60 protein-coding genes, 1 tRNA gene and 1 riboswitch (2 of these 62 only partly in view) are annotated in these 57,044 nt (G+C 40.6%); of the genes, 42 read left to right on the top strand and 19 right to left on the bottom strand.

Features of this window, described 5'->3' with window-relative positions; translation table 11 throughout:
* The 5 genes from mgtE to ACOSV2_RS01530 all read left to right on the top strand — a co-directional run.
* Positions 1 to 1,192, top strand: the 3' portion of a protein-coding gene (gene mgtE / locus ACOSV2_RS01510; RefSeq protein ID WP_113970021.1) for a magnesium transporter. The gene continues 152 nt to the left of window position 1, outside the view; the window shows 1,192 of its 1,344 coding nt (coding positions 153-1,344); its start codon lies off the left edge, out of view; the stop codon is at positions 1,190 to 1,192.
* Positions 1,193 to 1,217: 25 nt separating this feature from the next.
* Positions 1,218 to 3,080 carry a monovalent cation:proton antiporter family protein gene (locus ACOSV2_RS01515; protein ID WP_397553772.1) on the top strand — a complete coding sequence of 621 codons (1,863 nt, stop codon included), beginning with the start codon at positions 1,218 to 1,220 and terminating at the stop codon, positions 3,078 to 3,080.
* Positions 3,081 to 3,191: 111 nt separating this feature from the next.
* The gene (locus tag ACOSV2_RS01520; protein ID WP_428973675.1) at positions 3,192 to 3,680 is read left to right on the top strand and encodes a DinB family protein; all 489 of its coding nucleotides are present in this window, start codon (positions 3,192 to 3,194) and stop codon (positions 3,678 to 3,680) included.
* 80 nt (positions 3,681 to 3,760) lie between these two features.
* Complete coding sequence (fabI, locus tag ACOSV2_RS01525; RefSeq protein WP_113969974.1) at positions 3,761 to 4,537, top strand: enoyl-ACP reductase FabI; 777 nt, start codon at positions 3,761 to 3,763, stop codon at positions 4,535 to 4,537.
* Positions 4,538 to 4,678: 141 nt separating this feature from the next.
* Positions 4,679 to 5,236, top strand: coding sequence for a CotO family spore coat protein (locus ACOSV2_RS01530; RefSeq protein WP_428973676.1), 558 nt, complete (start codon positions 4,679 to 4,681; stop codon positions 5,234 to 5,236).
* 46 nt (positions 5,237 to 5,282) lie between these two features.
* Here the strand turns inward: ACOSV2_RS01530 and ACOSV2_RS01535 are convergent, their stop codons facing one another.
* Positions 5,283 to 5,768, bottom strand: coding sequence for a CotY/CotZ family spore coat protein (locus ACOSV2_RS01535; RefSeq protein WP_397553776.1), 486 nt, complete (start codon positions 5,766 to 5,768; stop codon positions 5,283 to 5,285).
* A gap of 126 nt (positions 5,769 to 5,894) precedes the next feature.
* Here ACOSV2_RS01535 and ACOSV2_RS01540 point away from each other — a divergent pair, with 126 nt between their 5' ends.
* From ACOSV2_RS01540 to ACOSV2_RS01585, 10 genes are all read left to right on the top strand, one after another.
* Positions 5,895 to 6,245, top strand: coding sequence for a DUF1360 domain-containing protein (locus tag ACOSV2_RS01540; protein ID WP_113969977.1), 351 nt, complete (start codon positions 5,895 to 5,897; stop codon positions 6,243 to 6,245).
* A 266-nt stretch (positions 6,246 to 6,511) separates the two neighbouring features.
* Positions 6,512 to 6,982 (top strand): sporulation protein, encoded by a 471-nt coding sequence (locus tag ACOSV2_RS01545; protein WP_428973677.1) that lies wholly within the window; start codon positions 6,512 to 6,514, stop codon positions 6,980 to 6,982.
* 12 nt (positions 6,983 to 6,994) lie between these two features.
* Positions 6,995 to 7,465 carry a stage V sporulation protein AC gene (gene spoVAC, locus ACOSV2_RS01550; RefSeq protein WP_113969979.1) on the top strand — a complete coding sequence of 157 codons (471 nt, stop codon included), beginning with the start codon at positions 6,995 to 6,997 and terminating at the stop codon, positions 7,463 to 7,465.
* Entirely contained in the window at positions 7,465 to 8,481 is a 1,017-nt protein-coding gene (spoVAD, locus tag ACOSV2_RS01555) for a stage V sporulation protein AD (RefSeq protein ID WP_428973678.1), read from the top strand. Before spoVAC ends, spoVAD begins: the two co-directional genes overlap by 1 nt.
* A gap of 18 nt (positions 8,482 to 8,499) precedes the next feature.
* Positions 8,500 to 8,856, top strand: coding sequence for a stage V sporulation protein AE (gene spoVAE / locus ACOSV2_RS01560; RefSeq protein WP_428973679.1), 357 nt, complete (start codon positions 8,500 to 8,502; stop codon positions 8,854 to 8,856).
* A 15-nt stretch (positions 8,857 to 8,871) separates the two neighbouring features.
* Positions 8,872 to 9,564: a DUF421 domain-containing protein gene (locus ACOSV2_RS01565; RefSeq protein ID WP_428973680.1), complete on the top strand. Its 693-nt coding sequence runs from the start codon at positions 8,872 to 8,874 to the stop codon at positions 9,562 to 9,564.
* Between the two features lie 79 nt (positions 9,565 to 9,643).
* Positions 9,644 to 9,760 carry a YjcZ family sporulation protein gene (locus ACOSV2_RS01570; protein WP_082051146.1) on the top strand — a complete coding sequence of 39 codons (117 nt, stop codon included), beginning with the start codon at positions 9,644 to 9,646 and terminating at the stop codon, positions 9,758 to 9,760.
* 127 nt (positions 9,761 to 9,887) lie between these two features.
* A complete protein-coding gene (locus tag ACOSV2_RS01575; protein ID WP_113970022.1) occupies positions 9,888 to 10,148 on the top strand; it encodes a stage VI sporulation protein F in 261 nt (86 codons plus the stop codon).
* Between the two features lie 222 nt (positions 10,149 to 10,370).
* Positions 10,371 to 10,649 (top strand): hypothetical protein, encoded by a 279-nt coding sequence (locus ACOSV2_RS01580; protein ID WP_428973681.1) that lies wholly within the window; start codon positions 10,371 to 10,373, stop codon positions 10,647 to 10,649.
* Positions 10,650 to 10,765: 116 nt separating this feature from the next.
* A complete protein-coding gene (locus ACOSV2_RS01585; protein ID WP_428973682.1) occupies positions 10,766 to 11,662 on the top strand; it encodes an MBL fold metallo-hydrolase in 897 nt (298 codons plus the stop codon).
* Here ACOSV2_RS01585 and ACOSV2_RS01590 read toward each other — a convergent pair.
* The 4 genes from ACOSV2_RS01590 to ACOSV2_RS01605 all read right to left on the bottom strand — a co-directional run bounded on the left by ACOSV2_RS01590 (position 11,659) and on the right by ACOSV2_RS01605 (position 14,304).
* The gene (locus ACOSV2_RS01590) at positions 11,659 to 12,333 is read right to left on the bottom strand and encodes a DUF421 domain-containing protein (RefSeq protein WP_428973683.1); all 675 of its coding nucleotides are present in this window, start codon (positions 12,331 to 12,333) and stop codon (positions 11,659 to 11,661) included. The two genes, ACOSV2_RS01585 and ACOSV2_RS01590, sit on opposite strands and share 4 nt — an antisense overlap.
* Before the next feature lie 130 nt (positions 12,334 to 12,463).
* Complete coding sequence (locus tag ACOSV2_RS01595) at positions 12,464 to 12,886, bottom strand: GNAT family N-acetyltransferase (RefSeq protein WP_113969986.1); 423 nt, start codon at positions 12,884 to 12,886, stop codon at positions 12,464 to 12,466.
* Positions 12,887 to 12,889: 3 nt separating this feature from the next.
* The gene (locus ACOSV2_RS01600) at positions 12,890 to 13,408 is read right to left on the bottom strand and encodes a YjcG family protein (RefSeq protein ID WP_113969987.1); all 519 of its coding nucleotides are present in this window, start codon (positions 13,406 to 13,408) and stop codon (positions 12,890 to 12,892) included.
* 170 nt (positions 13,409 to 13,578) lie between these two features.
* Positions 13,579 to 14,304, bottom strand: coding sequence for an alpha/beta hydrolase (locus ACOSV2_RS01605; RefSeq protein WP_428973684.1), 726 nt, complete (start codon positions 14,302 to 14,304; stop codon positions 13,579 to 13,581).
* 151 nt (positions 14,305 to 14,455) lie between these two features.
* On the opposite strand from ACOSV2_RS01605, the gene ACOSV2_RS01610 reads away from it, so the two are divergent.
* From ACOSV2_RS01610 to ACOSV2_RS01625, 4 genes are all read left to right on the top strand, one after another.
* On the top strand, positions 14,456 to 15,010 hold the full coding sequence (locus ACOSV2_RS01610) for a phosphatidylglycerophosphatase A family protein (protein WP_113969989.1): 555 nt from the start codon (positions 14,456 to 14,458) through the stop codon (positions 15,008 to 15,010).
* A 315-nt stretch (positions 15,011 to 15,325) separates the two neighbouring features.
* Entirely contained in the window at positions 15,326 to 16,318 is a 993-nt protein-coding gene (locus ACOSV2_RS01615) for a TAXI family TRAP transporter solute-binding subunit (RefSeq protein ID WP_428973685.1), read from the top strand.
* A 120-nt stretch (positions 16,319 to 16,438) separates the two neighbouring features.
* On the top strand, positions 16,439 to 16,957 hold the full coding sequence (locus tag ACOSV2_RS01620; RefSeq protein WP_428973686.1) for a DUF1850 domain-containing protein: 519 nt from the start codon (positions 16,439 to 16,441) through the stop codon (positions 16,955 to 16,957).
* Complete coding sequence (locus ACOSV2_RS01625) at positions 16,944 to 18,929, top strand: TRAP transporter permease (RefSeq protein ID WP_428973687.1); 1,986 nt, start codon at positions 16,944 to 16,946, stop codon at positions 18,927 to 18,929. The genes ACOSV2_RS01620 and ACOSV2_RS01625 overlap by 14 nt, the downstream gene beginning before the upstream one ends.
* 58 nt (positions 18,930 to 18,987) lie before the next feature.
* Here the strand turns inward: ACOSV2_RS01625 and ACOSV2_RS01630 are convergent, their stop codons facing one another.
* Positions 18,988 to 19,212: a hypothetical protein gene (locus ACOSV2_RS01630; RefSeq protein WP_428973688.1), complete on the bottom strand. Its 225-nt coding sequence runs from the start codon at positions 19,210 to 19,212 to the stop codon at positions 18,988 to 18,990.
* Between the two features lie 148 nt (positions 19,213 to 19,360).
* On the opposite strand from ACOSV2_RS01630, the gene ACOSV2_RS01635 reads away from it, so the two are divergent.
* Positions 19,361 to 19,432, top strand: a tRNA-Val gene (locus ACOSV2_RS01635).
* 178 nt (positions 19,433 to 19,610) lie between these two features.
* Here ACOSV2_RS01635 and ACOSV2_RS01640 read toward each other — a convergent pair.
* The gene (locus tag ACOSV2_RS01640) at positions 19,611 to 19,784 is read right to left on the bottom strand and encodes a hypothetical protein (RefSeq protein WP_181778143.1); all 174 of its coding nucleotides are present in this window, start codon (positions 19,782 to 19,784) and stop codon (positions 19,611 to 19,613) included.
* Between the two features lie 342 nt (positions 19,785 to 20,126).
* Between ACOSV2_RS01640 and ACOSV2_RS01645 the strand changes: the two genes are divergently transcribed.
* Positions 20,127 to 20,327 carry a cold-shock protein gene (locus ACOSV2_RS01645; protein WP_034763533.1) on the top strand — a complete coding sequence of 67 codons (201 nt, stop codon included), beginning with the start codon at positions 20,127 to 20,129 and terminating at the stop codon, positions 20,325 to 20,327.
* A 163-nt stretch (positions 20,328 to 20,490) separates the two neighbouring features.
* Here the strand turns inward: ACOSV2_RS01645 and ACOSV2_RS01650 are convergent, their stop codons facing one another.
* A complete protein-coding gene (locus ACOSV2_RS01650; RefSeq protein ID WP_258549658.1) occupies positions 20,491 to 20,616 on the bottom strand; it encodes a hypothetical protein in 126 nt (41 codons plus the stop codon).
* A 180-nt stretch (positions 20,617 to 20,796) separates the two neighbouring features.
* On the opposite strand from ACOSV2_RS01650, the gene ACOSV2_RS01655 reads away from it, so the two are divergent.
* The 4 genes from ACOSV2_RS01655 to ACOSV2_RS01670 all read left to right on the top strand — a co-directional run bounded on the left by ACOSV2_RS01655 (position 20,797) and on the right by ACOSV2_RS01670 (position 24,378).
* Positions 20,797 to 21,564: a 3-hydroxyacyl-CoA dehydrogenase gene (locus ACOSV2_RS01655; RefSeq protein ID WP_428973689.1), complete on the top strand. Its 768-nt coding sequence runs from the start codon at positions 20,797 to 20,799 to the stop codon at positions 21,562 to 21,564.
* 113 nt (positions 21,565 to 21,677) lie between these two features.
* Entirely contained in the window at positions 21,678 to 22,823 is a 1,146-nt protein-coding gene (locus ACOSV2_RS01660) for an acyl-CoA dehydrogenase family protein (RefSeq protein ID WP_428973690.1), read from the top strand.
* A 14-nt stretch (positions 22,824 to 22,837) separates the two neighbouring features.
* A complete protein-coding gene (locus tag ACOSV2_RS01665; RefSeq protein WP_428973691.1) occupies positions 22,838 to 23,992 on the top strand; it encodes a thiolase family protein in 1,155 nt (384 codons plus the stop codon).
* Between the two features lie 95 nt (positions 23,993 to 24,087).
* A complete protein-coding gene (locus ACOSV2_RS01670) occupies positions 24,088 to 24,378 on the top strand; it encodes a nucleotide pyrophosphohydrolase (protein WP_428973692.1) in 291 nt (96 codons plus the stop codon).
* Positions 24,379 to 24,422: 44 nt separating this feature from the next.
* On the opposite strand, the gene ACOSV2_RS01675 is transcribed toward ACOSV2_RS01670, so the two are convergent.
* On the bottom strand, positions 24,423 to 25,280 hold the full coding sequence (locus tag ACOSV2_RS01675) for a MurR/RpiR family transcriptional regulator (RefSeq protein WP_428973693.1): 858 nt from the start codon (positions 25,278 to 25,280) through the stop codon (positions 24,423 to 24,425).
* Positions 25,281 to 25,444: 164 nt separating this feature from the next.
* On the opposite strand from ACOSV2_RS01675, the gene gndA reads away from it, so the two are divergent.
* Entirely contained in the window at positions 25,445 to 26,857 is a 1,413-nt protein-coding gene (gndA, locus tag ACOSV2_RS01680) for an NADP-dependent phosphogluconate dehydrogenase (RefSeq protein ID WP_428973694.1), read from the top strand.
* A 48-nt stretch (positions 26,858 to 26,905) separates the two neighbouring features.
* On the opposite strand, the gene ACOSV2_RS01685 is transcribed toward gndA, so the two are convergent.
* Both ACOSV2_RS01685 and ACOSV2_RS01690 read right to left on the bottom strand, forming a co-directional pair.
* Complete coding sequence (locus ACOSV2_RS01685; RefSeq protein WP_181778144.1) at positions 26,906 to 27,082, bottom strand: hypothetical protein; 177 nt, start codon at positions 27,080 to 27,082, stop codon at positions 26,906 to 26,908.
* 124 nt (positions 27,083 to 27,206) lie between these two features.
* The gene (locus ACOSV2_RS01690; RefSeq protein WP_397553796.1) at positions 27,207 to 27,983 is read right to left on the bottom strand and encodes a SurA N-terminal domain-containing protein; all 777 of its coding nucleotides are present in this window, start codon (positions 27,981 to 27,983) and stop codon (positions 27,207 to 27,209) included.
* Positions 27,984 to 28,638: 655 nt separating this feature from the next.
* A riboswitch (cobalamin riboswitch) is annotated at positions 28,639 to 28,819 on the top strand.
* Positions 28,820 to 28,962: 143 nt separating this feature from the next.
* Between ACOSV2_RS01690 and ACOSV2_RS01695 the strand changes: the two genes are divergently transcribed.
* The gene (locus ACOSV2_RS01695; protein WP_428974264.1) at positions 28,963 to 31,212 is read left to right on the top strand and encodes a ribonucleoside-diphosphate reductase subunit alpha; all 2,250 of its coding nucleotides are present in this window, start codon (positions 28,963 to 28,965) and stop codon (positions 31,210 to 31,212) included.
* Positions 31,213 to 31,231: 19 nt separating this feature from the next.
* Positions 31,232 to 32,269 carry a ribonucleotide-diphosphate reductase subunit beta gene (locus ACOSV2_RS01700; RefSeq protein WP_428973695.1) on the top strand — a complete coding sequence of 346 codons (1,038 nt, stop codon included), beginning with the start codon at positions 31,232 to 31,234 and terminating at the stop codon, positions 32,267 to 32,269.
* Positions 32,270 to 32,307: 38 nt separating this feature from the next.
* Here ACOSV2_RS01700 and ACOSV2_RS01705 read toward each other — a convergent pair whose 3' ends face one another.
* Complete coding sequence (locus ACOSV2_RS01705) at positions 32,308 to 33,774, bottom strand: aldehyde dehydrogenase family protein (protein ID WP_428973696.1); 1,467 nt, start codon at positions 33,772 to 33,774, stop codon at positions 32,308 to 32,310.
* Between the two features lie 18 nt (positions 33,775 to 33,792).
* Positions 33,793 to 34,536, bottom strand: a complete 744-nt coding sequence (locus tag ACOSV2_RS01710) for an SDR family oxidoreductase (protein WP_428973697.1) — start codon at positions 34,534 to 34,536, stop codon at positions 33,793 to 33,795.
* 173 nt (positions 34,537 to 34,709) lie between these two features.
* On the opposite strand from ACOSV2_RS01710, the gene ACOSV2_RS01715 reads away from it, so the two are divergent.
* Positions 34,710 to 35,039, top strand: a complete 330-nt coding sequence (locus ACOSV2_RS01715) for a DUF3243 domain-containing protein (RefSeq protein WP_428973698.1) — start codon at positions 34,710 to 34,712, stop codon at positions 35,037 to 35,039.
* 42 nt (positions 35,040 to 35,081) lie between these two features.
* Here the strand turns inward: ACOSV2_RS01715 and ACOSV2_RS01720 are convergent, their stop codons facing one another.
* From ACOSV2_RS01720 to kynA, 3 genes are all read right to left on the bottom strand, one after another.
* The gene (locus ACOSV2_RS01720; RefSeq protein WP_428973699.1) at positions 35,082 to 35,525 is read right to left on the bottom strand and encodes an SACOL1771 family peroxiredoxin; all 444 of its coding nucleotides are present in this window, start codon (positions 35,523 to 35,525) and stop codon (positions 35,082 to 35,084) included.
* A gap of 106 nt (positions 35,526 to 35,631) precedes the next feature.
* On the bottom strand, positions 35,632 to 35,832 hold the full coding sequence (locus ACOSV2_RS01725; RefSeq protein WP_034763568.1) for a cold-shock protein: 201 nt from the start codon (positions 35,830 to 35,832) through the stop codon (positions 35,632 to 35,634).
* 247 nt (positions 35,833 to 36,079) lie between these two features.
* Positions 36,080 to 36,919 (bottom strand): tryptophan 2,3-dioxygenase, encoded by an 840-nt coding sequence (gene kynA, locus ACOSV2_RS01730; RefSeq protein WP_428973700.1) that lies wholly within the window; start codon positions 36,917 to 36,919, stop codon positions 36,080 to 36,082.
* A gap of 247 nt (positions 36,920 to 37,166) precedes the next feature.
* Here kynA and ACOSV2_RS01735 point away from each other — a divergent pair, with 247 nt between their 5' ends.
* The gene (locus ACOSV2_RS01735; RefSeq protein WP_428973701.1) at positions 37,167 to 37,754 is read left to right on the top strand and encodes a GNAT family N-acetyltransferase; all 588 of its coding nucleotides are present in this window, start codon (positions 37,167 to 37,169) and stop codon (positions 37,752 to 37,754) included.
* A 137-nt stretch (positions 37,755 to 37,891) separates the two neighbouring features.
* Positions 37,892 to 38,704: a YihY/virulence factor BrkB family protein gene (locus ACOSV2_RS01740; RefSeq protein WP_428973702.1), complete on the top strand. Its 813-nt coding sequence runs from the start codon at positions 37,892 to 37,894 to the stop codon at positions 38,702 to 38,704.
* A 41-nt stretch (positions 38,705 to 38,745) separates the two neighbouring features.
* On the opposite strand, the gene ACOSV2_RS01745 is transcribed toward ACOSV2_RS01740, so the two are convergent.
* Positions 38,746 to 40,140 (bottom strand): peptide MFS transporter, encoded by a 1,395-nt coding sequence (locus ACOSV2_RS01745; RefSeq protein ID WP_428974265.1) that lies wholly within the window; start codon positions 40,138 to 40,140, stop codon positions 38,746 to 38,748.
* Positions 40,141 to 40,262: 122 nt separating this feature from the next.
* Between ACOSV2_RS01745 and ACOSV2_RS01750 the strand changes: the two genes are divergently transcribed.
* From ACOSV2_RS01750 to ACOSV2_RS01765, 4 genes are all read left to right on the top strand, one after another.
* Entirely contained in the window at positions 40,263 to 40,505 is a 243-nt protein-coding gene (locus ACOSV2_RS01750) for a hypothetical protein (RefSeq protein ID WP_428973703.1), read from the top strand.
* Between the two features lie 57 nt (positions 40,506 to 40,562).
* A complete protein-coding gene (locus ACOSV2_RS01755) occupies positions 40,563 to 41,618 on the top strand; it encodes a M42 family metallopeptidase (protein ID WP_428973704.1) in 1,056 nt (351 codons plus the stop codon).
* 460 nt (positions 41,619 to 42,078) lie between these two features.
* Positions 42,079 to 43,554, top strand: a complete 1,476-nt coding sequence (locus ACOSV2_RS01760) for a UDP-N-acetylmuramoyl-L-alanyl-D-glutamate--2,6-diaminopimelate ligase (RefSeq protein WP_428973705.1) — start codon at positions 42,079 to 42,081, stop codon at positions 43,552 to 43,554.
* 113 nt (positions 43,555 to 43,667) lie between these two features.
* Positions 43,668 to 44,729 carry a GGDEF domain-containing protein gene (locus tag ACOSV2_RS01765; RefSeq protein ID WP_428973706.1) on the top strand — a complete coding sequence of 354 codons (1,062 nt, stop codon included), beginning with the start codon at positions 43,668 to 43,670 and terminating at the stop codon, positions 44,727 to 44,729.
* A 54-nt stretch (positions 44,730 to 44,783) separates the two neighbouring features.
* On the opposite strand, the gene ACOSV2_RS01770 is transcribed toward ACOSV2_RS01765, so the two are convergent.
* Entirely contained in the window at positions 44,784 to 46,001 is a 1,218-nt protein-coding gene (locus tag ACOSV2_RS01770; protein WP_428973707.1) for a NupC/NupG family nucleoside CNT transporter, read from the bottom strand.
* Positions 46,002 to 46,173: 172 nt separating this feature from the next.
* Between ACOSV2_RS01770 and ACOSV2_RS01775 the strand changes: the two genes are divergently transcribed.
* The 4 genes from ACOSV2_RS01775 (at position 46,174) to nhaC (ending at position 51,308) form a co-directional block, all read left to right on the top strand.
* A complete protein-coding gene (locus tag ACOSV2_RS01775) occupies positions 46,174 to 46,407 on the top strand; it encodes a YueH family protein (protein ID WP_113970012.1) in 234 nt (77 codons plus the stop codon).
* A 178-nt stretch (positions 46,408 to 46,585) separates the two neighbouring features.
* Complete coding sequence (locus ACOSV2_RS01780; RefSeq protein WP_428973708.1) at positions 46,586 to 48,154, top strand: peptide chain release factor 3; 1,569 nt, start codon at positions 46,586 to 46,588, stop codon at positions 48,152 to 48,154.
* A 206-nt stretch (positions 48,155 to 48,360) separates the two neighbouring features.
* Positions 48,361 to 49,389, top strand: a complete 1,029-nt coding sequence (locus ACOSV2_RS01785) for an EAL domain-containing protein (protein ID WP_428973709.1) — start codon at positions 48,361 to 48,363, stop codon at positions 49,387 to 49,389.
* Positions 49,390 to 49,901: 512 nt separating this feature from the next.
* Positions 49,902 to 51,308, top strand: coding sequence for a Na+/H+ antiporter NhaC (gene nhaC / locus ACOSV2_RS01790; protein ID WP_428973710.1), 1,407 nt, complete (start codon positions 49,902 to 49,904; stop codon positions 51,306 to 51,308).
* Between the two features lie 66 nt (positions 51,309 to 51,374).
* Here nhaC and ACOSV2_RS01795 read toward each other — a convergent pair whose 3' ends face one another.
* Positions 51,375 to 52,247: a hypothetical protein gene (locus tag ACOSV2_RS01795; protein ID WP_428973711.1), complete on the bottom strand. Its 873-nt coding sequence runs from the start codon at positions 52,245 to 52,247 to the stop codon at positions 51,375 to 51,377.
* Between the two features lie 202 nt (positions 52,248 to 52,449).
* On the opposite strand from ACOSV2_RS01795, the gene ACOSV2_RS01800 reads away from it, so the two are divergent.
* The 3 genes from ACOSV2_RS01800 to ACOSV2_RS01810 all read left to right on the top strand — a co-directional run.
* Positions 52,450 to 55,539: an efflux RND transporter permease subunit gene (locus tag ACOSV2_RS01800; protein ID WP_428973712.1), complete on the top strand. Its 3,090-nt coding sequence runs from the start codon at positions 52,450 to 52,452 to the stop codon at positions 55,537 to 55,539.
* 127 nt (positions 55,540 to 55,666) lie between these two features.
* A complete protein-coding gene (locus ACOSV2_RS01805) occupies positions 55,667 to 56,755 on the top strand; it encodes an SDR family oxidoreductase (RefSeq protein WP_428973713.1) in 1,089 nt (362 codons plus the stop codon).
* 186 nt (positions 56,756 to 56,941) lie between these two features.
* On the top strand, positions 56,942 to 57,044 hold the beginning of the coding sequence (locus ACOSV2_RS01810; RefSeq protein WP_324747893.1) for a hypothetical protein. Its footprint extends 359 nt past the window's final position; the window shows 103 of its 462 coding nt (coding positions 1-103); the start codon lies at positions 56,942 to 56,944; its stop codon lies beyond the right edge, outside the window.

Consider the following 57,044-nt stretch of genomic DNA (forward strand, 5'->3'; position numbering starts at 1 on the left):
TCCGGAAGAGATGGCGGAGCTTTTTGAAAGTCTGGATATAGATGAAGAGGATTATCAGGATATATTGGCGGAGATGAATCCTACATACGCCGCTGAAATGCTATCGAATATGTATGCCGATGACGCGGTGGATGTCTTAAATGAGCTGGATAAGGACCAGGTAGTTAGTTATTTAACGATCATGGATGATGAATCAGCTAAAGAAATTAAAGAGTTACTTCATTATGAAGAGTATACAGCCGGTAGTATCATGACTACTGAGTTTGTCGCCATATCAAAGAATCAGACCGTCCGATCTGCCATGTATATATTAAAAAATGAAGCCCCTAATGCTGAAACGATTTACTACATTTATGTAGTGGATGATGATAAAAAGCTAGTCGGGGTTATCTCCCTAAGGGATCTCATCATCAGCCATGATGATGTGATGATAGGCGAAATCATGAGTGATCGTGTCATGGCTGTAGGCGTCAGTGAAGATCAGGAGGCAGTCGCGAGACAAATGAAAGATTATGACTTCCTTGCTTTGCCTGTTGTTGATTTCCAGTATCACTTATTGGGGATCATTACCGTAGATGACATTATGGACGTTATGGAAGAAGAAGCATCGGATGACTATTCAAAGTTAGCTGGTATCGCCGATTTGGATTCCATCGACCGAAGTCCATTTAATGCTGCCAAGAAGCGTCTTCCATGGCTGATTGCATTACTTTTTCTAGGAATGTTCACCGCAAGCCTAATCGGGAGGTTTGAAGCCACGTTAGATAAAGTAGCGATTCTTGCAGTGTTTATACCCTTGATCGCCGGAATGGCAGGTAATACGGGAACTCAGGCCCTTGCTGTTGCTGTTAGAGGGATTGCGACCGGTGACCTGGAAAAGGAAAACAAAATGTCTCTTGTAATACGTGAAGCGGGAACCGGACTTATAACTGGTACTACATGCGGGGTAGTCGTCAGCATCGTGGTCTATGTATGGAAAGGCGAATTCTTCCTGGGGGTTCTCGTTGGGATCTCCGTGTTGGTCTCGTTATTTGTTGCAACGCTCGCTGGTACATTAGTACCGCTACTTATGCACAAACTAAAAGTGGATCCAGCTGTCGCTTCAGGTCCTTTTATTACGACGATAAATGATATTATCAGTATTTTAATTTATTTTGGTTTAGCGACATTGTTTATGAATTATTTAATATAGAGAGAAGAGAGAGGGGGAGGTATAGATGGAACAACATGCGTCAGTTACATCATTAGTTATTGTCATTCTTGTAGCTTTTTTAACTCCCATATTGCTGCATAAATTCAAACTCAATTTTATCCCTGTAGTCATCGCAGAAATCATTATGGGGTTAATAATAGGTAAGAGCGGATTTGACATCGTTCACCAGGACATGTGGTTGGAAACACTGTCTACACTTGGATTTATCTTCCTCATGTTCTTAAGTGGACTGGAAATTGATTTCACTGCTTTTTCAGGAGGTAAGAAGAAAAAAGAACGGTTACCGAATGGAAAGGAAGAACCGAACCGTCTTCAGGTAGCGACTATTATTTTCATCGGGATATTCTTTGTTTCACTTGGCCTGTCTTATCTGTTCGTCTTATTCGGGCTCATTGATAATGCATTCTTAATGACCCTTATCATCTCCACTATTTCACTTGGGGTTGTGGTTCCTACACTCAAGGAAGCACATATCATGAAAAGCGCTATCGGGCAAATCATTCTGCTTGTTGCGGTTATTGCAGACCTTGTGACGATGATTTTACTGGCCGTATTCGTGTCACTTTACGGTGAAGGTCATGGAAACATGTGGCTTCTCCTGATCCTGTTCGGTGTTGGGGTGCTCTTATATTTCCTGGCAAAGAGATTGAAGAACAATTCCTTCATCAAGAGCTTGTCGACAGGTACCGTTCAAATCGGCACACGAGCGGTCTTTACATTGATCATCCTCCTTGTGGCTGTGTCTGAAACCGTTGGGGCCGAAAACATTCTAGGTGCATTCCTTGCCGGTGTACTGGTATCATTATTGGCACCAAATCAGGAAATGGTTCATAAGCTTGATTCCTTTGGTTATGGATTCTTAATCCCGATCTTCTTCGTGATGGTAGGGGTTGAATTGGATCTTGGTTCACTGCTCAGTGATAAAAAGATGCTTCTGTTGATTCCATTACTTCTGCTTGCTTTCCTGGTTTCGAAAATCATCCCGGTTTACTTATTAAAGTATTGGTATGATACGAAAACAACGATTGCATCAGCATTTTTACTTACATCAACGTTATCACTTGTCATTGCAGCTGCGAAAATCGCTGAGAGAATGGAAATCATCACAGCGCAGATGAGTGGTACGCTCATATTAGTAGCCGTGATCACGTGTATCATCACGCCAATTTTCTTCAAAAAGCTCTTCCCGAGGGAAAGTGCAAAGGAGAAGAAGCTCAAGATTACATTCCTGGGAGCGAATCAACTTACGATGCCGGTTTCAAGGGAACTTCATTCCTCCCTTTATGAACCTGTCTTGTATCATACAAAACAAGATAAGTCTGATCGTAATATTGCTGATTCTTTGTTTACCATCAATGAAATTGATAATTACGAGTTAGATACGCTCGAAGAGAACAACATCTTTGATTCGGACATCATTGTGATCTCAACCGGTGATGAGGAAATCAATGCAACACTTGCCGTTACCGCTAAAGAATATGGTGTGAATCGTGTCATTGTAAGGGTAGAGAGTCCTGACTTACATGAGACACTCCGAGAACAGGACATTGAAGTATATTCTGTATTCCTGTCAACGAAAGCCTTACTGCGTGCACTCATTGAGTCACCATCTGTCATGAATATCCTTACGAACCAAGAGACATCGCTTTATGAGATTCGCATGCTGAACAGTCAATTTGAAGGTATGACCCTTCGGAAATTTCCGTTTACAGGAGATGTTATCTTTGTTCGGATCTTTAGAGGAAAAGATTCCATTGTTCCACACGGAGATACAGAACTCCACATGAACGACCGCTTGATCGTCACCGGTTCAAAAGAATATGTAGATGAACTAAAACGCGAGCTTGAATTCTGTGAGTATTGTTAAGAAGTAATCAAATCCCCAAGAAATTTTCTTGGGGATTTTTATTTTAGAAAGGAATTTACTCTCTTACCACTAATATCTAATAAGAGAGAGATACTAAAGGGGGGCATGAAAATGTGGGAAACAAAGGTAATGGAAATTAGAGATAAGGTGAAAGAAAGCTTCATGGATGTGCCTGTTGAGAAGCTGAATGAAAAGCCTTCGCCAGAGGAATGGAGCATAGCTCAAATTGTTCTCCACCTGGCTGGAGCTGAAAAGAGATTTTTAACACTGGCACTCGAGTCAGCAGCGGAGAATCAATCAGGAACATGTGAAAATAGAGCTGATTTATCCGTGTTTGATGATCCATCCAAGAAATTGAAGGCACCAATCGAACCAACTTCTGAGTTTCAAAAAAAGGAAGATTTAATTCTAGCCTTAGATGAATCCCGGTCATACACTTCACGCTTCCTGGAATTATACACACAAGAAGCTTTGAAAAATCGATCCATGAACCATCATCGATTTGGAGATATGCCCATTTGGCAAGTGTTAGAGCTTCTCGGGAAACATGAACAAAGGCATTTAGTTCAAATCGAAGAAGTTAAAAGGCGAATCCTGTAGGAATTCTTCTTTTCTTTTATGGTGTATTACTGTAGAATTAGTATCAGGTACTAATAACATGTATAAATAGGAGGATTACAATGACTCTTTCATTAAAAGGTAAAACATATGTCGTTATGGGAGTTGCGAATAAACGCAGTATAGCTTGGGGAATTGCCCGTTCCTTACATCAATCAGGTGCACGATTAATCTTTACATATGCAGGCGAGCGTTTTGAAAAAGGGGTTAGAGATCTTGCCGGGACTTTGGAAGGTGGAGAAGATTCATTAGTGCTGCCTTGTGATGTAACAAGTGATGAAGACATCGAAAAATGCTTTGCAACGATTAAGGAAGAAGTCGGAGTGATTCATGGACTTGCCCACTGTATCGCTTTTGCCAATAAAGAAGAGCTTGCTGGTGATTACATGAACACAACAAGAGACGGATTCCTTCTGGCTCACAATATCAGCTCATATTCCTTGACAGCAGTTGCTAAAGTAGCGAAGGATCTTATGACTGAAGGTGGAAGTATCGTTTCCATGACCTACCTTGGTGGTGAGAGAGTAATGCAAAACTACAACGTAATGGGTGTAGCAAAAGCATCTCTTGAAGCGAGTGTGAAATATCTTGCCAGCGATCTTGGAAAGCACGGCATTCGAGTGAACGCGATCTCTGCAGGACCGATCCGCACCTTGTCTGCTAAAGGTGTAGGTGACTTCAACAGCATACTGAAAGAAATCGAAGAGCGTGCTCCGCTCCGCCGCAATACAACACAAGAAGAAGTCGGTGATACGGCTGTTTTCCTTTTTAGTGATTATTCAAGAGGGATTACAGGTGAGAACCTGCATGTAGATTCCGGTTATCATGTATTAGGTTAAAATAGACACATACGCAACCCTGGCTGCATACTGCAGCCGGGGTTCTTTTGTTATGTAGAGATAGTATTTATCTATTGCTAATATGAAACTCATAGGCGGTTCCTGCATACATATAAATGTAGAATGTAAGGAGGGATAGGATTGAATAGACAGAAAAAGCCACTATTATATATACATCAACCCAGATTGAATGATGTGAAAAGCAGCATGCAGGAAGTCTATAGAGGTTCATCAAGTATTGTTCAACCCAAAAAAGAAGAAAGATACACTCAGCCAATCGAAATGAAACGGAAAAGCGCTGAGTTGATTGAAGCTGCTCCATTAGGGAGGTTAAAGCAGCCTGAGTATCATACGATTGTTAAAAGAGAAACTAAAGAAGCTCGGCCAATTATAAAAGAGACTTCTAATAGTGAAGAAGCAATTCAAGGTGCATCAGGGCCGGAACACTCATATGACAGTTACTTTAAACCACTTACTCCATTTAAAGACCTGGATCTGGATGGGAAAATTGAATATATGCAGCAGAGTATAATGGGGAGAGCCCCATTTCCATGTGCGTTTCAAACAGAAGAAGGGGTATATCGTGGTGTATTAACCAGTGCAGATGGCGCATCCATTGATATAAAAACGTTTCAAGGTGAAGAAATCACGTTAAAAAGAAATTCTATAAAGGCGATCAAAATTATTGGATTGAAATAAAAGAAGCCAGCCGGAAATTCCGACTGGCTTTTTATTCTCGTGCTGATTAGTCACAAACTCCTTCTACTCTTACATCATCGATACATTGAATAGCGCAGAAGCAATCCAGATCAACTGTGATACAATCTCCAGTCAATTCGTAAATGAAGTTATTGTTTAACCCCATTAATTCGTCTTCTGATTCTACGTCTTCACCTGTAACATGAACTTTCTTCAATACTTGAAGTGTGGCACAGCAGTCGTCAAATACATTCTTCACACGGAAGTAAGGTGTTTTCCAGCAATAATGTTTAGGGTGAACCTTGAATAGGTCTCCTTTTTTATTATAAAGTTTGAAAACACGAGTATTTGGTGCATTTCCAACTGGACTTACCAAAGATCCTAATGGCTCAAGAAAACAATCATTTTTACAATCAAAACAGTCTTGATCTGCTGCATCTTGAACATCTTTAATAGCGCGAACAGCAAGGCATACACAACCGCGGTCTCTTGCACCTGCAATGTCATCTCTTCTGTGATTACCGCAACCCATAAGAATTTCCTCCTTAAATAATTTTCACTACACTAATAACATATTGTAGAAGAGGAAATTGGGTAACGGACAAATGCCCCTTTTAACTAAATTGGGCGGGATATAGTTTATATAAGGAGTGGGAATATGGAGATACTTGACATAATTATATTGGGTATTGCTGTGTTTAGAATGACTCACCTCATCGTATTTGATAAAATAACGGAATTCTTAAGGTCTCCTTTTTTTGATGAAGTACCTGAAATGTCAGAAGATGGGGTGGAAGAAATCTTCCTTGTACCCAAAAAAGGTGGAATAAAAGGGTTTATAGGTGAGCTATTATCATGTTATTGGTGTACAGGTATGTGGGTTGCTGTATTCCTTTATGGAGGGAATGTTTTTTTTCCTCAATTTTTCATCCCGATTATCACAGTATTGGCAGTTGCTGGAGTTGCTTCCATATTAGAGGCGGCTGTCCAAAGTTGGTTAAGAGAGTAGTTCATTAGGTAATTAGTGGAAACAAGCTTGCACTATCGCACATATAATGGTCGTGAGGGTCATGGTAAAAGGAGGGCGATCATTATGAAGAATACTTCTACAAATAGCAAGAAACCAATAAATTCCCCCATTAAGAAAAAAGGGTGCGGTTGTGGATCAAAAGTGAAGAAAAGTTAGGCTGCTCAAAATGGGCAGTCTTTTTTTTTCATAAAATCTCACTTTAAGAAAAAAATAAAACATGAGTACAAATAAAAGAGGGATATGTCATGAACAAAAAACGAATCATCATCGTTCCACTTACGATACTTGTCTTAATAGGTTGCGCCAATAAGCAAGATGGAAATGACAGCAAGATTGCGCTTATGAAGAAAACCGATCCGCCGCCCATTGAGTTAGTGGACAATCCTGAAACAGACAGCTATGGACATGCCATTAAGAGGGAAATTTCGAAAATGAAAGAGCTATATGACGTAGCGGTCATTCAAGGAAAAGAAGAAACGCTCGTGGTATATAAAGTGAAGCATCTGCAAAGATTTCATATGAAGAAGATCGAAAAAAAGATGGATCGTTATTTAGAAGATAAATATCCGGATGAAGACTTTATATTGTCCAGTGATTACAAAATCTTTCTTGAAACCATCCGCTTAAAGGAAAAGCTTAAGAAAGGTTCGATTCCAAAGAAAGATGCGGAAAAGAAGTTCCAGGATATTGTGAAGCTTCAAAAGGAAAAGACGTAGGAGGAATGTTTTGTGGGGAAATCACCAAAAACGCCCGAACAGAAAAAATACGAACAGTTGGAAAAACAATATGAAACAAAGAGGCCTCTACTTAAAAATGTACTGAAGGCATTCTTTGTGGGGGGATTCTTCTGCTTGGTTGGTCAGGTCATTACGTATATCTTTATTTATTTCTTTAATTTCACAGAACAGACGGCAGGGAATCCAACTGTTGCCACCATGGTATTTATATCCATGCTTCTGACGGGCTTTGGCGTGTACGATCATATCGGTCAATTCGCAGGGGCGGGTAGTGCTGTCCCTGTCACCGGGTTCGGAAACTCAGTGATATCAGCAGCCATCGAGCATAAAACGGAAGGGTATGTCTTGGGTGTCGGCGGCAATATATTCAAGCTTGCAGGTTCGGTCATTGTATTCGGGGTATTCTCAGCCTTTGTCGTGGCATTAATCAAGACAATCTTAATTCAACTGGGGGTGATATAATGCTTCAGGGTTCAAGGTCATGGGTCTTTCCTACACATCCGGCCATCCTGTCGACCGGTGTCGTTGGTGGTCCATTTGAAAAGAAAGGGAACTTAGCTTCGGACTTTGATCAGTTTTACGATGACCTGTGGATGGGACAGGACACATATGAAAAAGCCAATCGAACTCTCATTGAAGATGCGGTTCAGATTGCGTTGGATAAACAGTCTCTCCAAAAAAGCGATGTACAGTTTTTCTTAACGGGGGATCTTATTAATCAAATTACCCCATCAAGCTTTGCTGCCAGGACCAATGGAATCCCGTACTTCGGATTATTCGGAGCATGCTCGACGTCGATGGAGGGGTTGGCGTTATCTGCATTCTTGGTTAATTATCATGGGGCTCAGCATGTAGTGACAGGGGCATCCAGCCATAATTCTGCAACTGAGAGACAATTCCGCTACCCGACTGAATATGGCGGTCAAAAGCCTCCAACAGCTCAGTGGACTGTAACAGGTGCTGGTTTCGCAGTAATTGGAGAAGGAAAGTCTGTTACAGCCCCTGCACCGAGAGTTACCTCTGCAACCATCGGCAAGGTGATGGATATGGGGTTGAAAGATCCCTTTAACATGGGAGGAGCCATGGCACCGGCTGCTGCTGATACGATTGCAGGTCATTTTCAAGACCTGGGGAGAGATCCTTCTTACTACGATTTGATCATCACAGGTGATCTGGCTAAGATCGGCAGGCGGACAGCTGTTGAAATGCTGAAAGAAAAAGGATTCAACTTCTCGGATCATCAATTTAAAGATTGTGGATTACTGATTTATGGAGAAAATCAGCCGGTCCAATCCGGAGCCAGTGGTCCAGGCTGTTCAGCTACAGTCCTGTACGGTCACCTATTAAATGAAATGAAAAAAGGGACATATAAACGCATCTTAGTTGTGGCGACGGGAGCCTTGTTATCACCATTGACATTTCAGCAAGGAGAAACAATACCCTGTATTGCTCATGCGGTTTCCATTGAATACATGTAAAGGAAAGGAGGAAACGAAGTGTTAGCGATGTTTTTTTGGGCCTTTACAGTAGGCGGGATCATTTGTGTGATTGGTCAATTACTGTTTGATGTTGCTAAATTAACTCCAGCCCACACATTAAGCTTACTAGTGGTGGCAGGGGCGGTTTTTTCAGGATTTGGATTGTATGAACCTCTCATTGATTTTGCCGGTGCAGGAGCGACCATTCCCATAACAAGTTTCGGTAACGCCCTGGTCAATGGAGCCATGCAGGAATCACAGGAACATGGGATAGTGGGAGTCCTTACCGGGATGTTTGAAGTGACAAGCTCAGGGATCTCGTCCGCAATCATATTCGGTTTCATAGGGGCACTCCTTTTCAAACCTAGAGGATGATAGAGGTGAAGAACGATGCCTGAATACTTAGAGGTAGCGTTACGCAGTATATTTATCTTACTTTCCTTATTTGCCATAACCAAGTTACTAGGGAAGAAGCAGCTATCTAAATTGTCTTTTTTTGAGTACATTACAGGAATCACGGTTGGGAGCATTGCAGGGACACTATCAATGGATCTTGGACTTCCTTTAAGTGAAGGACTGATGAGCATCTTTTTATGGTTTAGCTTTCCGCTCATTTTCTCCTTTCTTTCTCTTAAGAGCGTTCGATTTAGACGATTTGCCGAGGGGAAACCGACTGTTTTCATAAAGGATGGAAATATAGATGAGAAGGCTTTAAAGAAAGAAAAGTATTCCGTTGATGAACTGCTGGAACAATTGAGAAAGAAGGACGTGTTCAGAGCTGCAGATGTGGAATTCGCGTCACTGGATACCAATGGAGATCTAAGTGTTTTGCTCAGAAGAGAAAAAAGACCGCTTGTTCGAGAAGATGTATATAAAATCTCACAAAAGTCCACCCCTCCACAGGCAGTCATTTCAGATGGGGAAATAGATGAAGCGGCCCTGCAGGAAGTGGGATTTCCCCTGCCCTGGTTACAAAAAGAGCTAGCCAAAAGACAATTGCAAGTTGAATCCATTTTCCTTGCCCAACTGGACCGCGAAGGAAACCTGACCTTCGACCTGTACAATTGGACAAACACACAATAAATTCTCCAAAAGCCCATACGTATTGTTCTCTCTATACATATGTTATAAGAGACTAAAGGTAAAAGAGAGGTGAAATTATATGTATGGATATGGATACGGTGGCTGTGGATATGGCGGCGGCGGTTATGGCTCAACATTTGTATTGATTGTTGTGCTTTTCATTCTCTTGATTATCGTTGGAGCTAGCTTCTGTTAGAAAGGGGTACAAAAGGCAGAATCCTCATTAGAGGGATTTTGTCTTTTTGTTTTGTTTGGGAAATTCTTAATCACGCTCCTGGTTTTTTTACATATGATGCTTATAGTTAAAAGGAGGCGTGATGGAAATGAATAATAACTTTTTTAAGAATTTAGAGAAGAAGACAGGCGTAAACATGAACGAAGTGTTAGAGCTTGCGAACTCATTACAAAATGCAAACTTCAAAGATGAAGCAACCGTTAGAAGCGTCATTAAACGCGTATCTAAAATTGCCAATAAACCCGTAAACAAGGAAATGGAAAATAAGATTGTGCAGTCGATTGTGAATGATGGAAAGCAATTAGACTTTGGAACCATCTCCAATATGTTAAACAAGGGGAAGAAATAAAAGATATAAAATTAAAGGAGAATGGACATAAAGGTGTGTCTCAACACGTACTTTATGTTAATTCTCCTATTTATTTTTTCACTATGGTGTAAACGTGTTTAGATTTATCATCCAGACATGGTACATATATCAACAATCTCGACAGCCCATAGAATCGATAAGCCTAAAAAGAGTTTAATGTTCAACCCTATATGGGTAACTAATACCAAGGAGGTAATGAAAATGGGATACATTGCTCCAATTCCTCATCATCAGTATAAACAGTATCAGGAACGAGAATTAAAAGTTGAAAAACATCCGTTTACCTTTCTCCCCGTACAACCTGTAAAACCCATGAAAAATAAAACTCAAGGACATACTGAAGAAGCAGAATCGTCCTATCATGTACTTCAATCAAAACAACGCAAAACTTCATACGAAGCACTCTCTAAACCTTCCATCCCGGCAACATTATTAGCCCAGCTAACAGGAAAAGGAAAGCACTTTAACGAATATGTATAGAGAAGTTTGAGGGGCATTTTTTAGGCACTTTGAAAAATCCCAAAAGGAGCATTCCTTATGGGTTTTTTTTCATTAACGGCCCATATCGGGCCCCTGACATATTTGGAGGTAATCACTTGAAACTACAAAACCTTGCCGAGCATTGCTATGCATTTACCGGGAGTGTTACCATTGGCTACTGCATCAAAGAAGGAAAGGGTCTTCTTATTGACAGTGGTTTGGATGATTCTGCCATGAAGAAAGTGATCAAAATCTTATCCAATGAAGGACTGCCTTTGGATTATTGTGTCATCACCCACGCCCACGCAGATCATTTTGGAGGAGCTCACTTCTTGAAGAACAAACATGGGACTCCATTGTTTGCTCCAAAACTTGAAAAAGCGATCATGGAGAATTCGATCCTAGAACCGATTTATCTTTTTAATGGAGCTAATCCCATAAATGATTTGAGAAATAAGTTTCTTGAAGGACAATCAGTGGTCATTGATGATGAGTTAAAGATTGGTGAAAATAGCATTGGTCCTTTCACTTTTGAAGCAATTGAATTACCAGGTCATTCATATGGTCAGGTGGGGTTGCTAGTTGATGATGTTTTATATGCAGCGGACAGTTATTTTGGAAGGGATACGTTGGAAAAGCATGTCATTCCGTTTATCATTGATGCGGATCAAACGCTGGATTCCTTAGAAAAACTCCTTCACATACCATGCAAAGGAGCGATTCCGGGACACGGGGATTATGAAGAAAACTTTGTTAATACGGTTCAGGAGAATATCGATCTTCATGAAGAACGTATGAGATCTCTTCTAACACTTGTGAATGAGAGTTCAGAAGGTTATTCCTTTGAAAAAGTAGTAAAAGAGTATTTGAAATTACATAGAATAGCTGTAACGAATGTGGGGCAATGGCTCTTGTTCAGGACATCGGTGACGGCTTACCTTACCAGTTTTGAACGAAAGAAACTCCTATCCTTCACGATAAGGGAGAATGAACTCATCATTATGCCCCATTAATACCCTTGAACTAACAGGCTTTCTCCTTCTTCCCATTCGGCGTATAAAACGTCTTCGGAAGAGAGGAAGCCTTGTTTTTTTATTTCATTTAACAACCAATCCTCTTTTTGCTCGGCCAGCTTTAAATTATCATAAACGATTTCTCCGTCCACGATTAAAGAAAGTGGTAGAGTAGCTGTTTTCACAGGGATATTTAGGTCTTTGCGCTGAACGATTTCATAAATGGGCTTTCTAATGACACTTAGCGTACCGTCAGACTCCAAAAGGGCATATTCACATTCCCTTACTGAGAAAATATCTTTAGCCCGAAGTAAATGCTGAAGCTGATTAAGATCTAAGTGATTCTTCTTGAGTTCATCAAAGTTAATCTTCCCTTTATTAATGATCAATGCAGGTGTTCCTTCCAGCATATGGCGGAATCGTCTCGATTTCTGAGTGAAATACTCTGTGGAAAAGATCAAGCTTCCCCAAATGAAAATGGCTGTAAGGATCGGAAGCACACTGACTTTGCCATCATATAAGGAGTTACCTACAAGTTCACCTAATATTAAAGCTGAAATGAAATCAAAAGCAGATATTTGAGTGATTTGAGTTTTACCAAGGATTTTTGTAAGAATCAATAAGGCAAAATATCCTACAATTAACTCGACGGCAATCGACATGAATTCCATAAGGATCCCCCTTCCCTTACACTTTCCCATTATCGACGAGTTGATAATGTAATATACTTCTTTATATGGGAATTGATAAAGCAAAAAAGGAACAAACAATGAAGCTGATCAGCTTCATCGCTTGTTCCTTTTAGATATCCTTTTTCATTGTTTTATGAGGGATCCCTGCGTCCAGGAATTCATCAGATGTAACTTTATAACCTAAGCCTTCATAAAAAGGGATGGCATATGTTTGGGCATTTAATTTTAATTGGGATAAGTGCTCCTGCTTTGCATATTTTTCAATGGCAAGCATGATTTCACGCCCAGCTCCTTTTCCCCTGACGGATTCTAAGACGCATATTCTTTCAACTTTCCCAAGTCCATCTAGAATACGGAAACGGCCTGCACCTACAGCGTGTGTTTGGTCGTAAAGGACAAAGTGAGTGGAATCGTTCTCGAATTCATCGATTTCTTCTTCGAGTGGAACCTTTTGTTCTTCCACAAACACTGTCTTTCTTATGTTGAATACCTCTTGGATCTGATCTTCTGTTTTTGCAACTTCGACCTTCAACTCTTACTCTTCCTTTCCTAAACGGAAGGTTTCGTAAACTGTCCAAGAGCCGTTTTCCAATTGATATAACAAATGGAATCGGTCAATGGTTTCTTCATGATCGATTCCCAACATACGCAGGGATCCGAAAATATCCGAGTGCTCATCATTCGAAAGCTTTTGAGCGACAGTAATGTGAGGAACGAAAGCGAATTCCGGCTCGTCACCCATGAAGTTTTGATTATGCATGTCATCGTGTAACCCTTGCAGTTCAGGAGTGGAGTTCACCTTGAAATAGATTACATTGTTCACAGGCTGAAAAGAACTTACTTTGTACACTTTTAAATTGAAGGGATCGTATTTCTTTGAAATAACATTTAATTTATCAGCTATATCCTTGATTTGATCATCATCTGCACTAAAGACATTCTTTAATGTCAAATGTGGTGGAACCAATGCATAATGAGGATCATAACGTTTCCTATAAGAGTTTGCGATATCTTGCAGTTTTTTCGATGGGAAAATGACTATACCATAATTCATTTTCTTCAATCCTCCTCTATTTAACAATCTTTGTATTATGTATAGTATAGCAAATTTTTCAAAAATTTAATATAGGGCGAACGGATAGGTTCTCCTTTTATCAAGTGATGCCGGCGGGTCCCTGCATTCATTTAAAGAGAGGCAAGGGTGGTCCCTTGCCTTGTCGGGGTTTAGTTAAACATCATTTTCAAAGCACGTCTCAAATCGGGTTGCCAATGTTTCCACGTATGATCTCCGTCGAATTCATCGTAAAAGGAAGAGAATCCTTTCTGATCGAATGTCTCGTGAAGCTTACGGTTTGGCTTTAAGAAGTCTTTTACTTTGCCGTCCGTCGTTTTCACCTCTGTTTCCTGCTTACCAATGATATGGTAAATGCTTAACAATGGAGGCTGTGAGAAGCTTTCTACGGCTTCCAACACTTTCTCGTTGACGAAAGGTGACTGCAGGAGAACCTTGCCAAATGTGTTTGGGTATTTTAATGCAGTCATCAATGAGACAGTCGCTCCTAATGAATCACCAACGAGGGCACGTCCCATTCCCATATGATAAGTTGGGTAATGCTCGTCTAGATACGGGACCAATTCATGTGCTAAAAAGCGAATGTAAGAATCGTTTTCTTCACCGTGTGGATGGTATTTTCTTCTCCGGTCTTCAACATCTTTATATGGGACTCCCACGATAATCATGTTTTCTATTTCCTTATTTCCGAGAAGTTCATCAGCCAGACGGGGGATTCTTCCAAGCTGGAAATAGTCCTTACCATCCTGGGTGATCAGTAGTGAATATTTATAGAGGGGAGAAAAAGTAGCTGGCAAATATACGAGCATCTTAATCTCTTCATTTAGTTCTTTACTAAAGAGGTTTAATTCGGTTACAGTTCCTCTTGCGGTTGTCATGACGATATCCTCCTATAATAAGTGTTAACGTTTACAGAAAGATTGTATCATATTCTCTTCGATAATTCCCTAAAGCGGATTACAATACGAAAATTCAAAAGAATGGTATAATTCGAGTGAGTTAATGTACTGTTCAGAAAGGGGTATTACGATGAATAAACCTGTACATTCAAGGGATGTAACGAAAGCTGCACTACAGAGGCTGAAAGATAGAGGAGTATCTATAGAAGATATTGCTGAAATCGTCTATGAAATGCAGTATCCATATAATCATGAGTTAAATATGGAAGATTGTATCGACAGTGTGAAGAAAGTATTATTAAAAAGAGAGATTCAGCATGCGATACTTGTAGGGGTAGAACTGGATCAGCTTGCTGAAGAGAAGAAGCTTTCCGAACCACTTCAATCCATTGTAGAATCAGATGAAGGGTTGTTTGGAGTAGATGAGACCATTGCTCTAGGTGCAGCATTAGGATATGGAAGTATCGCTGTTACCACTTTTGGTCATCTTGATAAGAATAAGATCGGTATCATCCGTGACCTCGATACAAAGAACGGGAAGGGTGTACATACCTTTTTAGATGATATCGTGGCAAGTATTGCGGCAAATGCTTCTTCGAGAATTGCACATAGTCTACGGGACCGTGAAGAAAATATTTCAGAAGAAGATAAGATGAAATTCGAGGATGAGGAATTAATAGGCTAGATCATTTCCTGATATATAACAGAAGGACTGGAGAGGAATAATTCCTCTTCAGTCTTTTTACCGTGGACAAACATGCGTAGGGGAAGAAAATAGAGAGGAGAAATGTAATCGCTTTATACATTCAGTATACATTTGTAAGATAATTGACATAACAAGAACAAGCCGTACTATAGATTTCATTTAGAGTGTAATGGCTGTAGAAAGGGTTTTTTATAAAAATTGTTAAAATTTTATGTATTTGATTTGACAAGATTGTTACAGACTGTGTTACAATTATTTCGTTAAAGTATAAAATTGTATAGGGGGAATTAGAATATGAAAAAACGCAGTTTATTTCTAGGTACTGCACTACTTCTAGTTCTATCTGTCATTCTTTCTGCATGTGGCGGAGGATCAGGTGGAGGATCATCTGAGGGTGAAGGTAACAAAGAGGTTGACTTCATTGGGATTGCTACAGGTGGAACAGGGGGTACATATTACCCGTTAGGCGGAACATTCGCTAAGATCATTCAAGATGAAACAGGAATCAAATCCTCGGCTTCTACTTCAGGGGCATCGGCTGAAAATATGGCGGCCATTAAAGATGGTAAAACTGAAATCGCTTTTACACAAACCGATATCGCATCTTATGCATCGGAAGGAACTGAAATGTTCAGCGATAATAAAGTAGAAAACGCAAGAGGAATTGCCACTCTATATCCTGAAACGATTCAAATCGTTACAACAAAGGATTCTGGTATCAAGTCCGTTGAAGATCTGAAAGGTAAAGTTGTTTCTGTCGGTGAAGCCGGTTCTGGAACTTTACTGAACGCGAAACAAATCCTTGAGGTTCACGGAATTACGTTAGAGGATTTAGAAGCACGTAATCTATCATTCGATGATTCAACCACTGGTATCCAGGATGGTACAATCGATGCGGCGTTCATTACTTCAGGTACTCCTACAGGAGCGGTTGAAGGATTGGCTGCAACGCAAGATATCACAATCGTACCGGTTGAATCCGGTAAAATCAGTGAGCTGATCGAGAAATATCCATACTACTCTGAAGATGAAATTCCTTCAGGCACGTATAGTAAAGTCGATGAGGCAGTTACAACTGTTGCGGTTCGTGCAATGTTAGTAACAAATGCTGATATTTCCGAAGATGTAATCTATGATGTTACAAAAGCCATTTTTGAAAATACAGATGCAATCACTCATGCCAAAGGTGAGTTAATCAAGGCTGAAGATGGACTAAAGGGTATGGGGATTGAATTACATCCTGGTGCGAAGAAATACTTTGATGAAAAAGGCGTTTCAATGGAATAGATCCACACCAACAGATGGACGAAGGGATAGGCCGCGTAAAACGGTCTATTCTTTTGTTTTGGTATAGGCTAAAAAAATGGCAAGTACAGCAGTAATAAATGGAATGGTGGGGACTTTGTTATGAAGAAAATTTCATTCATAGGAACAACTCTCATTATTCTTGTTCTTTTATTCATCATTTTTATTCCCTTTCAAACATATTTGGTAATTGAACCGAGGAGTACTGAGGGTGATCCAGTCCTTTTCGCACTTCCTGAAGATCATACATTTTCGGTTCGTTACACTCATTCTATTCATCTCTCAGAAGTAGAAGAGTTTTATCGCCAATCTACAAATCAAATTCAACAGACAAAGCTGCTTTATGAGGATACTGCAATTGGTATGCCTGCAAATGCAGAAGGAAATGAAACCTTCGAGATGACAAAAGAAGGAAAATACTTGATTTCAAATATGAATAAAGTGTTTCCATACATTGATATTCGCATCGGACAAGTGGTAGCCAATCATCGTCTCATATTGGATGGTAAAGACTATCCTTTAGCTGATTATTTCGATAAAGGGTCTGTCGTTCGGATGCATTTAAAGAAACAAACACTATATGATCAGTGGAAAGGAGTGACCGTTGTTGGGAAAAGATAAAGAATTCGAATCATTAACCTCTGAACAACAACAAGAATTATTAGAAAAATATGATCCTGAATCATCAACGAGAAAGCTGCACCATGGACTGTTTAAATGGGTGATTTTCTATGGTTTATTAGCATTTTCATTATTTCAATTAGTCGCATCGATCTTTCAATTTATCCCTAGACAATTATTATTATCCATTCATTTAGGGTTTGCTTTGTCACTTGTCTTTCTTCTGTTTCCTGCTAGGAAAAAGAATCTGCGAAAAGATAAAGTGGCATGGTATGACGTCGTCCTCTCTGTCATATCTGTAGGAATTGGTGCATACTGGCCGATTATGCAAGATGATATTGTGAGCAGAGTAGGCATCATGACATCACTTGATTTTTATGTTGGTTTTGCTGCGATGATCTTAGTATTGGAGGCAACCCGTCGTGCAGTCGGTTTACCCATCACGATTATTGCCTCTGCTTTCATTCTCTATATGTATTATGGACGATTGATGCCTGGATTCCTTGCACACAGGGGATATGATTGGGACGATATCGTTAAGACGATGTTCTTTACAAGTGAAGGAATTCTTGGAACACCACTATATGTTTCAGCAACCTTCATCTTCCTATTCTTACTATTCGGGGCCTTCCTCGTTAAAACAGGCGTAGGGCAATATTTCAATGATTTAGCTGTGGCCATTGCCGGTAAACGCACTGGTGGTCCTGCTAAGGTTGCAATTTTCTCGAGTGCCCTGCAAGGAACGATCAGCGGAAGTTCCGTTGCGAACGTTGTAACATCTGGTTCCTTTACGATTCCAATGATGAAAAAGCTCGGCTATCGTAAAGAGTTTGCAGGTGGAGTAGAGGCAGCAGCCTCAACGGGTGGTCAGTTAATGCCGCCAATCATGGGAGCTGCAGCATTCTTAATGGTTGAATTCATCGGTGGAATCTCATACTGGGATATCGCAAAGGCTGCCACCATTCCAGCTCTTTTGTATTTTACAGGAATTTGGATTATGACTCATTTTGAAGCGAAGCGAATCGGTCTTCGCGGTCTTTCAGAAGAAGAAATGCCTAATCGCAAAGAAGTTTTAAAGAAAATTTACTTATTAATGCCGATTCTTACGGTCATTATTTTATTAGTCAGCGGTATGAGTGTTATGCGTGCAGCCCTTTGGTCAATTGTTGCTACGATCGTGATTAGCGCGATTCGAAAAGAGACAAGGATTGGATTTAAAGATGCTGTCGACGCACTCGTAGACGGTGCACGTACTGCACTTTCCGTAGCTGTAGCAACTGCGGCTGCCGGGATGATTGTCGGCGTAGTGACGAAAACGGGATTAGGGCTGACGCTTGCGAATGGTTTAGTTGACCTTGCTGCCGATTTAACAAATTCATCAGAAGGTAAGTTAATCCTGACCCTGGTATTTACGATGATTGCATCGATTGTATTAGGTATGGGATCACCTACAACGGCCAACTATGTAATTACGTCCACAATCGCGGCACCTGCGATCATCCTGTTAGGTGCACCTGAGTTAGCGGCTCACTTATTTGTCTTTTACTTTGGTATCATTGCAGACATTACCCCACCGGTGGCTCTTGCAGCATTTGCCGCCGCCGGGGTGTCGGGGGGAGAGCCGATACGGACAGGGGTCAATTCTGCTAAATTAGCGATTGCCGCCTTTATAATTCCGTATATGTTCGTCCTGTCTCCTGAGTTGCTGATGATTGATACAACCATCCCGAGACTATTATGGGTTGTCTTTACGGCAATAACCGGAATGATGGCCATAGGGGCAGGGATGATCGGGTATTGGTACAGAAGAGTGTTTGTGATTGAACGATTCCTTTGTGTTGCCGCCGGTTTAATGCTGATCTACCCGGAGGGAAGCACAGACATCATTGGTTTAGTATTATTTGCTATTATGCTCGCGTTACAATTCTTCATTAAAAGAGAAGACAAAACACCCAAAAAAGCAACAGCATAAACAAAGATGCGTGAGGCTGACCCTTTATCAGGTCGGCCTCACGTGTTTTAGTTTCCAACTAGGATATGGTTCGTTTCTTATCAGGAAGAAGGGGATAAGCAGCCAAGATATCATGTAGTCGGAATCTGCGGAACTCTTTTCGTAATAAGCAATAGGCGAGAATAATATCCCCGTCGATTTTTTTTACGATGATTTTTCTTTTCGTACATATGGACTCAGGATTCATATAGATGATTTCAATGGTGCGTTGGTCCATGAATGAGCGCTGTAATACCGTATTCATTTGTGAGCTCCTCTCCTGGAAGTGTACCCACAGTATATGCGAACAAATGTTCTTTTATACATGAATTCCCAGAAGGGAAATGTATAGAACAAAAAATGATTGACATTTTTCTCATCATGACTATAATTTAATATATACCTTCCATTGCGACTTGTTAGCTCAGTGGGAGAGCACTTCCTTGACAGGGAAGGGGTCGTGGGTTCGAATCCCTCACAGGTCATACATAAAGAAAGCCTGCATCTTATTTAAAAGATGCAGGCTTTCTTCTTTTTATGTAGATAAATCTTTATAAAGGATTCTAAACGGTCAGCGCCGTCTTGCCATTAAAAGTAAAAAGGACTCTATTGGAATTCAGGTAAGAGTCCTTGCCAAATCATATTAGATATGATCACTTCTTTTTAGTTGACTTCTAATTCTTCCTCAAAATAAAATGTGCCAGGATGTTCTTTTACGATATATGAGAATCGCTTCATATTTTTTACGTATTGCCATTTCAATACTGTCACTGTTTCGCCAGTTTCCTTTATCGTAACCATTGCGCCATTACTAAAACGATTTTTTGTGGATTTCATTGGGCACTCCCTTTCATATTCTCTCATTATACCACAGTTTACCCTTCATTTTAGAGTCCCATTAGTGATAAATATTGATAAATGTAATGGTAGCGCTTTAACGGGCGTTAAGGTAATAATCATTAGTCATATCAAGAGACCATTTGTTGGAGGTAAGGTTTTGTCAGAGGTCTGACTTTCAAAACTTCTCCTCGAAGAACTTGCTTATTTCTTTCGTTCCTGTTATTCTATAGAAGAATTATTTTTGTCCGGTATACGAGGGAAGAACAAGATTTGATTTTTCACCTGATATCGCAAGAATAGTAATACATTGTGTGTAAAGCACTTTAGGAGGCAACAAACATGGAAAATGGTAAAGTAAAATGGTTTAACGCAGAAAAAGGTTTCGGATTCATCGAAGTAGAAGGTGGAGACGACGTATTCGTACACTTCTCAGCGATCCAAGGTGAAGGTTTCAAATCTCTTGACGAAGGTCAAGAAGTATCTTTCGACGTTGAACAAGGTGCTCGTGGACCACAAGCAGCTAACGTACGTAAAGCATAATCTAACTTTACAACTCCAAAAACAGACTCATTCGTGAGTCTGTTTTTTTTATGGAGATATTTAAGTAACCGGGGACAAATGAGAAAATGAATATGCGCCTTTCCAATATATATCCGATTTAAAACGGTCGTCATAAAAAGGGAACCTTCACATTGTGTATAATTTATTTTCCTAAATCTTTCTTCGTCACTTCACTGCGAATATTGAGTTCTTTCGAGAATTCAGTATCGCTTTTTTTGTTGTTTGGGTATTTGTTTTTTCGTTCACGATTATCATTTTTATTTGTCATTGTTTCCTCCTGTTTGTAAATGACTTTTACACTCTTATTCTTAACAAGTGATGCTTCGTTATCCTTGGTAAGTAAGGGAAGGGAATTTTGAGTAGACAGAATTATAAAAATATTGTATCTTTTTCCTTCCTACAACGCTAAAATTAACATATATGCTTTACATGAGTGGAGGAATTTATCGTGGAAATGAAAGAAATAGTCGCCGTAGTGACAGGTGGTGCATCCGGGCTGGGTGAAGCTACAGTAAGAAGGATTATTGATGAAGGAGGTAAGGCGTTTATACTGGACCTCAATGAAAAGAGAGCAGCTTCCTTGAAAGAGGAGTATGGAGATTCCATTGGCTTTTATAAAACAGACGTTACAAAGGAAGGGCAGGTGTTAGAAGCCTTGGAGGGGTCGATACAGGCTTTTGGCGGTTTTAATACAGTAGTGAATTGTGCAGGGATTGCTCCACCAGGGAAAGTGGTAGGAAGAAATGGGGTTCACTCTCTCGATCGATTTTCCAAGGTAATTGAGATTAACTTAATTGGTACGTTCAATGTGATACGCTTGGCTGCAGAAAAGATGGCGGGTAATACACCAAATGACCACGGAGAAAGAGGGGTCATCGTCAATACTGCTTCTGTTGCTGCATTTGATGGGCAGATCGGTCAGGCTGCTTATAGTGCATCTAAAGGTGGAGTGGTCGGGATGACTCTTCCGATTGCCAGGGAGCTTGCAAGGGATGGTATAAGAGTCATGACCATTGCACCGGGATTATTTCATACCCCCATGTTTGACACACTTCCTGAAGAAGCAAGAAATTCACTTGGGAAGATGGTACCCTTTCCTCCAAGGCTCGGTCATCCATCTGAATATGCTCAATTAGTGAAGAGTATACTCGAGAATCCAATGCTGAACGGTGAAACGATCCGGCTAGACGGTGCGATTAGAATGCAACCCAAGTAAGTGGTTACAGCTGATGAAAATGGTTGCTCAATAAATGAATGCATGTTCATTCATTATCTGAAAAATGAAAGCGCTTAATAAAAATGCAACATTTGTTAGGAGGGTGAGTACGTATGAAACATCATTATTTAACGGAGGATCATAGCATTTTCAGGCAGGCACTTCGGAAATTTTTACAAAAAGAGGCTTATCCTTTTTATGATGAATGGGAGAAAAACAGGATGGTTCCAAGGGCCTTTTGGACGAAGATGGGAGAGCAGGGGTTTCTTTGTCCGGATCTTGACGAAGTGTACGGTGGAAGCGGGGTGGATTGGGGATTTTCCGTGATTATCAATGAAGAATTGGAACGGGTAGGCTCTGGTTTGATCGGGATAGGATTGCACAGTGACATTGTAGTCCCTTATATATCGGAGTATGGAAGTGAGGAACAGAAAATAAAGTGGCTTCCCGCATGCACGAGTGGAAAAATGATTACGGCCATTGCCATGACGGAGCCTGGTACAGGATCTGATTTAGCCGGGATTAAAACGACGGCTAAGCTTGAGGGGGACCACTATGTTGTGAATGGTCAAAAGACCTTCATCACAAATGGGATTCAAGGTGATTTAGTGATTGTTGCATGTAAAACAGATACGACCATCAGCCCGCCTCACAAAGGGATCAGTTTGTTGGCCATCGAAAGGGATGCACCCGGATTCTCCAGGGGAAGGAAGCTTGATAAAGTTGGTTTGCACTGTCAGGATACAGCCGAGCTGATTTTTGAGGATTGCAAGGTGCCGAAAGATAATTTGATTGGGGAAGAGGGCAAAGGATTTCAATATCTGATGAATAAGCTCCAGCAAGAACGTCTTATCGTGGCGATTGCAGCTCAGACTGCTTCAGAAGAAATGTTTTCTCTTACGATGGATTATGTGAAAAGCCGTCAAGCGTTCGGAAGGGCGATTGGTGAATTTCAGAATACACAATTTAAGATGGTGGAAATGGCGACGGATATTGAGATGGGCAGGGTATTCCTCGATGCTTTGATCGCCGAACATATGGATGGGAAAGATGTTGTGACGAAGGTTTCCATGGCTAAATATAAATTGACAGAAACGGCAAGGCAGATCGCCACTGAATGCATGCAGCTTCATGGTGGATACGGCTACATGGAAGAGTATCAAATTGCGAGAAGATACAGGGATATTCCTGTTGCAAGTATATATGCAGGGACAAATGAGATCATGAAAGTGATCATAGCGAAGAATCTTGGATTATAGAAAGGAAGAGCAGGATGAGAGAGGTTGTTATCGTTGAAGGAATACGATCTGCGGTTGGAAGACGAAAGGGTTCGTTGAAAGATATGAGGCCAGATGATTTAGCAGGGGAAGTGCTGAAAGGGATAGTGGAAAGAGCAGGGATTGACCCTGGGCTTATCGATGATGTCATATTAGGTTGTGTTACTCAATCAGGTGAGCAGGCTGGTGATATTGCCAGGGTGGCTGCATTGATTGCCGGTTTTCCAATTGAAGTACCTGGTACGACAATCGACAGACAATGCGGCTCGAGCCAGCAGGCTGTCCACTTTGCATCACAAGCCATTCTTTCCGGCGACATGGATATCGTGATCGCCGGCGGGGTTGAGAATATGTCAAGAACTCCAATCGGCTCTAATTATCAGGGTGCTCCCTTTAGTGAAAAGCTTAGGGGTCAACATGAAATCATCCACCAGGGTTTATCAGCAGAACGGATTGCTGAAGAATACGGATTCAGTCGTGAAGATCTTGATCAGTTTGCATATTCCAGTCATCAAAAGGCGTTAAAGGCTCAAGATGCTGGTTATTTCGACCGGGAAATTTATGAAGTGATGGTTAAGCTTCCGGATGGAACTGTATTTCCGTTTTCTAAAGACGAAGGACCAAGAAAGGAAACGTCGATGGATGTGCTTTCAAATTTAAAACCTGCTTTTAAAGAAGATGGGATCATTCATGCAGGTAATGCAAGTCAAATTAGTGATGGGGCTGCCGCACTTCTTTTAATGACTCGTGAGAAGGCTGAAGAATTAGGGTTGAAGGCAAGATTCAAGGTTCATACCCGCGTGGTGGTCGGATCGGATCCTACCCTCATGTTAACCGGACCTATACCAGCAACGAAGAAAGCCCTGGAGAAAGCAGGATTGTCATTGGCGGAAATTGATATTTTCGAAGTGAATGAAGCATTCGCACCTGTTGCCCTTGCCTGGTTAAAAGAGATAGGAGCCGACCCTTCCAAACTGAATCCAAACGGGGGGGCGATTGCCCTGGGGCATCCATTAGGCGCCAGCGGGGCACGCATTTTGGTAAGCATGATGCATGAGCTGGAGCGTTCTGGAGGAAGATTCGGCCTTCAAACGATGTGCGAAGGCCACGGGATGGCAAACGCAACAATCATTGAAAGACTCGATTCTTAAGCACAAGAAAGTCGGTTTTCCCTGTCACAATCTTTGTGCCACCCGTGTTATAGTTAAGAAGTGGTAAAAGATGATAGGCAAATGGGAGAGAAAAGATGAAACAACTGTGTGAAAAAGTCATTGAATTCAGAGATGAACGAAACTGGGATGCCAATCACAATGAAAAGGATCTGGCCATTTCCATTTCATTAGAGGCAAATGAACTCCTGGAAAATTTCCAATGGAAAACAAGCCGGGAAGCAGTGCAAGCGACACATCAAAATATTAAAGAAGAAATGGCTGATGTCCTGATTTATCTAGTCCAGCTGGCTGATAAAATGGATATCGACTTAGAAGAAGAAGTGTATAAGAAGCTTGAAAAGAATGCTCTGAAATATCCGAAGTAAGAAATAGGGACGGACCTTTACTTAAGGTCCGTCCCTATTTCTTACTAGATTTTCTTAATGGAAATCGCGTCACGCATTTTTTGCAGGGAAGCTTTGGATAGATCTTTTCTTTTCATCATGGTGTTGACGTAGAGGGCATCCACAATACTAAGCTGACTGATTCTTGAAGCAAGTGCTTCAGATCGATATTCGGTTTCTTGAGATACCGTGAAAAGAGGAATGTCGACTCCGTTGCTCAAAGGGGATTTGGCCAAGTGAGTAATGGCAATGGTCGTTACCCGATTCTTCTTCGCTACGTCCAACACTTCCAATAGATCTTTGTTCGATCCTGAATGAGAGATAAAGACAATCACATCTCTATCGGTCAATTGGGAAGCGGAGATAAGCTGCATATGAGGATCGTTGTATGCCGTAGTGGTCATGCCGGTTCTGAGGAACTTATGGTGAGCATCCATGGCAACAAACCCCGACCCACCCGTACCGTAAAATTCTATTCTTCTGGCACTTATCATCCCTTGAATAGCTTTCGTAAACATTTCTTCGTTCAGCATGCTTAAAGAATCCTCTAACGTTCTGATATTGGACCGGAACACTTTTTGGGCAATAACACCTTCAGAGTCCCCTTCATTGATTGTTTCATGAATATCTTCGATAGGGGTCACCAGGTCGGATGCAAGAGAAATCTTCATTGCTTGATAGCCTTTAAAGCCCAATCGTTTACAGAATCGGAAGACTGTAGCATCTGCAACGTTCAATTCTTCTGCTACACCACTGATGGTAGAGTGGATAATTTTTTCTGGATTAGAAATAATAAAATCTGCAATCATCTTTTCTTTTTCACTGAATTGAGAGTAACGAGAACGGATACGAGGTAAACAATGCTGTACTTTTTCCTCTTTCATGCAAGGGAAACCTCCTCAAGGTGAAATCTTTATGAAAATAATTTTAACCTAATTCATGAAATAAAAAAATATTATTTCATAAAAATCCACCACGGAAAATTATTTCATATTATAATATATACGGTGGAAATATGATTACTCGAAGTGAAAGGATTGATAAATATATGAAAAAACAACAAATAGGTGTTGCCGGTGTCGGAGTGATGGGGAAGAGTCTGGCTTTGAATTTCGAAAGCAGAGGCTACTCCGTTTCCATCTATGATGTGTCTGATGAAAAGGTAAGAGAAGTTCTTGAAGAGCATCCAGACAAGAAAATGGTCGGTACTCACGATGTAAAAGAGTTCGTGCAGTCATTAGAAACACCACGAAAAATATTGATTATGGTCCCAGCCGGTAATATTACCGATAAAGCGATTGAATCATTGCTTCCACATTTAGATCAGGGAGATATTCTGATTGATGGAGGAAACACATACTTTGAAGATACGATTCGCCGCAATAAGGAACTTGGTGAAAAAGGAATCAACTTCATCGGTGCAGGTGTTTCGGGCGGAGAAGAAGGCGCTTTATACGGTCCTGCTATCATGCCGAGCGGTCAGAAGGAAGCATACGACTTAGTCGAGCCTTTCCTGACAGCGATTGCGGCCAAGGTAAAAGGCGATGCGTGCAGTACATATATCGGTCCCGATGGATCAGGCCATTATGTAAAAATGGTCCACAATGGAATTGAATACAGTGATATGCAGCTTATCTGTGAAGCGTATTATCTTATGAAAAATGTATTGGGTTTAAGCGCAACAGAGCTGCATGAGATATTCAAAGAATGGAACGCGGGGGAACTTGACAGCTACCTGATTGAAATCACGGCGGATATTTTCACAAAGGTGGATGAAGAAACAGGAAAGCCCCTTGTTGACGTGATCCTGGATACAGCAGGGCAGAAAGGAACAGGAAAATGGACGAGTATTTCTGCACTGGAATTAGGTGTACCTTTATCGATCATTACTGAATCTGTGTTTGCCCGTTTCATTTCTGCCATGAAGGAAGAAAGAGTGAAGGCAAGTAAAATCTTAAGAGGACCAAGAAATAAGGAGTTCTCCGGTAGCAAAGAAGAGTTTATCGAAATGATTCGTAAAGCACTATATCTAAGCAAGATTTGCTCATATGCACAGGGTTTCGCTCAGCTTCAATCTGCTTCGGATGAGTATAACTGGAACTTGAAGCCCGGCGAGATTTCCATGATCTTCAGAGGTGGATGCATCATTCGTGCAGGTTTCTTGGAAGATATCAAGAAAGCGTATGATCGTGAACCGGGATTAACGAATCTACTGCTTGATCCGTATTTCAAGGAAATCGTTGAAGACTATCAGGAGGAAGCAAGAGAAGTGGTGGCTACAGCCATCAAATTAGGTATCCCTGTACCGGGTCTTGCGAGTGCTTTGGCCTATTATGACAGCTATCGCTCTGAGTCACTGCCTGCCAACCTTCTTCAAGCCCAACGTGATTATTTTGGAGCTCATACGTATCAGCGTGTGGATAAAGAAGGAACATTCCATACGGATTGGTTATCTAAATAAGAAGAAAGAAAGCCCTGTGGGAATCCTACAGGGCTTCTGATTAACATATTATTCTTTGCTAGACGAGTCATCTTTCGTATGATGCTTATTTTTCTCGTCCCGCTGCTCTTTTTTTAAGTCATCGAGGGGAATTGGATCCACATTTTGCTCACTTTCATGCTGATCGAGAATGCCGTCATGATCTTTATTGATCTGCTCTGGATTGTCATTGGCTCTTTTCGTCATTATCTTTTCACCCTCCCTTACTGAGTCGTTGTTGTACCATACCCTTCGTGGGCAGAGAAAAACATCGGGGGAATAGATCATAAGAAAGCCACCTACTGTGTAGGTGGCTTTCTTTCATGGTGCATTAGATTTTTACATCAACTTTAGCATTTTTCTTTAAATCTTCTACATGCTGAACAAGTTTTTCTTGTTTTTTCTGTTGTTCTAATTGAGTTTTGATCTGAGGTTTCACTTCTTCAAATTTTGGTGCATCCTTTGATTCACCCTGACCTTGTTGACTTGCGTACTGATCGTAAAATTTCTTCATTTCATCTTCAGAGACTTCTTCTACTTTGATTTCTTTTTCAACGTAGTTAGTGTATTTGATGTTTTCGGCGATTTGAGTTTTTAACTCGTCCATCGTGAATCCGGCTTTTTTCATTGCGTCTTCAAACTTCTTTTCATCACCGTACTGCTTTTTAACTTCTTCCAGTTGTTTATTGATTTCATCCTCTGATGCTTTGTAGCCTTTTTCATCGGCCTGCTGCATAAGGAGAGTTTGTCCAACCAGGCTATCAATCGTTTGTTCTTTTATTTTCTTTGCTGCATCTTTACTTGTCGGATCTTGCCCCATCTGTTGATACTGCATTTGTGATTGAGTCAATACGTTATTGAAATCTTCACCTTTAATTTTTTCGTCATTTACAATGGCAACGATCTTATCTTTTTCAACCTTCTGTTTATCCATTTTCTTTTGCATTTCTTCCATTTGCTTCGCTTGCTCTTCTTGAGCCTTTCCATCGCTTTTTTCTTCTGTTTTCGCTTTATCGTCAGCTTGTTTTTGGCTCTCCTCGTTCGAACCGCAAGCGGCTAGTCCAATCGCTAATAATGCTACTAGTAAAGTCGTTAATAATTTTTTCATAATAGACCCCTTTCAGAAGTAAGGTGTGATTTCCAAAAAAATCACTTAATGCGCATTTTAAAGGAAAAACCCGTAAAAAGAAAGTATTTAAGCTAAAAAGTATAGATTGTAATGAGGTTGAAATACAGTGAATTACTAATATGGTCCCTCTTTCACTAGAATGTATACGATTACATTTGACTATCAACTGCCGGGCAGAAATGAAAATGTAAGAAGGTTTTCACTTGGTAGCTAAAAAAAAGAGGCTGTTCAAATCGAGTGCTTTCCTCCATTTAAACAGCCTATAAAAAATATTGGGGACCAAAGAATACTGTCAAACAACCTTCTATTTGAATTATAATGAGTGGTAACATTTTCTTCAACCAACATATAGGCAGGTGTCGGCTGACTAGTGTCCATTTGAAGGTAGTATTCAATCTTCTACTATTCTTTTCATGGAAAATAATAATTATAAGCATAATTCAAAGGAAGGATTTTTCCTTTTGTTCAACTTGTTACAACTCTTGACTTTACGAGTGTAATAGAGTGATACTATTAAAAGATTTTAACTTCTAAACAAAATCAATAGTTTCACTTGTAAATTCATTTTTAATCGTTTATGATGATACAGAACACAACATTTAGTGTTTTGTTTGATAATTGTAACTATATATTGATTATAACCTGTGAATAAGGTGTCTGAATGGACTTAAAAGGGAATCCGGTGTGAATCCGGAACTGTCCCCGCAACTGTAAGTGCTGACGAAATAAGGAACTGCCACTGTCATATACGATGGGAAGGCCTTAGAGTAGGGTGAAGCACGAGTCAGGAGACCTGCCTTGTTTATCACGTGTTATCTTCTTCGGGAATTGGGAGGATAAAGCGAGGATTGGAATAGGCACTGTCGTCTATTCATATATCTTTCGTATATAAAGCCCATCCTTCTAGAAGGATGGGCTTTTTTGAATCCTTCCCACACTGTATAAATTGGGAGGAATGATGATGTCAATCGTATCACAGGATCAAAGGATTTCAGAGGAAGCAAAAGCGATTCTTACAAATCTTCACAGTCGCTTTCCACAACTTCATTTTAAAGAATTCGATGAAAAGATTTTTAAGTATGCAGACGGTCAATCTGAATGGAGTAAAGAAAAGCTTTATCATTTCATGATACTCACGGCAGTCGAACGGATCTCTGCCCATGAACCTGATTGGACGTATGTGGCTGCAGAATTATATTTATTGAAACTTTATCGTACAATCGCCTATTCAAGGAGAGTGGAAGAAAGCGCGTTGTACAGTTCCTTTTATGAATTAATTCAAGACTTGACTGATAGGAAACTATATACACCCGCACTATTGGAATCATATAGCAAGGAAGAAATTCACTCTTTGGGGAGGGTCATGGATTCATCTAAAGACCATCTGTTTACGTACATAGGGATCGTCACACTATCAGAGAGGTATTTAACCAAGTCCCATGATGGTGAAATCCTTGAATTGCCTCAGGAGCGATTGCTGATCATCGCCATGACGCTCTTTATGAACGAACCCTGTGATATGCGACTGGCGCTTATTAAAGAAGCTTACTGGGCCCTGTCTAATTTGTATATGACGGTTGCAACCCCTACGTTTGCCAACGCCGGCAAAAGCCATGGTCAGTTATCGAGCTGTTTTATTGATACGGTAGCCGACGATTTAAGAAGTATTTATGACAGTAATACAGATGTTTCCACACTAAGTAAAAACGGTGGCGGTCTCGGTATCTATCTGGGGAAGGTCCGGAGCAGAGGTAGTAATATCAAAGGCTTCAAGGGAGTAAGTTCAGGTGTTATACCATGGATGAAGCAACTAAATAACACAGCCGTATCCGTTGATCAATTAGGTCAACGTCAAGGAGCGATTGCTGTTTATTTGGATGTATGGCATAAGGATATTTTTCCTTTTCTTGATACCCGATTAAATAATGGAGATGAAAGGCAGCGTACTCATGACCTTTTCACTGGAGTAAGCTTACCGGATTTATTCATGGAACAAGTGGAGGATAGAGGGGATTGGTACTTATTCGATCCTCATGAAGTGAGGGTGGTCATGGGATATTCCCTGGAAGATTACTATGATGAGTGTGAGGGAGAAGGTTCGTTCAGGGATAAGTATTGGGAGTGTGTAGAATGTCCCGATCTTTCCAGGGAAGTGGTTCCTGCGATTGAAATTTTCAAGCGGATCATGATTTCCCAGCTCGAAACGGGTACACCCTATATGTTTTACCGCGATTCAGTCAATCGGCTAAATGCCAATGGGCATAAGGGAATGATTTACTGTAGTAATTTATGTACGGAAATCGCCCAGAATATGAGTGCGACCGTCATGGAAGAAGAGGTCATAAAGGACGGTAAAATCATTACCTATAAATCTCCGGGAGATTATGTCGTCTGTAATTTGGCATCTGTTTCTCTAGCCAAAACAATCATGGATGATGAGCTGGAAAGAGTCGTGTCCATAGGAGTGAGATTACTTGATAATGTCATAGATATTAATAAGCTTCCTGTCCTGCAAGCCCAACTGACAAACAGGCGCTATAGAGGGATTGGATTAGGAACCTTTGGATGGCATCACCTCCTTGCATTGAAAGGTTTGAAGTGGGAGAGCGATGAAGCAGTTGATTATTGTGATTCGCTTTACGAGGATGTTGCTTATTACACAATCAAAGCCAGTCATGAATTAGCGAAAGAAAAAGGCTCCTATCCCTATTTCAGCGGTTCCGACTGGTCGACTGGAGAATATTTTTCAAAGAAAGGGTATTCCGGACCGAGGTGGGATGCACTCAGGTATGATGTTTCCTCCCGGGGAATCCGAAACGGATATTTAATGGCGGTAGCACCCAATTCGTCCACTTCGATCATAGCCGGATCTACAGCGAGTATAGATCCCTTATTCAGATTAGAGTACTCGGAAGAAAAGAAAGACTATAAGATTCCCGTTACAGCACCTGATTTATCATCTAAGACGACCTGGTATTACAAAACGGCTTATAACGTAGATCAGCACTGGAGTATTAAACAAAATGAGAAGAGACAGAGACATATAGATCAAGGAATATCGTTTAACTTGTATGTGAGGAATGATATCAAGGCGATCGAGTTACTATCTCTTCATTTAGATGCATGGAAGTCAGGATTGAAAACGACCTACTATGTGAGATCAACATCTGTTTCAAATTTTGAAGAATGTGAAAGCTGCCATAGCTAGCAGGGAGGAAGATGATAACGTGAATGGGTTGAAGCAGCGAATCTTAATAGATTCTGAGGCACCAAATAAATCTACCGGAATTGTAAATGGACAAAGCTCGAATATATTAAACTGGGATGATGTCAGGTTCTCTTGGGCCTATCCAAAGTATAAGAGAATGCTGGGGAATTTCTGGACGCCTTTTGAGATCAACATGGCAAAGGATATCAAGCAGTTCCCTACTCTTTCATCAAGGGAGCAGGAGTCCTTTTTGAAAATCATCGGCTTACTGGCTCTCCTTGATAGTGTGCAGACCGATTACGCCGGTAAAGTGGCAGACTATCTCACGGATTCCAGCCTGAATGCATTGATGATCATTTTGGCACAGCAAGAGGTCGTCCATAACCATTCGTACAGTTACGTGTTATCCAGCATCGTGTCCAAAAAGAAGCAGGATGAAGTGTTTGATTTCTGGAAGAACGATCCAATTTTGAAGAAGCGGAACGAATTTATTACGAATGGATATAAAGGATTTGTAGAATCCCCCACCATTGAGAATCTATTAAAGTCGATCATTTATGATGTCATTCTGGAAGGATTGTTCTTCTACTCCGGTTTTGCCTTCTTCTACAATCTGGCCAGAAATCAAAAGATGGTGGCGACATCGACGATGATTAATTATATCAATCGGGATGAACAGCTGCATGTCGGCTTATTTGAAAAAATTTATAAAGAAGTCCTTAACGAGAATCCTGATTATCAAACGGATGAGCTGCGTGAATTTGGACAAGATGCTTTCAAACGGGCAGCTCTCCTGGAAATAGAGTGGGGAAGAGATATCATCGGATCTCACGTTGAAGGGCTGTTAATGAGCGACCTTGAAGATTATATTAAATTCATGGCGAATAAAAGAGCCAAACAGATGGGGTTTGAAGAACCATTTCAAGGATATAAGACCAATCCACTAAAATGGATCATTGCCTATCAGGAAGTGGATAGAGGGAAGACTGATTTCTTTGAACAGAAATCAAGGCAATATACGAAGACATCGGATGCTAATGGGTTTGATGAACTATAAAAACAAGAGAAGCGAGTCATCAAGACTCGCTTTTCTTATTATCTCTTTTCAATAAATGGCCCGTAGTCTCTTCTCTTATGCTGAACGGCGACCCATTTAACGGTTGTGAATTCTTCAAGACCCCATTCGCCATTGAAACGGCCCAGTCCGGAATCCTTTTCTCCCCCGAATGGCATATGCGGTTCATCATTCACAGGTTCATCATTAATATGAATCATCCCGGTCTTTACTTGGTGAGCCAAATTCGTCGCTCTCTCTATGGAGGAAGAGTGTACTGCTCCACTTAGGCCATATGGGTGTTCATTGGCCAAGCGGATCGCCTCATCGTCATCTTCAAACGGGATGATGGCTGCTACAGGTCCGAAGATTTCATTCTTTGCAATCGGCATTGAGTTGGTCACATGAGTCATTACCGTGGGATACAATAAGTTCTCATCAGCGTTGCCTCCTAATACCACTTCCGCTCCTTGTTCCTTGCTGCTTTCAATATCCTTCAGTATGCGGTCTACTTGATTTTGATCAATTAATGGCCCGATTTGGGTCGTTTTATCTGAAGGATCTCCTGTATTTAGTTCTTTTACACGAGATACAAAAGTTTTCACAAATTTATCGTACATCCCTTTATGAACCATGATCCTATTAATGGACATGCAAATTTGTCCTTGATGATAAAATTTTCCAAATAGGGCTGATTCAACTGCCTGATCGAGATCTGCATCATCAAGAACGATAAAGACGTTGTTTCCACCTAACTCTAGAGCAGTCTTCTTCAGGTTCTTTCCTGCGAGCGCTCCTATTCCACGTCCCACTTCAGTCGAACCGGTAAAGGAAATCAATCTGGGAATCGGGTGCTGAACGATATCATCACCAATTTCTGATCCCTTTCCAACGACTACATTTAACAACCCCTTCGGCAGCCCGGCTTCCTCAAAGATACTTGCAAATAATAAACCGCCTGTCACAGGGGTATGAGTAGCCGGTTTAACAACAACACCGTTTCCGGTTGCTAAAGCCGTTGCAATTGAGCGAACTGCTAAATGGAAGGGGAAGTTCCAGGGGCTGATTACTCCCACAACTCCAAGCGGTTCCCTGTAGACACGGTTTTCTTTCCCGGGTACTTGAGAAGGTAGTATTTTCCCTTCCATTCTGTAAGGGTAGGTTGCCGCTTCCTTCATACTATTTATGGAGACCTTTACTTCGCCTGCGGCTTTCATGTATGTGCTGCCAGACTCTTTAATAAGCCAATCAATGATTAATTCCTGATTGTTTTCGACGACTTCAACGGCTTTTTCCATTACTTCTCTTTTTACTTGAGGAAGTTCCTTCGCCCAGCTTTCTTGAGCTTTTTGTGCTGATTTATAAGCGCTGTCGAGATCCTCTTTATTGGCAGCTTTAATGGAACCAAGCTCTTTATTATTGAATGGGTTTTTATTGAGAATCATATTCTCACTGCTTCCTTTCACCCATTCTCCATTAATAAACAGTTTATCGAATTGTGTATTCATGATTAGTCCTCCTTATGTTTACATGTCTTGTTGGGTAGGGCGTACGATGATTTCATTTACATCTACATGGTCTGGCTGCTCGACGGCGTAAGAGATCGACTTCGCTATATTTTCACTGTCGAGTGGCTTCATGTCACGACCCTCAAACGCGGCTAATATATCTTCGTCTGTAATCGTTTCTGTCAGTTCGGTTGCAACTGCACCAGGACTGATGATCGTTGTACGAATGTTATGAGAAGCGTTCATTTCCTGTCTCAAGCCTTCTGTAATCGCACGAACGGCATATTTCGTCCCGCTATAGACGGAGCTTCCGGGCATGACTTTATGACCGGTTACAGAAGAGATATTGATAATATGTCCTGACTTTTGTTCTTCCATATACGGCAGGACAGCAGAGATTCCATAAAGTACTCCTTTAATATTCACATCAATCATTTGATCCCATTCTTTAATTTTTCTTTTATTTATTAATGAAAGGGGCATGAGTCCTGCATTATTGACTAGAATATCAATATGACCGGCCAATTCTACCGTCTCTTTAGCCAGTTGTTCCATTTCTCCTGCGTTCGTCACATCTGTTACATGGTAAAAAGCCGTTCCGCCCATTTGTTCAATCTCATTCTTCAATTCTTGTAATCGTTCTTCACGTCTTGCCGCAAGCATAACGGTTATATCTTTTGAGGCTAATTCCTTCGCGGTCGCTTGTCCGATTCCACTGCTTGCTCCTGTAATAATGGCAACTTTCTTCTTAACATTCTTCATTTTATTTTGTCCTCCTCATTATTCGGTATCCCTATATTGTTTACACGCTGGAGAAAGTGCTTAAACAAAAAGGAGAGAGTTGGGGATTCGATTACCAATAATATGAAAATAAATGTTTACCTCTCCCAATGGTGGGAATATACATACTAGATTGAATGAGAGGAGAGATTTACATGGCAAATCATTCTACAGAAGAAAAAATGGAGTCAAAGGTGGATAAAACGTTAGATAATATGTCCCAGGACAAAAAAGAGGATATATTATCAAACTTTGATCATTTCAAACAATACTTAGGTAGTAAAGTTTCCTTGGCGGATAAGTTAGGGATGAATGAAGAGCAGCAGGCAAAGGCAGCCCAGAAGGTGGGAGACTATCTTGCAGCTCATGAGGAGCCGAAGAATAGAGAAGAAAAGTTATTACATGAATTATGGAAAGCAGGTAACAAGGAAGAGCAGCATATGCTTGCCCATATGTTAGTAAAGCTTGTTCACGCTGAATCATAAAAAATTAGGGCATCTGAATGGATGCCCTATGCTTATGCTTTTTTACATATGTATTTCAGGGTCTACCTTTACTGTCACATTCCCTTTGATGGCACGGGTGATCATGCAAGACTGCTCCGCCTTCATCAACAATTTCTTGGTAAGGGTTATGTCTTTTTCAGTAGTGGAGGGAGCTAATGTCAGCACAGGGCGGTGGATGATTTCTTTGTATGTAATGATTCCTTTTTCGACTTCCACAATTCCTTCGGATGTCATCGATAAGTCCGTTTTCTCAATATGACTTCGTTCAAGCATCGCGGCCAGAGTGATGATGTAACATGTAGCTGCTGCTCCAAGAAGCATTTCATCAGGGTTTGTTCCTATTCCGGGTCCGTCCATTTCAGTTGGGATAGATATTTTCGTGTGAAAATTTTCCGAGCTCAAGGTACCTGTATCATTTCGCAGCCCCGGCCAATCAGTAGATATATGAAAAGAGTGTCTTGCCATACGAATAAACCTCCTAATAAGCATGGTAAGGTTATTGTATACACTTTTTAATGTGATGGCAAAGAAAAAAGACCCTACAGAGTAGAGTCTTTTGAATTAGCATGAATTATGCTTTAGTAACGTTAGCAGCTTGGTCGCCACGGTTTCCTTGAACGATTTCGAAAGAAACTTTTTGACCTTCTTCTAAAGTTTTAAATCCTTCGCCTTGAATAGCTGAGAAGTGTACGAACACGTCGTCTCCACCTTCGCGCTCGATGAATCCGAAACCTTTTTCTGCGTTAAACCATTTAACTGTACCTTCTAACATAATGTTACCTCCTCGTGTGTTCTCCACACAATTGTATTACTATTCTTGCTCACGTAACTTCAAGGCGAAAAGCTTTAAAAACTTTGTCTATCCTTCCATACCGAACAAAAATAATTCTCTTACATAATATCAGGTAACCTTTTAAAAGGCAACCCTTATAAAACAAGGAATTGGAAAATAGGCAGAAAAATGTGTGAATTTCACTTTAACTATATGAGCCTTTAAAAAATTACATAATGCAAAGGATTTAGAGGTTCGTCCGGACATTCCACAGCTCAGGGAAGAACCGATGATCCAGAACCTTTTTTAGATAGCCTACACCGCTTGAGCCACCCGTCCCCATTTTATGACCGATGATCCGTTCCACTGTTTTCATATGTCTGAAGCGCCATTGCTGAAGCCAATCCTCAATATCGATCAATTTTTCGGCTAATTCGTATAAATCCCAATACATATCCGGATGCTTATAGACTTCTGTCCATGCATCCAATACAGTCTGGTCTTCCGTGTAAGGCTTCTTAAAATCCCGACGAAGTACATCTTCATGAATGGGTAACCCTGCTTTTGATAAGGCAAGGATGGAAACATCATATAGGGAAGGGGCCTCGAATGCCTCTTTAAGCTGAACTGATAACTCAGGATCCTTCTTGTAAATCTCCAATACATGTTTCGTTTTGTAACCGAGTGCAAATTCGATCATTCTATATTGGTAGGATTGAAATCCCGAGGCTTGCCCAAGGCTGTCCCTGAATTGAACATATTCTGAAGGCGTAAGCGTGGATAGCACATCCCAGGCATGAATAATTTGTGATTGAATCTTTGAAACACGTGCCAACATTTTAAATGCAGGAGAGAGTTCCCCTTTTTGGATGGAGGTGATACTAGCTTTGATTTCATGTAGAATCAATTTCATCCATAATTCGCTTACTTGATGAATGATAATGAATAACATTTCATCATGGTGACCGGATAAACGTTTCTGACTGTCAAGTAGTGTATCCAGGCCAAGATATTCACCATAGGTCATTTTATTAATAAAGTCTGTGTATACATCTTCATTCCCCATTGTTTCCTTGTTGTTTACCATATCATTTCTCCCTTTCCTTTCGTCTGCTTCATACAGTGATGCAAGAAAATTTTCTCTCTTTTATTGATTTCTTGAATGAGAGGGAGAAATCCTTTATTAGTTTCGGATGTTTTCTTGAATTTTGTGTTGTTTTTGAATTACCTTGTCTATTTGTTCAATAGTGGCATTCATTCAGAAAAAATTTATTCCTAATATAGTAAGTTGTGTTAATATTAGATCAATTTATTATGCATGTGGGGTGAATGATGTGGAAAAGATTTATCTTTCTTCTAGTTTATTTTTACGCAGGTTAAAGAAAGAAGATTGGAAGGACGTTCATCTTTATGCGTCCCAAGAAGCTGTTTCTCAGTATCAGGCATGGGGCCCGAATTCGGAAGTGGAAACATTAGCGTATGTGGAGGATGTGCTGAAAGCTGAAAAGATGGTTCCGCAAACAAGGTATGTTCAAGCCCTGGTAGATGAGAATACCGCTAAAGTGATTGGGGCAGGTGAAATCATCATCAAGAGCTTCGTTCACCAATCTGGTGAGATTGGGTATGTTCTGCATCCTGATTACTGGGGGAAGGGTATCGGGACTATCCTTGGAAGTGCGTTAGTGAAGAGAGGGTTTTCTGAGTTGAATTTGCATAAAATTTCAGCGACATGTGACCCTCAAAACATTTCCTCTTATAAAGTGTTAACCAAAATCGGTATGACGTTAGAAGGAAGAATCCGTCATGATTTGAAAATGAAAAATGGGTGGAGAGACTCTCTGCTTTTTGGTTTATTAGAGGATGAGTGGAGAAAAGGGGGAGAGAATGAGGCCAGGATAGGGGGCTATCCCGGAAACTCTTAGTATATTTGCACGCTTATCTTATATAGACAAGGGAAATGAAGAGAGGACAAATGATAATGCAAGCTGTTCAAAAATGATTGAATTATGCATGAAAGGGGAAAATAAGAATATCTTTTCCTATTTAGGGGTTTAAAACCATGAATATCTTACATCATTCAAAGAATGTGACAGTTCGATTTTTTAAGGAACGTTTTTTCGATCATTCTGCACAGTTGGCGTATTATTTGTTGTTATCGATCTTCCCGTTTTTAATTTTTGTTTTTTCGTTGATTAGTTATCTGCCCATTTCGGAAACCAATGTATTGCTTCTGATTAAGCCTTTTGCACCTGATAAATCGTACGCCATCATTCAAAATAATATAGATCGTATTTTGTATGACCAACGGGGAGATGTATTATCCATTTCCATCTTCTTTACCTTTTGGCTTTCTTCTATGGCAGTCCAATCCATGGTGAGATCATTGAATAAAGCGTATAAAATCGAGAGAAAAAAAACCTTTCTGGTTGCGTTACTGTATGATCTATTATTGACAGTCGGATTTATGTTCCTTATTTCATTTTCACTCATTGTACCGGTGGTTGAGGAATATATCCGTCATGCACGGTTCACAGAGGGGAAGATTAACGGAGAATGGAGTCAAGCTTGGGTGATAGGCAAATGGGGATTAAGTTCCATTTTTATGTTCATACTCTTCCTGTTTCTTTATATGGTTGTCCCAAGTAAACGAATTTCGTTCCTTCATGTCATTCCCGGTGCACTGGTCGCTACCTTTGGATGGCAAGGGGTTTCATGGTTATACGGAACCTATGTTAAATTGAATGACTACTCCCAGTTTTATGGGCAGCTGGGCAGCGTCATTACCCTGGTTGTATGGTTTTACATTTCCTCCACGATTTTATTGATTGGTGGATTATTGAATGGCAGTGTAGCTGAGAAGAAGGTGAAATAGGAAAACCGCTTGGCTTAATTGCCCAGCGGTTTTCTTATTCTTTACGTAAGGTTCTCTTCCCTCATCATTAAGACAAGCTTTTTAGAAATAGAGAGTAAGACGAAGCCGAGAATAATAGCGGTTGCACCGATGACAGCGAAAATTTCTAAATATCCCAGTGTGGCTGTCAGGGAAGCCAATTGTCCGGCAAGAAGACTCGCCACACCGATTGCAGCCATCCACACCCCCATTAGCAAGGATGCGATTTTAACAGGTGCTACTTTACTGACCAGAGACAAACCAACGGGAGATAAAAACAGTTCCCCAAGGGTGTGCAGAAGGTAAGTAAAGACGATAAACAACAAGTTTGCCTTTACAGTGATGTTCTGTTCATCCGAACCCGTTTGCATGACTGCGGGAATGAGGATCATAAATCCGAGTCCGAGGAGAATCATTCCGATTCCCATTTTTGTCGTCATGTTCAGGTCGCCTCGATTGGATCTTGAAAGCTTTAACCAGACACTTGATAGAATCGGTGCCAGGATCACAATAAACAAGGGGTTAACGGATTGGAACCATGCAACAGGAATGGTGTAGCCGAAAACTTCACGATCGATGAAGTTTTTCGTGTACAAAGTGAAAGAACTTCCTGCCTGTTCAAAGCCAGCCCAGAAGAAAACCACAAAGCAGGCGAGGATAAGGATGGCTGTTGTCCGCTGCTTCTCTTTCTTTGTCAAAGGTACATTCTGGTTTTCGTTCGCTTCTTCAGCTAATGCTTTATTGGGCTTTAGTCCAACGTTTCCGAGATACTTATTATTTAATGTACTAAAGATGATTTGTCCAGTAACCATTCCGATGGAGGATGCAAGGAAAGCCCATTTAAATCCATAGTGCATCGTACCATCCGTAAGCGTTTTGAGAAATAAATCCTCTGCCAGAAACCCTGCAATAAGCGGTGCGAATAATGCTCCAAGGTTAATTCCCATATAAAAAATCGTAAAGGCTGCATCCTTTCGTTTATCATGTCGTGGATAGAGCTCACCAACCAGGGTTGAGATATTGGGTTTGAAGAATCCATTTCCGATCACCAGTAGGGCTAACCCTGCATACAGGCCAGTTTGGGAGTGGGTAAGGAAGATTAAAAAATCTCCACATGCCATTGTAATGCCCCCGATGGTGATGGCTTTTCTTAACCCAATATAGCGGTCCGTAAGCCACCCTCCAAATATTGGAGTGAAATATACACTTCCTGTATAAATTCCGTAGATGGATAAAGCCTTGGCAGGGTCCACACCCAATCCCCCACTAACAAATGCAGTGGTTAAATAAAGGACGAGAAGAGCCCTCATTCCATAGTAACTATACCGTTCCCATAATTCCGTGAAGAATAAGAGATATAATCCTTTCGGATGTTTCTTTCCTTGAGGTAAACTGTCCAGTGTAGATGAGTTCACTATATCACTCCTGTTTCTTTGATGTTTTTTAATGCTTGATTAGGGGAACAGTAACCTTCCTACAAATCCATTCATAGTATCCCCGTTCCTTACATAGGCATGTACAAAAAGGGATGGTGGAAAATATGGGATTTAACGGTTGTTTATATTGTGGTCACCCAAGTTTAACGGAAAGCGAATTAACTTTTAGAGAAGAATATGGTGATGGGCTTACGATTTTGCACCATGGACAAAAGGTTGGAGGGAATATTGGCTTTTACTGCTGTGAGAACTGTGGCTATCTTCATCCGTTCCAAAAAGAGAAAAGAAAGAAATATGAAAGAGAAGCGATTAAAAGATCAGAGCGTATTAGATGGAATATTCGGTAAACAACATTTGTAGTAAGCTTCCAATTGACGGTATAATACGATAAGGGAGGGAGTCAAATGAATACATATCCAGATACAAAGAAAACACTTCAAATCATTAAGGAGCTTGTCGAAATTCCAAGTCCTTCAGGAAACACGAATAAGATTATGAGTTTTGTTGAGGAATATCTATCAGATCTAAATGTAGAATTGAAAAGAAACCGAAAAGGTGCACTTATCATTACAATTCCTGGCGAAGACTCAGGAAGACATCGTATGCTGACGGCCCATGTAGATGCACTTGGCGCCATGGTCAAGGAAATCAAGAGCGATGGACGTTTGCGTTTATCCATGATAGGTGGATTCAGGTGGAATGCAGTAGAAGGGGAGTATTGCCAGATTGAAACCTCTTCAGGCAGAACCTACAGTGGTACCATCCTTATGCATCAAACATCCGTCCATGTATATAAAAATGCAGGTGAAGCGAAAAGGGATGAAACCAATATAGAAGTCCGCATTGATGAAAATGTCCGAAATGCAAAGGAAGTAAGGGATCTTGGCATTGAGGTCGGTGACTTTGTTTCTTTTGATCCCCGTGCTGAAATTACAGAAAGCGGGTTTATTAAATCTCGTCATTTAGATGATAAGGCAAGTGTAGGTATGATTCTTTGCTTGATTCGTCAAATCAAATCAGAAGGAATCACTCTTCCTTATACAACCCACTTTTTAATATCCAATAATGAAGAAATCGGATATGGAGGGAATTCTAATATTCCTGACGAAACCATAGAATACCTGGCTGTGGATATGGGAGCAATCGGTGATGGACAATCAACGGATGAATACACCGTTTCTATTTGTGCAAAGGATTCAAGTGGACCTTATCATTACGAATTACGTAAACACCTAGTCTCATTAGCGGAAGAAAACGGAATCGAATATAAAGTCGATATTTATCCGTTTTATGGATCTGATGCATCAGCTGCAATCCGGGCAGGATTTGATATCGTTCACGGATTGATAGGGGCAGGTATCGATGCTTCTCATGCATATGAGCGAACGCATGAATCGTCCATCCTCAATACGGAAAAATTACTTTGGCACTATGTGCGATCAAAGATGGTTGTAGAGTAAATGTGAAGAGGCTGGGACAAAAGTGTTTTAGTCTAAGTAAAACCCGAACAAATCTGCTTTCTAGTAGGCAGATTTGTTCGGGTTTTTTATTTATTTACGGTACATTTGATTTTAGCTCTTTCCAGCGGTTGATTGGAGTGCAAGACGAAGACTCCTGCGGGAAAAGTAGCTTATGTGAGACCCCGCAGGCTTGCCGAGGAGGCTTACGAGCTACCCGCGGAAAGCGTAGTCTTGCACGGAAATCATTAGCGGTATTAAGAACCTACACTTCTATTGTTCGTCTTTATATCGTGGTTTTTTAGTTTTGTCCCAGTCTCTTTTTTGTTTTAGTCATTGTGAATAGGGGTATGGTGACATTTGTGTGAGAAAAGTTTGTTTTGATTATAGGAGGTATTTCTCTTATCAAAGCGAAGATGATAAGATAAAATAGAAACAATATTAATACAAAAGAGGTAAGCAAATGATTACATATAATCTATTAGACAGCATTAAATTAAAAACCATTTACGGTGAATTACCTTCAGAAATAAACGAAATTCATGTCGATTCCAGAAAAGTGACTGAAGGCAGTATATTTGTATGTACAAGGGGCTACACAGTGGATGGACATGATTATGCACAGATGGCCGTTGAAAAAGGGGCCACCCTGATTGTTGCAGAAAAACAATTGGACATTGATTTAAATAAAGCCGCATTAGTCGTAGTCAAAGACTCATTCAAAGCCTTGGCTCAATTATCAAATAAGTATTATGATTACCCTTCCAGGAAGCTGACGGTTTTCGGCGTAACGGGAACAAATGGAAAGACTACAGTGAGTAATCTGATTCACTCCATCCTGAAAAAAGACAGCCGCAGCTCTGCATTATCAGGCACAATCGGCTTTAATTTAGATGGAGAGTTACTCCCGAGTGAAAACACAACCTGCGACAACTTAACGAACCAGCAGATGCTTCAAAGAGCAATAGATCGCGATATCCACAATTTCACCCTTGAAGTATCCTCACACGGCCTGGCGTTGGGAAGATTATGGGGTATCGACTTCGATGTGGTGGCTTTCACCAACTTAAGTCATGATCATTTGGATTATCACGGAACGATGGAACACTATGGCTATGCCAAAGGTTTATTGTTTTCTCAATTAGGTCAGGACCTTCAAAATCCAAAGTACGCTGTTCTTAATGCGGATGACCAATGGTATGAGCGCTACAGCTATATGACTCCTCATGAAGTGATCAGCTATGGACTTGAAGGGCACGCAGACTTCAAAGCAGAAAATGTAGAATATTATAATGATTTAACGAAGTTTACGCTTGTATCTCCTCAAGGAACCTTTGAGGTGGAAATGAAGTTATTAGGGAAATTCAATGTTTACAATGTACTGACAGCTATGGCTTGTTTGTATGCGAAGGGGATGGAAGTATCGAGACTAGTGGAAATTGTTCGCGATCTCCCACCTGTAAGCGGGAGGATGGAGAAGGTTGAAATGAAAGCACCACTATCCGTTTACATTGATTATGCACATACGCCGGATGCAATTGAAAATGCCATTCAATCTGTCCTGCCGTTTAAAGAAAACAAAATCATTTTCCTCGTTGGTACAGGAGGAAATCGTGATAAGACAAAACGTCCTACCATGGCAGAAAAAGCATCATTAGCAGACTATGTCATCTTAACAACAGACGACCCGCGATATGAAGAATACGATAGCATTCTAAAAGATCTTGAAAAAGGAATGCAGCATCAACAGTATGCTTTGATTGGTGATCGGGCAGAAGCGGTTAAGCATGCAGTGGAAGTAAGTGAACCTGGGGATATTATCATCTTTGCCGGGAAAGGACATGAGGATTATCAGATTATCGAAAATACGAAATATCCTCATAGTGACAAAAATATTGCGATAGAAGAGAGCAAGTTGAAGTACGGTGTAACTGAATAATTTTCTTCTAAGTAGCAGACCAATATGACAGATATTGGTCTGTTTTTTTATAAGGTGATAGACGGATTTCACAATCTTTGGTAAATTTAAACTATAAATTAAACGATGAGAGAATGAAGCTGATGAGATTTTCCTTGTATTTGAATGATTACGAAACAGAGAAGTTATTTTCTACTTTGAGATGGCTGTTTGTAGTGATCGCTACACTCATATTTTACGTACCTCCTTTTTCTGATAATATCACTACCAATAAAGCGGTCTTTCCCTTTTTATTAGTATCGGGTGTCATTTATATGCTTGTGACTCAAATTGCACTTATACGGGCCAGGGATGATAAAAGAAGTCTCCAATTCATCTTAAAAGCAGGAATAATATTCGATTTTTTTGCATTGATCTGGCTGATGTTTTTATCAGAAGGGATTCATAGTCCGCTTTATCCGATTTCCATATTGTTTGTCATGCATGCGACCATTTATTGGAGAACCAAAGGGGCCCTCATTTCTCTTGCGGTATTTAGCATGGTATATCTTTTGATGGGAATGGTGACCGTCAACTTAACTGAATTCCAACATTATTTCACTCTTTCTTTAAATTTGTTTTTCCTCTGGATCATTGGTCTTTTCGGGGCTTTGATCATGCTGCGGGAGCGTGCTCATTATGCGCAAAAGGAAGCCTATCATCATCTCGCCCATCGAGATTATTTGTCTGGCTTATTCAATCAACTATCCTTTCAGGAAAAGTTTAGGCGGAAAGTGGATGCGAATGAATCCTTCACTTTACTCCTGGGTGACATCGATGATTTCAAAAAAGTGAATGATGAATTCGGGCATTTAACAGGGGATGAAGTGATTCGAAAGGTTGGGGAAGTCTTTCGGACTCTCTCGGAGACCTATAAGGGACAGGCCTTTCGATATGGGGGAGAAGAATTTGTCATCATATTGCCTCATTCGGATGACCATGTTATCCATCAGTTTTTAAATGACTTATATAGCCGGTTGGAAACCTTAAAGCCTTTGCCGATTTCCATGAGTTTCGGTCAGGCTGAAACAACGGAAGCCAAAGACCCGGAAAAACTAATCGCACTTGCCGATCAAAGACTGTATGTAGCAAAGAAATCCGGGAAGAGAAGAACCTGTCTTACAAATGATGAACTTTTCATTCCATCTGCAGGCTAGAATAAAAAAAGAAGCTGTCCTCACCCGAGGACAGCTTCTTTTGGTTCATATATATTATACAAACATACCAGCAATTGCAGCACTTAGTAACGAAGCAAGTGCACCGGCAATGACGGCTTTTAATCCTAAGCGGGCGATATCACTTCTGCGGTCAGGGGCAAGGTTACCAAGTCCACCAAGTAAAATACCTAATGAAGAAAGGTTCGCAAATCCACAAAGAGCGAAGGAGATGATGGCTACCGCTTTATCCGATAAGTTCCCGATTTCAGGAGCAAACGCGGAATAAGCAACGAATTCGTTGATGACAAGCTTTTGTCCAATGAAGTTACCAGCGATGACTGCCTCACTCCAAGGAACACCGATAGCAAAAGCAAGTGGAGCAAAGGCATAGCCAAGGATAAGTTCCAGTGAAAGGCTGTCCATGCCGAACCAGCCGCCTACCAAGCCAAGCAATCCATTGATCATCGCGACAAGTGCAATAAATGCCAGTAGCATTGCACCGATATTTAAAGCTAATTGAAGACCGACACTGGCACCTTTAGCCGCTGCATCGATCACATTTGCCGACTCAGAATCCGCTTCCATATCAAGCTCTTTTGGTTCAGGCGTATGATCTGTCTCAGGTACAAATAACTTTGCCAAGACGAGGCCTGCAGGAGCTGCCATGAAGCTTGCTGCCAGTAAATATTCCAAAGGAACACCTAATAAGGAATACCCGACTAATACGGAACCGGCAACGGAAGCCAGTCCACCTGTCATGACTGCGAAAAGTTCCGATTCAGTCATTCTGGACAGATACGGTCTTACTACTAACGGAGCCTCGGTTTGTCCGACGAAAATATTCGCTGCTGCAGAAAGTGACTCGGCCTTTCTTGTTCCTAGGAGCTTTGCCAGTCCGCCACCTAAAATTTTAATGAAAAATTGCATGATTTTAAGATAATAAAGGACTGAAATTAAAGCAGAAAAGAAAATAACGACGGGAAGGACATTAAACGCAAAAATAAACGCTATATTGGATTCTTCCGTATAAAGACCACCAAAAAGGAAGGTGATTCCCTCGTTTGAATAATTGATAATAGCGTTTACAACTTGAGTCAATCCTTTAAGGGAATTTTGGCCCCAAGAAGTTTCCAACACGATAAAAGCGAAGAATAACTGTATAGCTAGTCCTCCAAGGACGGTTCTGAAATTAATACTCTTTTTGTTCGTAGAAAATGCAAAAGCAATTCCCAGAACGACAATGATACCCATGATACCCCATAAATATTGCACTTCTTTCACCTCTTCAAATTTTAAGTTTGTAACTTGATGCTTTCGGTTTTTTATTTTACAATTCTTTCAGACGTCTGACAACCTACAATTAAACGATTTTCGTAAAGTTGTACGGACAACATCGTCTTAAGTATGCGCCAATAAAGCGTTTTCATGAAAGGGGATACACATTATGAAGATCAGAAAAAATTTTTTGGAAGGCTTGGAACAAAAAGTATATATCTATGAAAACAAGAAAGATGAATTCATATTAATTGCAGTTCCGGATATTCGATGGTCTTATTCTTTTACATATGATGAAGATAATATACAAACAAAGTTACTGGAGTCATTACAGGAAAGGGTATCAAAAGAATCAGCAGAAACATTAAGTTCCCGGATTGTTCAATGGACAAGGGAAATGTAAGACTGCTTAAAGTCATTTTTTGGTGAATCAGTACACAGTAGAGAAAAATACAAATTCCTACCTATAGGAAATGATGCGGGAAACATGCCTGATTTACCAAGGTGTTGATTCTTAGTTGCATTGTCACTTTAGAACGAATATGATGAGAAAGTGAGAATGACGAGAAAGGATTTTATGAATGAAAATAGACTTTATACAGGAAGTTAAGTCAAGACGGACTTTCGCTATTATTTCCCACCCGGATGCCGGGAAAACAACATTAACTGAGCAACTTCTTCTCTTTGGAGGAGCGATTCGCGCAGCTGGAACTGTAAAAGGTAAGAAATCAGGCAAGTTCGCTACATCTGACTGGATGGAAATTGAGAAGCAGAGAGGGATCTCGGTCACTTCTTCTGTGATGGCTTTCGACTATGATGATTATCGGGTGAATATACTGGATACACCTGGCCACCAGGACTTTTCTGAAGATACTTATAGAACGTTGATGGCTGTTGATAGTGCGGTTATGATCATCGATTCAGCGAAAGGGATTGAGACACAAACCTTAAAGCTTTTCAAAGTTTGCCGAATGAGAGGCATACCGATCTTCACATTCATTAATAAGCTCGACCGTCAAGGACGTGAGCCATTGGAATTATTGGAAGAGCTTGAAGAAGTACTTGGAATTCAATCTTATCCGATGAATTGGCCGATAGGAATGGGGAAAGAATTCTTAGGCATCTATGATCGCTTCAATAATCGAATTGAGCAATTCCGCGTGGAGGATGAAGATCGTTTTATTCCCTTAAACGATGAAGGGGAAATTGAGGGTGCACACTCCCTTAAGGAAAGCAATCTTTATGATCAAACCCTTCAAGATGTGTTGCTTCTGAACGAAGCAGGTAACCAGTTTTCACGTGAGAGAATAGCAAGTGGAGAGCTTTCTCCCGTTTTCTTCGGTAGTGCATTGACGAATTTTGGTGTTCAAACGTTTCTTGAAACGTATTTACAATTTGCACCATCTCCTCAGCCAAGGAATTCTGACGCTGGTGAAATTGAGCCGACGGCAGAGGAATTTTCTGGTTTCGTGTTCAAGATTCAAGCCAATATGAATCCCGCTCACCGTGACCGGATTGCATTTGTCCGCATCTGTTCAGGACAATTCGAGAGAGGGATGACGGTTAATCTTGCCCGCACAGGTAAATCCATTAAGCTTGCTCAGTCTACACAATTTCTTGCAGACGACCGAAGCACTGTAAATGAAGCTGTGAGTGGGGATATTATCGGGGTTTATGACACGGGTACGTATCAAATTGGTGATACGCTTGTTCAAGGAAAGCAAGGCTTCCAATATGAAAAGCTCCCTCAATTTACACCTGAACTTTTTGTTCGTGTTACAGCTAAGAATGTCATGAAACAGAAGCACTTTCAAAAAGGAATTCTTCAACTGGTTCAAGAAGGAGCCATCCAATATTATAAGACCCGTACGGAAGATATCATTCTTGGTGCAGTCGGGCAGCTTCAGTTTGAAGTATTTGAGCACAGAATGAAAAATGAGTACAACGTTGATGTGAAAATGGAACCCATTGGATCAAAAATAGCAAGATGGATTGAAAACGAAGAAGATGTGAAAGAAACAATGTCAAGCTCTCGAAGCATGCTGGTAAAAGACCGTCATGACAACCTGGTCTTCTTGTTTGAAAATGATTTTGCCATGAGATGGTTCAATGATAAAAATCCGGATATTCGATTATATAGTTTGATGTAAAGGTAGTGAACACCCCTCAAGGTTTGGACTTGGAGGGGTGTTTTTTGGTAGGTGGAATGGAGATTGTCACCTGGATTCAATTGAACTTTTTACCATTATCAAGTGAATTTATCCTGGAATAAATGTATATTAGTAGCATTATATAGGTGAATAGTCTTAGTATATACATATAGGGGAAATTTTCATAAGTAAGGGAGAGAGTTGAAATGAACATCGCTTGTGCAAATTGTGCTGTAACCATGGAGTATCATGATACAGGGTACTTTTTTTTACATAATGCTCAAAATGATACTGTACCGTTGGAGGGATATGCTTCGCAATTAGAAGATGGTACATATGTTTTTCTATATGAAAATCTGAATATACTATATGAAAAGCTTGTTAGAGTAGAGAAGTTATTGGAAGGATATGGATGGACGTGCAGCATTAATTGTACCAACCAGCCCGGATCGGTGATGGAAGTAGGCAAATTCATGCTATTAATGAAGCATAGAGAAATGGTAGAGATGATTCAGGATGGTAAATTCACCAGTCACCTTCAACCAATCATTGATTTAAGAGATTACAGTCTCTTTGGTTATGAATCTCTCTTGCGTGCAGAGGGTCATTCCAAAAAGATAAATCCAGGAACATTATTTGAAGTTGCTGCAATCACAGGCTATCACTCCATGTTAGACCAGAAAGCAAGGAAATCGGCAATCGAGTGCCGTGAGGGTCAGGTGAATCCTGGTATTAAAAGTTTCATAAACTTCCTTCCTTCCACGATTTATAATCCAGAATTCTGTTTGCGTCATACTTTTAAGATTGTAAACGAGATCGGGGTGAATCCTGAAGATCTTGTATTCGAAGTTGTGGAGACAGAGAAAATTGAGGATGTGGAGCATCTAAGATCGGTCCTTGATGTATATAAGCGTGAAGGAATGAAAGTGGCCCTTGATGATGTTGGATCCGGGTTTGCCACGGTCGAAATGCTGACTCTCCTTAAGCCTGACTATGTGAAAATTGACCGATCTTTTATCAACCATTGTGACAGCGATGCAGAAAAACAGGAGTTTTTACGTAAGGTTATGAAGATTGCCAGGAAGTTGGACATCCTTGTATTAGCAGAAGGGATTGAGAGAAAAGAAGAACTGCTCTTTTGTAAAGAAATCGGTGTTCATTATGCCCAGGGTTATTTCATCGGAAAACCTGTTCGTGAAGCAAAAGAACCATTTACACACTCTCTATTTGTATAGCTAAAATGACCTCTCTTCTTACAAAGGAGGTCATTTTTTTAATGAAAATCATTGACATATTTCAATACGATGATAAAATACTACTATAATTACTTTAGTGCATAAAAGCTTAAAAGCGTTTAAGAGTAAAAGAGGATGATGCCCTTTCGAACTTTTAACGTTTTAATCTTATATCTTTGTCTTGAGCAACGAAGTAGGAAATAGGTAGACAGCAATCAGAGACTAGGCGGCAGGTGTAAGCCTAGGTCCATTATTTCTGAATTACATTGCTTATAAATCCTCTAAGTAGATGAGGCTTTATCCAGGGACAAACCTTTATGAAGTGGGAATAAACAAATTGTCAACTATTCTTGAATAGTAGTGAGTGAATAGTGGGAATGTATGACAATAGGTTTATTCCAATTAGGGTGGTAACGCGGAGAACTCTTCGTCCCTATTCGGGATGGTGAGTTCTTTTTGTTGTTCTCTCTATTCCCATTCATCAATTTCACCTTAGAGAAGGAAGTGTTACTATGTTAAACATTCAAAGCGTAAACAAACCAAAGGTTATAGAAGCATCAGTGATATTGCTCGCTGTACTGGGGATCATTAGTGGCAGTATTATTGGGCTCGAATCAGTCCCTCACATTCCCATTATCCTTTCACTCTTCTTTTTAATGGTGTATGGACTTAGTCGCAAGGTGAAATTCAAAGAGATTGAACAGGGAATGATTGTTGGGGCACAAGGTGGCTTGGGAGCTATTTTACTCTTCTTCTTCATTGGTCTTCTTGTGAGCAGTTGGTTACTCAGTGGAACCATTCCCACATTGATGTTTTATGGGTTTGAATTTGTATCACCCCATTATTTTTATGCGATTGCGTTTTTGCTTACATCCTTGAGCGGCATCGTCATTGGAAGTTCATTGACGACGGCGGCAACCATAGGTGTGGCACTTATCGGAATTGGTGAGGCGATGGGACTGTCCATGAGTATCACAGCAGGAGCGATTGTTTCAGGAGCTTTTTTTGGAGATAAGATGTCGCCATTATCAGACACAACGAACCTGGCTTCTTCTATAGTGAAGGTGGATTTGTTTACTCATATCCGTAATATGGCCTGGACAACTGTCCCTGCATTCATTATTACACTCATCGTTTTTGGGTTTTTATCACCGGAAACAAGTGATGTCAATTTAACACAGCTGAAATCGTTACAGGATGGATTGGATCAAACAGGTCTGATTCATTGGTACAGTCTCGTTCCTGTATTATTACTCATTGTTCTCATCGTATTTAAGACCCCTGCACTACTGACACTTGCGATCAATATAGTGGTCTCAATCGGCCTTTCGTTCTTACATGGGTCCTTGAAGCTGAATGAATTGTTTCAGGTGTTATTTTCAGGATTTGAATCCAAAACAGGGGTGGAATCCATCGACTCACTTTTAACAAGAGGAGGAGTGAACAGCATGATGTTTACGATTTCCCTTGTCATTCTCTCTTTAAGTCTCGGTGGATTATTGTTTAAGCTTGGAATTATTCCTGTGTTGCTTAATAAAGTTTCAACGATCCTTCAATCAGGAAGAAGAACGATTCTTTCAACGGCTCTATCGGCCATTGGTATAAACCTCGTTGTAGGGGAACAGTATCTGTCCATCCTTTTGACGGGAGAAGCCTTTCAATCTCAATATAAGAAGCTTGGGTTACATCCCAAGAACTTATCACGTACGTTGGAGGATGCTGGAACGGTCATTAACCCGTTAGTGCCATGGAGTGTATGTGGTATATTCTTGACTGATGTATTAGGAGTCGCCACGATAGAGTATTTACCGTTCGCTATCTTTTGTCTCATTTCTCCCGTCATAACCATTCTATATGGATTTACCGGCTGGACCATTGAGAAAGAACAAACTGAAACGAATCCAATTGCATCAAACTAACATTTTATAAAAAGAAGTAAAAAGGACTGTCCTCGTCATTCATCGCATTTTTTTCTAAAAGATGAGTTATCGAGAGGGCAGTCCTTTTCGTGTGATTTCAACATAATTAGGGAAATGATGATTGTAATAATATCCGCCTATTGCAATCACAGAAAAATGAAAAAGGGGAAGTATCATTATCATAATCGGGCTTTTTAATAGCAACACACCTTCTTGGACCATGAATACTTCTATGGTTAACAGGAAAAGGATGGTCAACAGTGCATATTGCTTATCCTTAATTCTAAAGAAGATCACCAGTGTATAAAAGTAGGTGGTAAACCAAATGTATATCGCATTTCCCGCAATCAAGTCCCGTGTAGGATTAGAGAAATGATTTAATGGGATGATATATAGTTCCATAAGGGATGAAAGAATCCAGGCAAATGAAAGAGAGACGGTCGACAGAGCAAAAAACAAGGTAATGAATAGTACATAGTGATTAGGATCATCTTCAAGCAGCTTCCACCATGCTTTAGACAGGATGACAGAAATGATTAAGAAAAATGATGTGTAATACGATTGCCACCAATGGTGTTCATACAAATCTGAATAGGTGAACCATGTTTCAATGAGAAAGAATAAACCAATGATCAAGGCAATCCGTGTCGCTCTTAAATGATAGACAACAATATACGTGAGCGCGATCGGCACTGAAAAGGCCTGAGAACTGATCGATCCTAACACACTGTCATTGTAATTATTCGATAATATATGGGGATGATACGTATAGCTGTTAAATAAAACAAAGATGATATATTCGAATACATAAGCTAAACCCGAAATGAAAAGCCAAAATAATAAAATCCGAGCAGACATATGACGGTTCTTAACGACAATTATGACTAACAGGATAATGCTGATAAGACTAAGGGATACAAATGGAACCCAATTCGCCATGCTATTGCTCCTAACGTTTCAGTATAAAAATAGTGTTTACAGATTAGGTGTATTTATTTATCGAGGTGAATAATTTGTGAACATTTTCTATTGTAGCCGCTTTAATATTGAAGGATTTTCCTGAAGAGACTATAGTTAACATTAACTGCTTCCGTACCGTAGTGAACGATATAGATATAGATATAGAAAGGGGAGCGCCCGTTTGAAAATTAGTGATTTTTCCATACGCCGTCCTGTATTCACCATTGTCACCATGCTACTCATTCTTATTCTTGGAGGAGTTTCCCTCCTCCGAATCCCATTAAAGCTCATTCCTGATCTGAATCCTCCAGTTGGGGTCGTCGTGACTAATTATCCTGGCGCAAGTCCTGAAGAAGTGGTGGAAAAGTTGACAAAACCACTGGAAGAGAGCTTGTCCACTTTACCAGGAATGAAAAACATCCAATCTACTTCCAGGGAAGGCTCGAACTTCATTCTCCTTGAATTTTCATGGACAACCTCCATTGATGAGATAGAAAATGATGTACTTCAAAGAATAGATCAAACTCCACTTCCAGATGGGGCGGATAATCCCAGGTTTCTTAAGTTCGATCCGGCCCAATTTCCTATCATTCAATTCTCTTTGCGTGAAGAGGGTAAGGAAAGTAATTTAAAAACGCTATCTGAGAATTTGAAGTTGGAATTAACGCGGGTTGAAGGAGTGGCCAATGTAAACGTTTCTGGTTCACTCCAGGATGAAGTGGTCATTGAATTAAATCAACAAGCGCTGAAAGATAATCGTCTAAGTCAATCTGACGTTATTAACACAATTAGAGCAAATAATGTAACATCACCTGGGGATACCATAGAAACTGATGGACTAACCTTAACCACTCGTGTTATGAGTGAATTACAGTCCGTTGATGAGCTGGAAAAATTGGTGCTCCAAGTGAATCCTCAAAATGGTAAGAAGATTACCCTTGGGGAAGTGGCGGCTGTTGAGAAGAAACAGCAGGACACGAATACGATCACTCGTGCCAATCAGGACTCTGCCATCCTTTTTAGTGTGTTACAACAATCCGACGCAAACACGGCTTCTGTTTCAAAAGCCTTTCAAGATGAGCTGGATCGTCTACTTCAACAAGACCAATACAAATCAATCAAAGCAGACATTCTCTTTGATCAGGGGGACTACATTACACAAGCGATAGGAAATATTGCAAATTCCCTTATCATTGGCGGGGCTTTTGCCATGCTTGTTCTATTTCTATTCCTAAAGAATGTAAAGAGTCCGTTAATCATTGGTGTGGCAATTCCATACTCTGTCATCGTTACATTTGTCTTAATGTTCTTTGCTGATTTTGCTTTGAATATCATGACTCTCGGAGCACTTGCCCTTGGAATTGGAATGCTTGTGGATAATGCCATTGTTGTAATTGAAAATATTTATCGGCACCTTTCTCTTGGGAAAACACCGAGAGAGGCTGCGAGTATCGGAGCCAAAGAAGTGGGTGGAGCCATTACGGCATCTACTTTAACAACAGTTGCAGTGTTTTTACCTGTTGTCTTTATTTCAGGTTTGCTGGGTGAATTATTTACCGAATTTGCCCTGACCATTTCTTTTAGCTTATTAGCATCCCTCGTTGTAGCCTTAACGGTCATCCCGATGTTAGCAAGCAGATTATTGAAGAAGCCTAAAGGAAATCTCGAAGCGAAGCGCAGGCGCTCAAAAAGCAGAAAAACATTTGCCAGATCTATCAAGTGGGCCCTTCGTCACAGATTCATCGTCCTGTTTATTACGGCACTCACTCTGGTCGCTGGCGGTTTCGGCTTAACGACAGTAGGAACACAGTTTTTACCTCCTACGGATGAAGGTTTTTTCAATATGAGGGTCGAATTAGATAATGGAGCATCCGTGGAAGAGACAAACAAAGTTGTAAATGCAATTGAAGATAGGCTGGAAAAGGAAAAAGATGTCGATGTTTTTGTAAGCCTGGTCGGTACAACTCAGGAAGAGTCCTTTAGAGGAAGTTCAAAAGGGAATATTGCTGAAGTGTACGTGAAAATGAAGCCTTTAGAAGATCGTGAGAGATCCATATTCACTTTTGCAGATGAAGTAAAACCTGAGATAGAAAAAGCTGCGAAAAAGGTAAATGATTCATCGGAAATTTCTTTTAACCTTCAGTCAACATCAGGTTCAAGCCCTCAAACCCTGACGTTCAATTTAAGGGATACAGATCCAAATCGATTGGATCAATCTGTCGATATATTATTCAATTCTTTGAAGGGTATGGAAAACGTCTCAGAAGTGACGACGGATCAAATGGAAACGGTCAAAGAAGTTCAAATGAAAGTGAACCGTGACAAAGCTCTCGAACAAGGGTTGGCCCCAGCTCAGATAGGCACCCTTGTACAGGATGTAACACGAGGTGTATTGGCGACTCAAATGGTTACAGAGGCGTCTGATGTCATAAACGTCTTCGTACAATACGACCGTAATATTACGGAGAATCTGGACTCCCTGAAGAAACTACTTATCCCTAACGGACAAGGGAAGTATATTCAATTAAATTCTGTAGTGGATTTTTCGATAGAAGATGGTCCTGTCAGTATACAGAGAATCGATCAGCAGCACGCAGTTCAATTCACTTTGAAGTATTCTTCGTCCACCAATCTCGGGGCAATCTCGAAAGCTGTGGATGAGAAGATAGAATCTTTGGAACTTCCGAACGAGACATTGGTTTCATTCAGTGGTGACAGGGAGTTATTGGAAGACTCCATTGACGATATGGCACTTGCACTTGGACTGGCAATTGTTCTTGTGTATATGGTCATGGCTGCACAGTTTGAATCATTTAAGTATCCATTCGTCATTATGTTTACAGTTCCGCTCATGGTCATCGGGGTCGCAATAGCGCTGGCGGTAACTCAAACACCTATAAGCATTTCAGCGATCATTGGTGTCATTGTCCTGGCAGGCATTGTTGTTAACAATGCGATTGTGATTGTCGATTACATCAACCAGCGTAAAGAATCAGGAATCAATAGCTTTGATAGTATTGTTGAAGCGGTTCAAGACCGGGCACGGCCGATATTAATGACCGCATTGACGACTATACTTGGCTTGTTACCTCTTGCCCTGGGACTCGGGGAAGGTACTGAGATCAATCAGCCGATGGGTATAGCCGTCATTGGTGGGTTAATAAGCAGCACACTGTTAACGATTTATGTCATTCCGATCGTATACAGTTTCTTTGATAAGGAAACGAGAAGAATGAAGAGAAATCGTGAAGCATACGGTAATAAAGAATAGTCAAAGTCAAACGAGCCAACCTGACAGCTAAGTAGTCATCTCCTCAAATCGAGCAGGTACCTTAGACTGCAGGTTAGCTTTTTTTTGTTACCCATTTTGAAAGCAGTCCTTGGCGGGGGGAATCGATATGAAGAAAGGGAACTATTTAATCACGGGGTTTCCAGGATTTTTGAGTCTTAATATTGTGAAAGAATTAATTAGTCAAGAGAAGGCATCATCGATCTACTTGCTCCATTTGTCCACTATGACTGAAGAAGCAGAGGAATTAGCCGGTAAGCTTGCAGGAAAAAAGGGAACCGACCTCATTTTAGTGCAGGGGGACATTACACAACCTGATCTTGGAATGTCAGAGGGGAACATAGCTGAAATACGCGATACAGTGGAGTATGTCTGGCACTTGGCTGCCATCTATGATCTTGCCGTGCCTGAAAATCTTGCATATAAAGTAAACGTCCAGGGAACACGACACGTTAATACTTTCTGTAAAACTCTTCACCGATTAAAGAGATATGTTTATTTCTCTACTGCGTTTGTGGCCGGTACACGTAAAGGAGAGGTTTATGAGAAGGAGCTTCTGTATCCTGACAGCTTTAATAATTTCTACGAACAGACAAAGTATGAAGCAGAGGTATACGTTTCGGAACTAAAGGGAATCCTGCCGATTACGATCATCCGTCCGGGTATCGTTAAAGGATGTTCAAAGACGGGTGAGACAGTTAAGTTTGATGGTCCGTATTTTATTATGAATATGTTTAAGCGATTATCCTTTTTACCTTGGATACCCTTTCTCGGAGAAGGAAATGCCCTTATCAATATCGTTCCCGTCGAATATGTCGTCCGGGCTTCGATATACCTCGGCCATGAAGGAATAGGAACAGGAAAAACCTATCACCTTACCGATCCACAACCAGTGACGGTAAAGGAAGTGTATGAACAGATTCTATGGCATATGTACAAAAAACAGCCTCGGGGAAAAATTCCCTTGTCTCTCTCCAATTGGGCACTGGGCTTTCGGTTTGTACGCAGATACTTGAAGGTAGAACGTGAAGCGCTTGATTATTTTACACTTGAAGGAAGGTTTAATTGTCAATATGCTCAAGAAGACTTAAGGGGATCTCACATTCAATGCCCAACCCTCTCAAGTCAAATTGAAAAAATGGTTGAATTTTATCTTGAACATTCTTCGAACCAAAAATTACATGTGAAGATTAATTAAGGATGTATTCATGAAGATTGTCAGATAGTATCTTAATCCTCGTAATAATTGGGAGGGAAATGGTAAAAATAATGGGAGAAGCATCAATAGGAGGATTCTCGAGATGTCATTTTCCCTTACGCAAGATCCAATCCGGTACATACATCCTATAGTTCATTCCCTTCAACGCCCATTGCTGGGATGCCCATGAAAACTTCTATTACAAAATTAGAAGGAATTCTATGGAGCATTGCTCTCCCTGGTTTTCCGCAATTACTGGTTGGACTTTGGTTTAAGGGAACATTATTTG

It is taken from the genome of Rossellomorea sp. DUT-2, from assembly GCF_052665285.1.

Excerpts from the sequence above, each read along its gene's own strand:
- ACOSV2_RS01580 (WP_428973681.1), top strand. The coding sequence starts at position 10,371 with ATGGGATACATTGCTCCAATTCCTCATCATCAGTATAAACAGTATCAG.
- fabI (WP_113969974.1), top strand. The coding sequence starts at position 3,761 with ATGACTCTTTCATTAAAAGGTAAAACATATGTCGTTATGGGAGTTGCG.
- ACOSV2_RS01710 (WP_428973697.1), bottom strand. The coding sequence starts at position 34,536 with ATGAAGAATGTTAAGAAGAAAGTTGCCATTATTACAGGAGCAAGCAGT.
- ACOSV2_RS01640 (WP_181778143.1), bottom strand. The coding sequence starts at position 19,784 with ATGAAATCCACAAAAAATCGTTTTAGTAATGGCGCAATGGTTACGATA.
- ACOSV2_RS01605 (WP_428973684.1), bottom strand. The coding sequence starts at position 14,304 with ATGACAACCGCAAGAGGAACTGTAACCGAATTAAACCTCTTTAGTAAA.
- ACOSV2_RS01615 (WP_428973685.1), top strand. The coding sequence starts at position 15,326 with ATGAAAAAACGCAGTTTATTTCTAGGTACTGCACTACTTCTAGTTCTA.
- ACOSV2_RS01720 (WP_428973699.1), bottom strand. The coding sequence starts at position 35,525 with ATGGCAAGACACTCTTTTCATATATCTACTGATTGGCCGGGGCTGCGA.
- ACOSV2_RS01775 (WP_113970012.1), top strand. The coding sequence starts at position 46,174 with ATGAAGATCAGAAAAAATTTTTTGGAAGGCTTGGAACAAAAAGTATAT.
- ACOSV2_RS01590 (WP_428973683.1), bottom strand. The coding sequence starts at position 12,333 with ATGGAATTCATGTCGATTGCCGTCGAGTTAATTGTAGGATATTTTGCC.
- ACOSV2_RS01690 (WP_397553796.1), bottom strand. The coding sequence starts at position 27,983 with ATGAAAAAATTATTAACGACTTTACTAGTAGCATTATTAGCGATTGGA.
- ACOSV2_RS01785 (WP_428973709.1), top strand. The coding sequence starts at position 48,361 with ATGAACATCGCTTGTGCAAATTGTGCTGTAACCATGGAGTATCATGAT.
- ACOSV2_RS01780 (WP_428973708.1), top strand. The coding sequence starts at position 46,586 with ATGAAAATAGACTTTATACAGGAAGTTAAGTCAAGACGGACTTTCGCT.
- ACOSV2_RS01660 (WP_428973690.1), top strand. The coding sequence starts at position 21,678 with ATGAAACATCATTATTTAACGGAGGATCATAGCATTTTCAGGCAGGCA.
- ACOSV2_RS01760 (WP_428973705.1), top strand. The coding sequence starts at position 42,079 with ATGATTACATATAATCTATTAGACAGCATTAAATTAAAAACCATTTAC.
- ACOSV2_RS01520 (WP_428973675.1), top strand. The coding sequence starts at position 3,192 with ATGTGGGAAACAAAGGTAATGGAAATTAGAGATAAGGTGAAAGAAAGC.
- ACOSV2_RS01645 (WP_034763533.1), top strand. The coding sequence starts at position 20,127 with ATGGAAAATGGTAAAGTAAAATGGTTTAACGCAGAAAAAGGTTTCGGA.
- ACOSV2_RS01540 (WP_113969977.1), top strand. The coding sequence starts at position 5,895 with ATGGAGATACTTGACATAATTATATTGGGTATTGCTGTGTTTAGAATG.
- ACOSV2_RS01545 (WP_428973677.1), top strand. The coding sequence starts at position 6,512 with ATGAACAAAAAACGAATCATCATCGTTCCACTTACGATACTTGTCTTA.
- kynA (WP_428973700.1), bottom strand. The coding sequence starts at position 36,919 with ATGGTAAACAACAAGGAAACAATGGGGAATGAAGATGTATACACAGAC.
- ACOSV2_RS01665 (WP_428973691.1), top strand. The coding sequence starts at position 22,838 with ATGAGAGAGGTTGTTATCGTTGAAGGAATACGATCTGCGGTTGGAAGA.
- ACOSV2_RS01670 (WP_428973692.1), top strand. The coding sequence starts at position 24,088 with ATGAAACAACTGTGTGAAAAAGTCATTGAATTCAGAGATGAACGAAAC.
- ACOSV2_RS01805 (WP_428973713.1), top strand. The coding sequence starts at position 55,667 with ATGAAGAAAGGGAACTATTTAATCACGGGGTTTCCAGGATTTTTGAGT.
- ACOSV2_RS01575 (WP_113970022.1), top strand. The coding sequence starts at position 9,888 with ATGAATAATAACTTTTTTAAGAATTTAGAGAAGAAGACAGGCGTAAAC.
- ACOSV2_RS01570 (WP_082051146.1), top strand. The coding sequence starts at position 9,644 with ATGTATGGATATGGATACGGTGGCTGTGGATATGGCGGCGGCGGTTAT.
- gndA (WP_428973694.1), top strand. The coding sequence starts at position 25,445 with ATGAAAAAACAACAAATAGGTGTTGCCGGTGTCGGAGTGATGGGGAAG.
- ACOSV2_RS01765 (WP_428973706.1), top strand. The coding sequence starts at position 43,668 with ATGAAGCTGATGAGATTTTCCTTGTATTTGAATGATTACGAAACAGAG.
- ACOSV2_RS01705 (WP_428973696.1), bottom strand. The coding sequence starts at position 33,774 with ATGAATACACAATTCGATAAACTGTTTATTAATGGAGAATGGGTGAAA.
- ACOSV2_RS01795 (WP_428973711.1), bottom strand. The coding sequence starts at position 52,247 with ATGGCGAATTGGGTTCCATTTGTATCCCTTAGTCTTATCAGCATTATC.
- ACOSV2_RS01725 (WP_034763568.1), bottom strand. The coding sequence starts at position 35,832 with ATGTTAGAAGGTACAGTTAAATGGTTTAACGCAGAAAAAGGTTTCGGA.
- ACOSV2_RS01610 (WP_113969989.1), top strand. The coding sequence starts at position 14,456 with ATGAATAAACCTGTACATTCAAGGGATGTAACGAAAGCTGCACTACAG.
- ACOSV2_RS01565 (WP_428973680.1), top strand. The coding sequence starts at position 8,872 with ATGCCTGAATACTTAGAGGTAGCGTTACGCAGTATATTTATCTTACTT.
- nhaC (WP_428973710.1), top strand. The coding sequence starts at position 49,902 with ATGTTAAACATTCAAAGCGTAAACAAACCAAAGGTTATAGAAGCATCA.
- ACOSV2_RS01695 (WP_428974264.1), top strand. The coding sequence starts at position 28,963 with ATGATGTCAATCGTATCACAGGATCAAAGGATTTCAGAGGAAGCAAAA.
- ACOSV2_RS01750 (WP_428973703.1), top strand. The coding sequence starts at position 40,263 with ATGGGATTTAACGGTTGTTTATATTGTGGTCACCCAAGTTTAACGGAA.
- ACOSV2_RS01535 (WP_397553776.1), bottom strand. The coding sequence starts at position 5,768 with ATGGGTTGCGGTAATCACAGAAGAGATGACATTGCAGGTGCAAGAGAC.
- ACOSV2_RS01675 (WP_428973693.1), bottom strand. The coding sequence starts at position 25,280 with ATGAAAGAGGAAAAAGTACAGCATTGTTTACCTCGTATCCGTTCTCGT.
- spoVAD (WP_428973678.1), top strand. The coding sequence starts at position 7,465 with ATGCTTCAGGGTTCAAGGTCATGGGTCTTTCCTACACATCCGGCCATC.
- ACOSV2_RS01600 (WP_113969987.1), bottom strand. The coding sequence starts at position 13,408 with ATGAATTATGGTATAGTCATTTTCCCATCGAAAAAACTGCAAGATATC.
- ACOSV2_RS01755 (WP_428973704.1), top strand. The coding sequence starts at position 40,563 with ATGAATACATATCCAGATACAAAGAAAACACTTCAAATCATTAAGGAG.
- ACOSV2_RS01630 (WP_428973688.1), bottom strand. The coding sequence starts at position 19,212 with ATGAATACGGTATTACAGCGCTCATTCATGGACCAACGCACCATTGAA.
- ACOSV2_RS01685 (WP_181778144.1), bottom strand. The coding sequence starts at position 27,082 with ATGACGAAAAGAGCCAATGACAATCCAGAGCAGATCAATAAAGATCAT.
- ACOSV2_RS01515 (WP_397553772.1), top strand. The coding sequence starts at position 1,218 with ATGGAACAACATGCGTCAGTTACATCATTAGTTATTGTCATTCTTGTA.
- ACOSV2_RS01715 (WP_428973698.1), top strand. The coding sequence starts at position 34,710 with ATGGCAAATCATTCTACAGAAGAAAAAATGGAGTCAAAGGTGGATAAA.
- ACOSV2_RS01620 (WP_428973686.1), top strand. The coding sequence starts at position 16,439 with ATGAAGAAAATTTCATTCATAGGAACAACTCTCATTATTCTTGTTCTT.
- ACOSV2_RS01740 (WP_428973702.1), top strand. The coding sequence starts at position 37,892 with ATGAATATCTTACATCATTCAAAGAATGTGACAGTTCGATTTTTTAAG.
- ACOSV2_RS01650 (WP_258549658.1), bottom strand. The coding sequence starts at position 20,616 with ATGACAAATAAAAATGATAATCGTGAACGAAAAAACAAATACCCAAAC.